The 57,016-nt window shown below is 33.7% G+C and carries 53 protein-coding genes and 1 tRNA gene; 46 read left to right on the top strand and 8 right to left on the bottom strand.

Going from position 1 to position 57,016, the window contains the following annotated elements:
• Positions 1 to 168: 168 nt before the first annotated feature.
• Complete coding sequence (locus RBR53_10625; GenBank protein ID MDY0133107.1) at positions 169 to 6,300, bottom strand: AAA family ATPase; 6,132 nt, start codon at positions 6,298 to 6,300, stop codon at positions 169 to 171.
• Between the two features lie 344 nt (positions 6,301 to 6,644).
• Here RBR53_10625 and RBR53_10620 point away from each other — a divergent pair, with 344 nt between their 5' ends.
• Positions 6,645 to 7,676: a bile acid:sodium symporter gene (locus tag RBR53_10620; GenBank protein MDY0133106.1), complete on the top strand. Its 1,032-nt coding sequence runs from the start codon at positions 6,645 to 6,647 to the stop codon at positions 7,674 to 7,676.
• Between the two features lie 108 nt (positions 7,677 to 7,784).
• Here the strand turns inward: RBR53_10620 and RBR53_10615 are convergent, their stop codons facing one another.
• Positions 7,785 to 9,929, bottom strand: a complete 2,145-nt coding sequence (locus tag RBR53_10615; GenBank protein MDY0133105.1) for a UvrD-helicase domain-containing protein — start codon at positions 9,927 to 9,929, stop codon at positions 7,785 to 7,787.
• A gap of 328 nt (positions 9,930 to 10,257) precedes the next feature.
• On the opposite strand from RBR53_10615, the gene RBR53_10610 reads away from it, so the two are divergent.
• Positions 10,258 to 11,241 (top strand): tRNA 4-thiouridine(8) synthase ThiI, encoded by a 984-nt coding sequence (locus RBR53_10610; GenBank protein ID MDY0133104.1) that lies wholly within the window; start codon positions 10,258 to 10,260, stop codon positions 11,239 to 11,241.
• A 71-nt stretch (positions 11,242 to 11,312) separates the two neighbouring features.
• Here the strand turns inward: RBR53_10610 and rlmN are convergent, their stop codons facing one another.
• Positions 11,313 to 12,365, bottom strand: coding sequence for a 23S rRNA (adenine(2503)-C(2))-methyltransferase RlmN (gene rlmN, locus RBR53_10605; GenBank protein MDY0133103.1), 1,053 nt, complete (start codon positions 12,363 to 12,365; stop codon positions 11,313 to 11,315).
• A gap of 122 nt (positions 12,366 to 12,487) precedes the next feature.
• Between rlmN and ffh the strand changes: the two genes are divergently transcribed.
• The 10 genes from ffh to rsmI all read left to right on the top strand — a co-directional run bounded on the left by ffh (position 12,488) and on the right by rsmI (position 18,601).
• Positions 12,488 to 13,819 carry a signal recognition particle protein gene (gene ffh / locus RBR53_10600; protein MDY0133102.1) on the top strand — a complete coding sequence of 444 codons (1,332 nt, stop codon included), beginning with the start codon at positions 12,488 to 12,490 and terminating at the stop codon, positions 13,817 to 13,819.
• 35 nt (positions 13,820 to 13,854) lie between these two features.
• A complete protein-coding gene (gene rpsP / locus RBR53_10595) occupies positions 13,855 to 14,097 on the top strand; it encodes a 30S ribosomal protein S16 (GenBank protein MDY0133101.1) in 243 nt (80 codons plus the stop codon).
• Between the two features lie 83 nt (positions 14,098 to 14,180).
• Positions 14,181 to 14,411, top strand: a complete 231-nt coding sequence (locus tag RBR53_10590) for a KH domain-containing protein (protein ID MDY0133100.1) — start codon at positions 14,181 to 14,183, stop codon at positions 14,409 to 14,411.
• A 137-nt stretch (positions 14,412 to 14,548) separates the two neighbouring features.
• Complete coding sequence (gene rimM, locus RBR53_10585) at positions 14,549 to 15,070, top strand: ribosome maturation factor RimM (GenBank protein ID MDY0133099.1); 522 nt, start codon at positions 14,549 to 14,551, stop codon at positions 15,068 to 15,070.
• Positions 15,067 to 15,816 carry a tRNA (guanosine(37)-N1)-methyltransferase TrmD gene (gene trmD, locus RBR53_10580; protein ID MDY0133098.1) on the top strand — a complete coding sequence of 250 codons (750 nt, stop codon included), beginning with the start codon at positions 15,067 to 15,069 and terminating at the stop codon, positions 15,814 to 15,816. The genes rimM and trmD overlap by 4 nt, the downstream gene beginning before the upstream one ends.
• Entirely contained in the window at positions 15,803 to 16,366 is a 564-nt protein-coding gene (locus tag RBR53_10575) for an RNA methyltransferase (protein MDY0133097.1), read from the top strand. Before trmD ends, RBR53_10575 begins: the two co-directional genes overlap by 14 nt.
• Before the next feature lie 28 nt (positions 16,367 to 16,394).
• Positions 16,395 to 16,751, top strand: coding sequence for a 50S ribosomal protein L19 (gene rplS / locus RBR53_10570; GenBank protein ID MDY0133096.1), 357 nt, complete (start codon positions 16,395 to 16,397; stop codon positions 16,749 to 16,751).
• A 43-nt stretch (positions 16,752 to 16,794) separates the two neighbouring features.
• Positions 16,795 to 17,382 (top strand): ribonuclease HII, encoded by a 588-nt coding sequence (locus RBR53_10565; protein ID MDY0133095.1) that lies wholly within the window; start codon positions 16,795 to 16,797, stop codon positions 17,380 to 17,382.
• Between the two features lie 3 nt (positions 17,383 to 17,385).
• Positions 17,386 to 17,763, top strand: a complete 378-nt coding sequence (locus tag RBR53_10560) for a YraN family protein (protein ID MDY0133094.1) — start codon at positions 17,386 to 17,388, stop codon at positions 17,761 to 17,763.
• A complete protein-coding gene (gene rsmI, locus RBR53_10555; GenBank protein MDY0133093.1) occupies positions 17,756 to 18,601 on the top strand; it encodes a 16S rRNA (cytidine(1402)-2'-O)-methyltransferase in 846 nt (281 codons plus the stop codon). The genes RBR53_10560 and rsmI overlap by 8 nt, the downstream gene beginning before the upstream one ends.
• A gap of 74 nt (positions 18,602 to 18,675) precedes the next feature.
• Here rsmI and RBR53_10550 read toward each other — a convergent pair whose 3' ends face one another.
• Positions 18,676 to 19,926, bottom strand: coding sequence for an acetate kinase (locus RBR53_10550; protein ID MDY0133092.1), 1,251 nt, complete (start codon positions 19,924 to 19,926; stop codon positions 18,676 to 18,678).
• Positions 19,927 to 19,951: 25 nt separating this feature from the next.
• Entirely contained in the window at positions 19,952 to 20,947 is a 996-nt protein-coding gene (gene pta / locus RBR53_10545; GenBank protein MDY0133091.1) for a phosphate acetyltransferase, read from the bottom strand.
• Between the two features lie 621 nt (positions 20,948 to 21,568).
• Here pta and RBR53_10540 point away from each other — a divergent pair.
• The 14 genes from RBR53_10540 (at position 21,569) to RBR53_10475 (ending at position 34,431) form a co-directional block, all read left to right on the top strand.
• On the top strand, positions 21,569 to 22,111 hold the full coding sequence (locus RBR53_10540) for a 4Fe-4S dicluster domain-containing protein (protein MDY0133090.1): 543 nt from the start codon (positions 21,569 to 21,571) through the stop codon (positions 22,109 to 22,111).
• Positions 22,095 to 22,994, top strand: coding sequence for a heterodisulfide reductase-related iron-sulfur binding cluster (locus RBR53_10535; protein MDY0133089.1), 900 nt, complete (start codon positions 22,095 to 22,097; stop codon positions 22,992 to 22,994). The genes RBR53_10540 and RBR53_10535 overlap by 17 nt, the downstream gene beginning before the upstream one ends.
• Before the next feature lie 189 nt (positions 22,995 to 23,183).
• The gene (locus tag RBR53_10530; GenBank protein MDY0133088.1) at positions 23,184 to 23,447 is read left to right on the top strand and encodes a DUF1844 domain-containing protein; all 264 of its coding nucleotides are present in this window, start codon (positions 23,184 to 23,186) and stop codon (positions 23,445 to 23,447) included.
• 27 nt (positions 23,448 to 23,474) lie between these two features.
• Positions 23,475 to 24,863, top strand: coding sequence for a Do family serine endopeptidase (locus tag RBR53_10525; protein ID MDY0133087.1), 1,389 nt, complete (start codon positions 23,475 to 23,477; stop codon positions 24,861 to 24,863).
• Positions 24,841 to 25,716 carry a 4-(cytidine 5'-diphospho)-2-C-methyl-D-erythritol kinase gene (ispE, locus tag RBR53_10520; protein ID MDY0133086.1) on the top strand — a complete coding sequence of 292 codons (876 nt, stop codon included), beginning with the start codon at positions 24,841 to 24,843 and terminating at the stop codon, positions 25,714 to 25,716. Before RBR53_10525 ends, ispE begins: the two co-directional genes overlap by 23 nt.
• A 4-nt stretch (positions 25,717 to 25,720) precedes the next feature.
• Positions 25,721 to 25,795 (top strand) — tRNA-Gln (locus RBR53_10515).
• A gap of 36 nt (positions 25,796 to 25,831) precedes the next feature.
• Entirely contained in the window at positions 25,832 to 26,773 is a 942-nt protein-coding gene (locus tag RBR53_10510) for a ribose-phosphate pyrophosphokinase (protein ID MDY0133085.1), read from the top strand.
• A 24-nt stretch (positions 26,774 to 26,797) separates the two neighbouring features.
• Complete coding sequence (locus RBR53_10505) at positions 26,798 to 27,463, top strand: 50S ribosomal protein L25/general stress protein Ctc (protein MDY0133084.1); 666 nt, start codon at positions 26,798 to 26,800, stop codon at positions 27,461 to 27,463.
• Positions 27,464 to 27,492: 29 nt separating this feature from the next.
• Entirely contained in the window at positions 27,493 to 28,065 is a 573-nt protein-coding gene (pth, locus tag RBR53_10500; GenBank protein ID MDY0133083.1) for an aminoacyl-tRNA hydrolase, read from the top strand.
• Between the two features lie 25 nt (positions 28,066 to 28,090).
• Complete coding sequence (locus tag RBR53_10495) at positions 28,091 to 30,103, top strand: sodium-translocating pyrophosphatase (GenBank protein ID MDY0133082.1); 2,013 nt, start codon at positions 28,091 to 28,093, stop codon at positions 30,101 to 30,103.
• Between the two features lie 100 nt (positions 30,104 to 30,203).
• Positions 30,204 to 31,274 carry a tRNA preQ1(34) S-adenosylmethionine ribosyltransferase-isomerase QueA gene (gene queA, locus RBR53_10490; protein MDY0133081.1) on the top strand — a complete coding sequence of 357 codons (1,071 nt, stop codon included), beginning with the start codon at positions 30,204 to 30,206 and terminating at the stop codon, positions 31,272 to 31,274.
• Between the two features lie 71 nt (positions 31,275 to 31,345).
• Positions 31,346 to 32,482 (top strand): tRNA guanosine(34) transglycosylase Tgt, encoded by a 1,137-nt coding sequence (tgt, locus tag RBR53_10485; protein ID MDY0133080.1) that lies wholly within the window; start codon positions 31,346 to 31,348, stop codon positions 32,480 to 32,482.
• Positions 32,483 to 32,496: 14 nt separating this feature from the next.
• A complete protein-coding gene (locus tag RBR53_10480) occupies positions 32,497 to 33,681 on the top strand; it encodes a pyridoxal phosphate-dependent aminotransferase (GenBank protein ID MDY0133079.1) in 1,185 nt (394 codons plus the stop codon).
• A 135-nt stretch (positions 33,682 to 33,816) separates the two neighbouring features.
• A complete protein-coding gene (locus tag RBR53_10475; protein ID MDY0133078.1) occupies positions 33,817 to 34,431 on the top strand; it encodes an SGNH/GDSL hydrolase family protein in 615 nt (204 codons plus the stop codon).
• A gap of 64 nt (positions 34,432 to 34,495) precedes the next feature.
• Here RBR53_10475 and RBR53_10470 read toward each other — a convergent pair whose 3' ends face one another.
• Positions 34,496 to 35,911 carry a mannose-1-phosphate guanylyltransferase/mannose-6-phosphate isomerase gene (locus tag RBR53_10470; GenBank protein MDY0133077.1) on the bottom strand — a complete coding sequence of 472 codons (1,416 nt, stop codon included), beginning with the start codon at positions 35,909 to 35,911 and terminating at the stop codon, positions 34,496 to 34,498.
• Positions 35,912 to 36,109: 198 nt separating this feature from the next.
• Here RBR53_10470 and RBR53_10465 point away from each other — a divergent pair, with 198 nt between their 5' ends.
• The 13 genes from RBR53_10465 (at position 36,110) to RBR53_10405 (ending at position 47,390) form a co-directional block, all read left to right on the top strand.
• Positions 36,110 to 36,685, top strand: a complete 576-nt coding sequence (locus tag RBR53_10465) for an HAD hydrolase-like protein (protein ID MDY0133076.1) — start codon at positions 36,110 to 36,112, stop codon at positions 36,683 to 36,685.
• Between the two features lie 5 nt (positions 36,686 to 36,690).
• Positions 36,691 to 37,590: a tyrosine-type recombinase/integrase gene (locus RBR53_10460; GenBank protein ID MDY0133075.1), complete on the top strand. Its 900-nt coding sequence runs from the start codon at positions 36,691 to 36,693 to the stop codon at positions 37,588 to 37,590.
• Positions 37,591 to 37,610: 20 nt separating this feature from the next.
• Positions 37,611 to 38,153, top strand: a complete 543-nt coding sequence (gene hslV, locus RBR53_10455; protein MDY0133074.1) for an ATP-dependent protease subunit HslV — start codon at positions 37,611 to 37,613, stop codon at positions 38,151 to 38,153.
• A 13-nt stretch (positions 38,154 to 38,166) separates the two neighbouring features.
• Positions 38,167 to 39,516, top strand: coding sequence for an ATP-dependent protease ATPase subunit HslU (gene hslU / locus RBR53_10450; GenBank protein ID MDY0133073.1), 1,350 nt, complete (start codon positions 38,167 to 38,169; stop codon positions 39,514 to 39,516).
• Positions 39,517 to 39,531: 15 nt separating this feature from the next.
• Entirely contained in the window at positions 39,532 to 40,443 is a 912-nt protein-coding gene (gene argB / locus RBR53_10445) for an acetylglutamate kinase (protein ID MDY0133072.1), read from the top strand.
• A complete protein-coding gene (locus RBR53_10440) occupies positions 40,431 to 41,621 on the top strand; it encodes an aspartate aminotransferase family protein (protein ID MDY0133071.1) in 1,191 nt (396 codons plus the stop codon). The genes argB and RBR53_10440 overlap by 13 nt, the downstream gene beginning before the upstream one ends.
• 17 nt (positions 41,622 to 41,638) lie before the next feature.
• On the top strand, positions 41,639 to 42,580 hold the full coding sequence (argF, locus tag RBR53_10435) for an ornithine carbamoyltransferase (GenBank protein ID MDY0133070.1): 942 nt from the start codon (positions 41,639 to 41,641) through the stop codon (positions 42,578 to 42,580).
• Between the two features lie 2 nt (positions 42,581 to 42,582).
• Positions 42,583 to 43,791: an argininosuccinate synthase gene (locus RBR53_10430; protein ID MDY0133069.1), complete on the top strand. Its 1,209-nt coding sequence runs from the start codon at positions 42,583 to 42,585 to the stop codon at positions 43,789 to 43,791.
• Positions 43,788 to 45,188: an argininosuccinate lyase gene (argH, locus tag RBR53_10425; GenBank protein MDY0133068.1), complete on the top strand. Its 1,401-nt coding sequence runs from the start codon at positions 43,788 to 43,790 to the stop codon at positions 45,186 to 45,188. Before RBR53_10430 ends, argH begins: the two co-directional genes overlap by 4 nt.
• The gene (locus RBR53_10420; protein ID MDY0133067.1) at positions 45,160 to 45,537 is read left to right on the top strand and encodes a hypothetical protein; all 378 of its coding nucleotides are present in this window, start codon (positions 45,160 to 45,162) and stop codon (positions 45,535 to 45,537) included. The genes argH and RBR53_10420 overlap by 29 nt, the downstream gene beginning before the upstream one ends.
• Positions 45,537 to 46,043, top strand: a complete 507-nt coding sequence (folK, locus tag RBR53_10415; protein MDY0133066.1) for a 2-amino-4-hydroxy-6-hydroxymethyldihydropteridine diphosphokinase — start codon at positions 45,537 to 45,539, stop codon at positions 46,041 to 46,043. Before RBR53_10420 ends, folK begins: the two co-directional genes overlap by 1 nt.
• A gap of 176 nt (positions 46,044 to 46,219) precedes the next feature.
• Positions 46,220 to 46,792: a CDP-diacylglycerol--glycerol-3-phosphate 3-phosphatidyltransferase gene (gene pgsA, locus RBR53_10410; GenBank protein ID MDY0133065.1), complete on the top strand. Its 573-nt coding sequence runs from the start codon at positions 46,220 to 46,222 to the stop codon at positions 46,790 to 46,792.
• 172 nt (positions 46,793 to 46,964) lie between these two features.
• Positions 46,965 to 47,390 (top strand): hemerythrin family protein, encoded by a 426-nt coding sequence (locus RBR53_10405; protein MDY0133064.1) that lies wholly within the window; start codon positions 46,965 to 46,967, stop codon positions 47,388 to 47,390.
• 109 nt (positions 47,391 to 47,499) lie between these two features.
• Here RBR53_10405 and RBR53_10400 read toward each other — a convergent pair whose 3' ends face one another.
• Positions 47,500 to 47,937 (bottom strand): hypothetical protein, encoded by a 438-nt coding sequence (locus RBR53_10400; protein ID MDY0133063.1) that lies wholly within the window; start codon positions 47,935 to 47,937, stop codon positions 47,500 to 47,502.
• Between the two features lie 160 nt (positions 47,938 to 48,097).
• Here RBR53_10400 and clpB point away from each other — a divergent pair, with 160 nt between their 5' ends.
• Both clpB and RBR53_10390 read left to right on the top strand, forming a co-directional pair.
• Complete coding sequence (clpB, locus tag RBR53_10395; GenBank protein MDY0133062.1) at positions 48,098 to 50,677, top strand: ATP-dependent chaperone ClpB; 2,580 nt, start codon at positions 48,098 to 48,100, stop codon at positions 50,675 to 50,677.
• 134 nt (positions 50,678 to 50,811) lie between these two features.
• Positions 50,812 to 51,129 carry an IscA/HesB family protein gene (locus RBR53_10390; protein MDY0133061.1) on the top strand — a complete coding sequence of 106 codons (318 nt, stop codon included), beginning with the start codon at positions 50,812 to 50,814 and terminating at the stop codon, positions 51,127 to 51,129.
• Between the two features lie 51 nt (positions 51,130 to 51,180).
• On the opposite strand, the gene RBR53_10385 is transcribed toward RBR53_10390, so the two are convergent.
• On the bottom strand, positions 51,181 to 51,570 hold the full coding sequence (locus tag RBR53_10385) for a (deoxy)nucleoside triphosphate pyrophosphohydrolase (protein ID MDY0133060.1): 390 nt from the start codon (positions 51,568 to 51,570) through the stop codon (positions 51,181 to 51,183).
• 219 nt (positions 51,571 to 51,789) lie between these two features.
• Between RBR53_10385 and RBR53_10380 the strand changes: the two genes are divergently transcribed.
• From RBR53_10380 to RBR53_10360, 5 genes are all read left to right on the top strand, one after another.
• Complete coding sequence (locus RBR53_10380; GenBank protein ID MDY0133059.1) at positions 51,790 to 51,990, top strand: cold shock domain-containing protein; 201 nt, start codon at positions 51,790 to 51,792, stop codon at positions 51,988 to 51,990.
• Positions 51,991 to 52,153: 163 nt separating this feature from the next.
• Positions 52,154 to 52,588, top strand: coding sequence for a YcgN family cysteine cluster protein (locus tag RBR53_10375; protein MDY0133058.1), 435 nt, complete (start codon positions 52,154 to 52,156; stop codon positions 52,586 to 52,588).
• Between the two features lie 30 nt (positions 52,589 to 52,618).
• On the top strand, positions 52,619 to 53,992 hold the full coding sequence (purB, locus tag RBR53_10370; GenBank protein ID MDY0133057.1) for an adenylosuccinate lyase: 1,374 nt from the start codon (positions 52,619 to 52,621) through the stop codon (positions 53,990 to 53,992).
• Positions 53,993 to 54,240: 248 nt separating this feature from the next.
• Positions 54,241 to 55,269 (top strand): OmpA family protein, encoded by a 1,029-nt coding sequence (locus tag RBR53_10365; GenBank protein MDY0133056.1) that lies wholly within the window; start codon positions 54,241 to 54,243, stop codon positions 55,267 to 55,269.
• 5 nt (positions 55,270 to 55,274) lie between these two features.
• Positions 55,275 to 56,705 carry an ATP-binding cassette domain-containing protein gene (locus RBR53_10360; protein ID MDY0133055.1) on the top strand — a complete coding sequence of 477 codons (1,431 nt, stop codon included), beginning with the start codon at positions 55,275 to 55,277 and terminating at the stop codon, positions 56,703 to 56,705.
• Positions 56,706 to 57,016 lie beyond the last annotated feature (311 nt).

Below are 57,016 nucleotides of genomic sequence, written 5' to 3'. Positions count from 1 at the left end.
TTTTATGGCATCTGTGAGTAATCTGCCATATGTGACCAGGTAAGAAGTGTCTATTTGTTCTTGGCATTGGGACTCGTTTTTATTCATATCTTATTTCATATGTAAAAAATGATGTTTAAGAACAAAATTAAGGCTTTTTTAAAGTTGTTTTATAATTGTTTTGGGGTGTTATTGAGGTCCGACCCCATAATCTCTCCCATAATCTCTATCAAAAATCTCTCGTATAGCCATATTAAGCTCTTCAATTTTAAAAGGCTTTAAAAGTTTTTTTCTTATTCCTGTGTTTTCTAAGGATTTTTTTGGAATTGCTTCAGAATATCCTGTGCATATTATTGCAGGGATATCAGGTCTTATTGAGTGTATTTTTTCGCAGAGTTTAATTCCTGTCATCACAGGCATTGTCATATCAGTAATAATAATATCAAAGTTTTCTGGGTTTTCAGTAAAAAGGTTAAGAGCTTCCACAGGACTTTGAACACAGGTAACTTTATATCCTGATTCTTCAAGCAGCTCTTTCATCAGGTCTGCAATTATTTCTTCATCATCAACAAAAAGAATTTTTTCAAAGCCTTTTAAATCAAATAGAACGCTTTTTTCCCTGTCAGAAATTGATTTTTCCCGGACAAGGGGAAGATAAATTTCAAAACAGGTTCCCTTGTTTATTGCACTTGAAAAATTAAAATATCCCTTGTGGTTTTCTATAATTCCTTGAACCACTGAAAGACCAAGACCTGTGCCTTCCCCGGTTTTTTTTGTTGTAAAATAAGAGTCGAAAATTTTTGAGGTGAGATCTTCAGAAATTCCCTGTCCAGTGTCTTTTACTGTCAGTTTTAAATAATCTCCGGGTTTTATTTCTCCAAGAGAAGTTTTAAATACATTGTTATTGTTAATAATAGATTTTTCAATCCCAATGGTAAGGGTTCCGCCCTTGTCTTTCATTGAATGGGCTGAGTTTGCACATAAATTCATTATAACTTGATGAATTTGTGTTGAGTTTCCTTTTATCAGAGCAGAGTTTAGTTTTATATCCTGGACCATTTCAATTGAGGCTGGAATAGAAGATCTTAAAAGCTTTAAAGCTTCTTTTATCACAGGGATGGGATTTATTTCTTTTTTGTTTGTTTCTGAGTTTTTTGTAAAAGACAAAATCTGGCTTACAAGATTTGCAGCCCTTTCTCCAGCTTTTAAAATTCCGTCAAGATACAAAGGAATTGAATCTGGGTCTTTTTTGAATTTGAGTTTTGCTATGTCTGCATATCCTGTTATTCCTGCCAGAATATTGTTGAAATCATGGGCAATTCCACCGGCTAGGGTGCCTATTGCTTCCATTTTCTGAGAGTGGAACAATTTTAATTCAAGTTGTTTTTTGTCAGTAATATCTCTCATTGATGCTATTATTTTTTCAGGGTCGCCGTTTTTATCATTTACAATAATTGCATTTATTGATGAATCTGCAAAAGTATTGAATTTTGTTTTGCATTTTGCTTCAAAATTGGAAACTTTTCCGTATTTGTAAAGATTTTTCATGAGATTTTTTTGATCAATGTGAGAAATATAATTTTTCCCTACTTTTTTCCCAATAAGCTCTTCCCTTGTGTATCCCGCAATTTCTTCCACTGAAGGGCTTACTTCAAGAATTGTTCCATCTATTGAAGCTTCAAGATAAAGGTCTCTGTTATTTTCAAATATTTGTTTGTATCTTTGTTCGTTTTTTTCAAGTTTGGACTGAATTGTTTTTCTTTGTTCAATTTCTTTTTTCAGGTTTTCTGTAAGTTTTACACTTTCAGCAAACATTATTGCATTATCTATTGATATTGCTGCCTGGGGGAGAAGATATTTGAGTGTTTTAAGCCTTTCACCTGAAAAAACTTTTGTGGCAAGATTGTTCTCAAGATAAAGAACTCCAATGGTTTTGTCTTTATATTCCAAGGGAGTGCAAAGAACAGAGCCTGTGTTGTTTTTTCTAAGCCATTGGTCGTCGGTAAATTTTTTTGCCTGGGAAAGGTCGTCTATAATTACGTCTTCGCTTGTATGGATCACGTATCTGACTATAGATTCTGCAATTTCGTCTGATTCTTCAATGGTTTTTGATTGGAGAACCCTTACTTTTTTTGAGTCTGAGTATGCTTCAATATTAAGAGATTCTCCTTTTTTTAAGATAAGAAATCCTCTTTGGGCTCCTGCATTTTCTATAATTATTCTCATTAGTTTTTTAAGAAGTCTGGCAAAATTGACTTCACTTGACATCACCCTTGATGTTTTGGCAAAAGATTCCATGTCAAGTGCTGAGAAAAAATCAGAATCAAAATCTGTTTTGCTGGAAGTAAGAGTTTTTAAAAGTTCTTTTTTGCTTTGTTTTGACAAAAGCTGAGGCTGGCTTTTTTCAAGGCTTTTAACTTTTGTTATTGCCCCCCATGATTCATATGCTTCAAGGGCATCTTCCATATATGGCCTTGATAATTTGTTTTTGTTAAGTCCTACCCAAAAATTTGCACAAAGCTCATTTGCAAGAGCTTCTATTTGAAAAAAACCTTGTTCAGAGGCAGTTTGAACAGCTTTATCATAATATTTAAAAGCTTTTTCATTTTCTTTTTCAAGTCTGTTAATTTCTGCTTCAACCAGATAATACCTTGAAAGATGGTTTTGGGGAGCTGTTTTTGATTTATATTTTAGATCTTTTGCTGAGTTTTTCATTAAGGTAATGGTATTGTTTTTTTCTTCTTCATTCATTTTATTATAAACAGAAGCACTTATAATGGCTTTTAGAAAAAGAAACTCAGTGTCTGAAAAATATCCGGTTGTAGGCTTCCAATCTTTTTCGGCTTTGGAAATTGATTTAAAAGCATCTTTATTTTTTCCTTTGATGAAAAAAACTAAAGCATTTAAAAGGGAAGTAAGGAAGATTCCTGGCATGCTTTGTTTTTTAGGTGTTTTTTCATTAGATTCACTAAAAGAAAAAGGGTCTTTTGAAAAACTCCCGTCATTTTCCGGATCTTTTCTTAAACTTGCCACAGCCAGTTTAAAAGGGGTTATTACATCAATTGCTATTGTGTTTCCTGTTTTTATGCAGAAATTAAGAGCTTCTGGAATTTCTTGTTCAAGAAGATCAAGTTTATATCCCCTGAAAAATCTGTTTAATATCCTGGAAAACAAAAGAATTCCTGAATATTGAAATTCACCGGATTCAAGCCCTACCTTAAATCCTTTTTCAATTTGGTTTTCAGTGTTTTTAAGATGATCAACTTTATGGATAAGAAATGCTGAAAGAGAAAGTCTGGACTGGCATTCAGTTTTTTTGTTTTTAAATTTTTTACTAAGGTTTAACCCTAAAACTCCCAGTTCATAAGCGGTTTGAAAATCTTTGGTATTTCCAGAATAAATATTGGCAAAACTGGCATATCCTTTTGCCGATTCAGGAGAGTGACCATAAAGAAGTGAAAAGTTAACCATTTTTGCAAGAAAGAAAGGGTAGAGCTCTGGTTTGGAAAAATATGAAGTTGCCTGAAGTCTTATTAAAATTTTCATGGCAGTTTTAATTTTTAAATCTTTTGTTTCTGGATTTTTTACAAGGTCTTTTATATCAATGTTTTTTAACTGGTTAATTGCCTTATTAACTTCTTTGGATGTTTCAGATTCAATATTGTCCATGGTAAAGCTGATATCAAGAAGCTCAAGGGCTTTTTTGCCAGCCATAAGAGCTTCAAAGTATTTTCCTTGCATGGTAAATATCAAAATTAAAAGCTCATAGGTTCTGCCTTTTTCAATTGGATTTGTTTGATAATTAAAAAGTGTTTCCAAAATTTGCTTTGATTCATCAAGGTTTCCGCAAAGATATTTGGTTTCTGCAAGCTCTTTTAAAATTATTTTATAAAAATCATCTTTGTTGTTTTCTAAAATCAATTGCTTGCTTAGTTCAAAATATTTAAGAGCTCTTTGATAGGCTCCTGAGCTTTTAGCTTTTTTACCGGAAATAAAATTAAGATGTGTTAAAAACAAAAGGTCTTCTTTGGAAGAAATTAATTGTTTTCCTAAATTGATTTGGTCTGTAATTTCAAAAAGATTTTCTTCAAAAGAAAATTTGCTGGCTATTTCAAATAATTTCATCCCAATAAAGAGGTGTAAATAAGTTTTTTCTTCAGGTTCTATCATTTTATATACTGCTTCACGCAGGCTATTGTGCTGGAAAATATAATCGGGTTTAAGGTTTTTTTCATCTGAATTGATTGAAACTGAATTTTCATTGGGGTTGTTTCTTTGGGTGGGAATCAGTATTCCTTGTTTTATCAGTTCAAAAAGGTAAATATCAAATTCTTTGTCTTTAATTTCAGCCAGGGAAAAAAGTTGTTTATGGCTTATTCTGCTTCCTGTACAGGCTGCTTTTTTCAAAATCAAAAAGGATTGTTTTGGAAGTTTTTCTATTCTTTCAATGAGAAGTTTTAAAACACTTTCTGTAATATTTTCTGATTTTATTTTTTCTAAATCCCAATCCCATTTTTTTCTTTTTGAATCAAAAAAAACAAGGCCTTTTCTATGCAAAGACAGGAGAAATTCTTTTATGATAAATGGATTAGCCCCGGTTTTTTTGTAAACAAGTTCACAAAGTTTGTATGCTTCTGAATTTCCAGTGGCAAGGGTGTCTGTGACAATATCAAGGGTGCTTTCAAATGACAAAGGACCAAGTTCAATTGTGTTTATGTGAAAAGATGAGTTTTTTAATTCATTAATAAAAACTGAAACAGGGCAGGAATTTATTGGTTTGCTTTTTTTCCAACCTCCTATAAAAAGAAAGTTTTTCATTTCTTCTCCAGTGAAAAGAAACTTTAAAATCCCAAGAGAAGCTGGATCTGCCCATTGAAGATCATCAAGAAAAAGAACAAGTTTTCTTTGCTTATCAGTAAAAACCTTAAGAAATCTTTTAAATGTATAATTAAACCTGTTTCTTGTTTCCAAAAGGCCTGAATCTGAAGCATCTTTTTGAGGCCCTATTATAAGCTTAAGTTTGGGAAAAATCTCGGTAAGCACTTTTCCGTTTTTATCTACAGCTTTTAAAATTTCATTTTTAAAATTTGCAATTGTTTCTTCAGATTCACCAAGAATTTTTGAAATCAGGCTTTCAAAAGCTTCAACAATTGCCTTATAAGGCTGGTTTTGTGAAAACTCTTCATATCTTCCTGAAATAAAATAACAGCCCGGTTCAGAGATTTGTTTGTGAAGTTCGTTTGCAAGGGCGGTTTTTCCTGTTCCTGAGTTTCCTTCTATAATTGTAATTTCATTTGTTTTTTCCTTGATTTTCAAAAAAGATTTTACAAGAGAATCAAGTTCTTTTTTTCTTCCATAAATTTTTTCAGGAATCATAAAGTTTTTGGAAAAATCAAATCTGCCAAGCTCAAAAGTTTTGTTTTTTCTATCTGAATCAAATATTTCCTCTGATTTTTTAATATCAAAAAGAATTCCTTCTATGCTCTGGTATCTGTCTTCAGGGTTTTTAGACATCAGCTTGGTTATGATCTCTGAAATGGAAATTGGAATTTTTTTGTTCATAAGGTAAAGAGGGTGGGGCTTTTTTGCAAGGTGTGAATGAACCATTGCAATTGGAGAGCTTTCTGAAAAGGGGGGTTTTCCTGAAAGAAGAAAACAAAATGTTGCTCCAAGGGAATAATAATCAGTTCTATAATCAAGGGTTCTATTCATTCTGCCTGTTTGTTCAGGAGAAATAAAAGCTAAGGTTCCTTCAAAAGAATTTGGATTGATGGGCTCTGGATGTTCATTGGCAAGCATGGTTGAGATCCCAAAATCATTAAGTTTTAATTCTTTTGTTTTTTCATTTAATAAAATATTGGAAGGATTTATATCTTTGTGGATAACTCCTTTTTTGTGAATATAGTCAATTGATTCAAGACATTTTTTTGCAATTTGATAAAAATTTTTAAGATTGAGGGGTTTGTCTTTTACTATGGTGTCAAGTCCGGTCCCATTAAAATCTTCTATGGCGATAAAAGGTCTGTGGTGGAAAAATTCAAATTTATATCCTTTTACAATAAATTCTGACTCCAGGTGTTTTCTTATTTCAAAATCTTGTTCTAGTTTTTGTGTCAGTACTGGAGTAACTGAATTGTTGTTTAAAACTTTTATAATTACAGGGATTTTTCTTAAAGTGTCAAAACCCCTTATAACCTTGGATACCTGGCTTTTATAAATTAACTTATTTAGTTTGTACTCAGATATGATCAGTTCTGAATTTTCCTTGTCTTTTGATTTGACTATAAAAGTTTTAGATTGGTTATTTTTTTCAAGTTTCAAAATTGTCTCCAAAGTAAAAGGCAGATTATCAGTTTAAGAGTATTGGACAATTGTTTTATGATCTTGTGGTATTAAACCAGGCTGATATTTTACCTTATTTTTATAGTTATTTCCATCTTCTTGTTTTAATTAGCCTGGCTTTTGGTGAATTTCTCGCTTATTCTAAGTATATTTTTTTAAATTCATTGATAATTGCAGGTTTTTAAAGCTGTTTTTTTACTCAAGTGTTTTAGGGGTAAATTTAAATCTTTTGTAACTTAATCAAAGTTTTTCTCTCTCTTTTATGTATGAAAATCAAGATTTGTTCAAATTAAAAACTTAAATTTATGAGGTTAATCAAACAAATGTGGAAACTTATCTCAACTATTCAAAAACACCTTACCATTGCAATTCCTTTTATGATGCTTTCCGGATTTTTATTTGGCTGGTTTTATGATTCTGAATTTTTAAAATCTTTGATCATGCCTCTTACTATTTTAATGGTTTATCCCATGATGGTAAATTTAAATATGAGCAAGGTTTTTGAAAAAGGGGATACAAAAGCTCAGCTTTTTGCACTTGGAATAAATTTTTTAATTTTACCTTTTGGGGTTTTTGCCGTAGGCCTTATTTTTTTTACAAGAGAAAATCCTTATATGCTTTTGGGAATTTTACTTGCAGGCCTTGTTCCCACCAGCGGAATGACAATTTCATGGACAGGATTTGCAAAAGGTAATGTGGAAGCAGCCGTAAAAATGACTGTGGCAGGACTTGCAATTGGAAGTGCTGTAACCCCTTTTTATGTGAAGTTTTTAATGGGAACTGCAATTACAATCAATGTTGTTCAGGTTTTTAACCAGATTATCCTCATTGTTTTTATTCCAATGATAGCCGGAGTTTTAACAAGGAAATTTCTTGTTAAAAGATATGGAATCACCCAATATTCTTCTGATATAGGTCCTAAATTTCCAGCACTTTCAACACTTGGGGTGGTGGGAATAGTTTTTGTTGCCATGGCTTTAAAAGCAAAAGCAATAGGTAGCTCGCCTGAAATTATCCTTTATATTCTCATTCCTGTATCAATAATTTATGGGGCAAATTTTTTGTTTAGTACAATTGTTGCAAAATTGTTTTTAAATAGAGGAGACGGGATTGCTCTTGTGTATGGGACTGTTATGAGAAATCTTTCCATAGCACTTGCAATTGCAATTAATGCTTTTGGAACAGAAGGCTCAACAGCAGCTCTTGTAGTTGCAGCTGCCTATATTGTTCAGGTTCAGTCTGCTGCCTGGTATGTAAAACTCACCCCTTATATTTTTGGTGAAAAATCTTTAAAAACACAAACAAAGCAAAAAACCCGTAAATTAAGGTTTTTTAAAAAGAAATCAGATAAGTAAATTTGTATTTGCATAAGATTAGGAAAACCAGGCTGTATTTTAAGTAGATTTTTTAAAGTTTAATACCTGATTTTAAATTGTTTTTAATGTTTTAATAAAAGCTTGGGTTTAATTTTCAGGGGTATAATTTAAAAGGTCATACGCCATTTTTTCATGGCCAATGATAAGAAGTTTTTCAGATGCTCTTGTAAACCCAACATGAAGAAGCATTCTATCGTGATCATTGTCCTGAAACTGGGAAATTGAAGGATTTATAAAAACTACATTTGAAAATTCAAGACCCTTTACCTGATGAGCATTTGTTACAATAATTCCAGGAGAGAAAATAAAGTCATCTTTTTCATGTCTTCTTATGTTTTTTATTTCAGGGTGGTTTTTTAATTCTTCAAAAACTTTATCAGCATCTTTTTTAAATTTGCAGATTATACAGGTTAATGAATCTGGTCTTTGTAACTGGTGGGAAACAAGAAATGATTTTGTTCTAAAAATAGTTTCATCAAAAGAAGAGGTAAGTTTAATTGAAACAGGTTCTCCTTTTCTTGAATTTAAAGAGCTGTCCTTTTTTTGTTTCATTATATACCAGGCAAGATCCATAATTTCTCTGGTTGCTCTGTATCCTATTTTAAGAGTTTCTGCTGCTGTTGCAAAATTATTTGAAGAAGAAATCTCCCTTACAAATCCTGCAAACCCCTTTTGTTTATCAAAATATACATCATTTTTAATTGCCTGGGCCATATCTCCGCAGATTGTAACTGATTTTTTATCATCAGAGGCGTTTATAACTGCGGCAAGTTCTGCAGGGCTTAAATCCTGGGCTTCATCAACCATGATATGGCAATAGCCCGGAAGGGCAGAATCCACCCCTTTTAACTGAAGAAGATAAATAAGAATTCCTATGTCTGCAAAGTCGCTTTCACCCCTTGAATAAAAATCTTTTTGTGAATTTACTAAAGTTTTAATAAGCTTTTCATCAATTTTATAATTTTCTTTTTTGGCTGTTTTTTCTATAAATTTTTCGTTTGTAAACATTTTATAAAGGTCAAGGCTGTGATTGTTTAGTCTTGATAAAAGTTTTGAGGCAATTTTTGACTCCAAATTTTCATTGCTAGACAAAGGCCGGGATATTTTAAAATCATTTAAAATTTTAATAAATTGATCAAGAGATGAAGCTTCAAGTACTTTCTCAGCTGAAGAATTCAAACCTGCTTCATTGAATTTGTCTGTTATCCATTCTAGAGATTTGTCAAAAAGTTTTTCACAATAAGAGTTAACAAGTTTTACAGCAAACCCGCTTTTTTTTATTTTAAAAGTTTCAGGGTTCCCGTTTCTCCATTTTGATACAAGCTTTTCCTTTGAAAGAATTGAAAAAGCAAATTTATGAAACGTAAGACTTTTTACTCCTCCTGAAATTCCCAGTTCAGGAAGAACCCCTTCAATATATTTTTGAAGTGATTTGTTAAACATTAATACAAGAATTTTGGATGGGGGAAATTTTTCAGGGTAAGAATAACACATATAGGCAATTCTATGGAGGCCTATGGTTGTTTTTCCACTTCCAGCACTTCCCTGGAGAATAAATGTTTTTTCAGGTTCAAGTGTAATTGCCCTGAATTGATCTTTGCTTATAAGAGCTGTAATTTCAGGAAGGCAATGGTTTTTTTGCTCTTCTTTTCTTTTTGAAGATGATTCGTTTTGAGTTTTTTCAGCCCAGGTTCCCAGATTGTCTTTTACAAGGGTAAAATCTTTTTCTGAAATTGATTTAAGATCCCTGTTTTTTATTCCTACTCTTCTTTTTAAATTTATTGTTCCGCTTCTTTCCATTCCTCTTATATCTTCATCATATTCTTCACCTGATTCATATTCATAAAAAAGTCTTGAAATGGGGGCTTCTCTCCAGTCAATAACTGAAATTTCTCCATCTTTGCCAAAAATTGTTTTTTTGCCTATTTTATATGAAAGTTTTCCTAGCTGATGATCTTCTAATTCAAGAATTCCAAAATATGGTGATCTTAAAATTTTTGGATCCTGAAAAATATATCTTGAGGATTGAAGTTGAAGTCTTATTATTTCTTTTTCAATTTTGTTTTTTTCATTAAAGTCTAAAAGCTCGAGTTTTTCTCTGCGAAGCTGTTTTATTTCCTGTGAAATTTTTTCTCTTATTGATTTTTCTTCTGAAAAAACCTTTTCTGATACTTCAATTAAATCTTTTAAATTTTTTTCTTCAGTAGAAATTATATTTTTGAATTTTTCCATGGTTTGATTCTTTCAGAAATGAAATAAAGCAAGATGTATATCATACTGACTAAATGAAAACCAGATTTTTAATTTAGATTAAAATTGAATCAGGAAATGTTTTTTAAAGTTTAATTAAACCTGGCTGGGTTTAATCAGCCTGGGCTGGCTTGATCAAAGCTAGGTCAAAAAAGAGGCTGGTTTTGATTTGATATACTTTTTTGTCTATGTTAGATTTTCTTAGTTAAGATTTTGTTTTTTAGTTATAAATTGCTGGGAAAATTTTTTAAATAAGGTTATTCTTCAGCTTGATATTTAATAATTTAAATTATGGTTTTTATATTTAGCTATGGTAAAAAAAAGAATTAAAGCATTGGGAATAAGTTCTGGCGGACTTGACAGTATTCTTTCGGCCTTTGTCTTAAAAGAGGCTGGAATAGATGTTAAATGGATTACTTTTGAAACTCCTTTTTTTTCAGCGGAAAAATCTATCAAGGCCTCAAAGCGTTATAATATAGACTTAAGAGTTAAAAATATAACCAAAATCTATCTTGAAATGCTTAAAAATCCAAGGCTTGGATATGGTAAAAATTTAAATCCTTGCATTGATTGTCATAGTCTTATGTTTAAGCTTGCAGGTTCTATAATGAAAGAAGAAGGGGCAGATTTTCTTTTCAGCGGTGAGGTCGTAGGGCAAAGACCCATGTCTCAAAGTAAAAATTCCTTAATCTATGTGGACAAAAATTCAGGAATGAGAGGCTATATTGTCAGGCCTTTGAGCGGAAAGATTCTTCCTGAAACAATTCCTGAGCAAAAAGGGTGGCTAAAAAGAAAAGATCTTCTTGGTTTAAACGGAAGATCAAGAAAACCTCAGCTTACCCTTGCCCAAAAATACGGGGTTGATCAGTTTCCAGCTCCTGCCGGAGGCTGTCTTTTGACTGATAAGCTTTTTTGCAAAAGACTTGGAGATCTTATGGAGTTTCAAAAAAATATTGAAATTGAAGATTATGAGCTTTTAAGTTTAGGCAGACATATAAGAATTTCTCCATTTGAAAAGCTTGTTGTGGGCAGAGATGAAAAGGAAAACTCAAAGCTTGAAAAGATTTCTTCAAAAATAGATTGTATAAAAATAAGAACTGCTGAATACCCCGGGCCTTTATGTCTTTTAAGAGGCAGCGGAGAAAATATGTTTACAGCTGGTTCAATTTGCGCTGGTTATACAAAAGCTCCAAAAGACTATCCTTGCAATATTTTGTTTGAAAAAGGAGAAATGGAGCTTTTAAAAGGGATTTTTCCTTTGGACAGATCAGAAGTTGAGGACATGCTCATTTAACTTTTACCTAAATTGAGGTTTTTTTGCTGTTAAATACGGCAAACTTAAAATTACTCAATTTAGGTTTTAGCTTAATCCGAATGGGAAGCACTGAGCTGGCCGCAGGCTGCTCCTATATCATCACCTTTTGACCATCTGACAATCACTGTATATCCTTTATCAAGAAGAATTTTTCCAAATTTTTCTATTGTTTCTTTGTCTGGTCTTTCAAAATCAACTCCTTGGTGGGGGTTAAAAGGAATTAAATTTATTTTTGCCTTCATCCCCCTTAAAAGAACAGCCAGTTTTTTTGCATCTTCATAGGAATCATTTATTCCTTTAATAAGAATGTACTCAAAAGTGATTTTTTCACGTTTGGCCATGGGATAATTTTTTAGGGCCGATAAAAGTTGGCTTAGGGGATATCTTTTATTTACAGGCATAAGCTCTGTTCTTAGCTTGTCATTAACTGCATTCAGGGAGACTGCAATGGGAATCCCTGAATCACGGCCCAGTTTTTCTATTTCAGGTACAAGTCCTGAGGTAGAGATAGTTATTTTTCTTCTTGAAATTTTTAACCCATAATCTTGATCTGTGATTATTCTTATGGCTCTTAAAACATTATCATAATTGTCAAGGGGTTCTCCCATTCCCATGAATACAATGTTTGAAAGTCTTTTAGGATTTTTTTCATTGAGATCAATCAAGTATTTCTGGGTATCTCTTATCTGGGAAATAATTTCTGAAGTTGAAAGATTTCTTTTAAATCCGCTTTTTGCGGTCATGCAGAATTTACAATTTTGTCTGCATCCTGCCTGGGTAGAAATACAAAGAGTGTAATGGTCTTTTTCAGGAATAAGCACAGATTCAATATAGTTTTTGTCTTCAAGGCAAAAAAGAAACTTTTTTGACCCGTCTTTTTTTGAGCTTGTTATTTTTTTTGTTTCAAGTCTTTTGTTGGAAAAAAGCTCGGAAGCCTCTTTTCTAAAGTCTTTTGAAAGGTCTGTCATTTCTTCAAAGGAATCTGTTTGTTTTAAATAAACCCATTTAAAAATTTGTTTTGCCCTGAATGAGGCTATGTTTTTAGTTTTTAAATAATTTTCCAGTTCCGTTAATGAAAAATTTTTGATATCTTGTTTCGGCATTTACAAATTTCTTTATTTTGAATTGTTAGTCATGTTTAAGTTTTTGATTTTCATTGACTTATCATTTCTTGGATATTAAAATCAAGATTTTAGTTTAATATAGTTAATATAGGAAGATATTTATGTTTGAGAACCTTAGTGAAAAACTTGATAATGCCTTTAGGAAATTAAAAGGTAGAGGAAAGCTTAGTGAAGCTAATATAGAAGATGGAATGCGGGAAGTTCGTATTGCTCTTTTAGAAGCTGATGTTCACTTTAAGGTTGTTAAAAGTTTTATCCAAGAAGTGAAAAAGCGGGCTCTTGGTGTTGAGGTTATGGAAAGCCTTACTCCTGGACAGCAGGTAGTTAAAATAGTTAATGAAGAGCTTGTAAATCTTATGGGTTCTTCTGAAACTGAGCTTGATTTTTCTGGAAAAAAACCACTGAGCATAATGCTTGTAGGTCTTCAGGGTGCAGGTAAAACAACTACTGCTGGAAAGCTTGGTCTTCATCTTAGGAAAAAAGGTTTAAAACCTTATCTTGTTCCCGCAGATGTTTACAGGCCTGCTGCTGTTGATCAGCTGCAAAAGGTGGGTATAGAAGTTGATATCCCGGTTTATCCTACCAGTAAAGGCGATAAACCCGAAAAATTGTGTGTAAAAGCTCTTTCCATTGCTGTTGAAGACGGGTTTGATTCTGTTATTTTTGATACAGCAGGAAGACTTCAGGCAGATGAATCCATGATGGATGAGCTGGTAAATCTTAAAAAAATATTAAATCCTTCTGAAATTCTTCTTGTGGCAGACGCAATGACAGGCCAGGAAGCTCTTCAGGTAGCTTCGGTATTTGATGAAAAGCTTGGATTAACAGGAATTGTTCTTTCAAAAGCAGACGGTGATGCAAGGGGTGGAGCAGCCCTTTCAATGAAAGCTGTTACAGGAAAGCCCATCAAATTTCTTGGTATGGGAGAAAGTTTATCTGCTCTTGAGCCTTTTTATCCTGAAAGAATGGCATCTCGAATTCTTGGGATGGGAGATACCTTATCTCTTATAGAAAAAGCCCAGGAAATGGTTGACCATAAAAAAGCCGCTGAAATGGAACAAAAACTGAGGAAAAATCAGTTTACCCTGGAAGATTTTAAAGATCAGCTGGTTCAGGTTAGAAAAATGGGTTCAATTAAAGACATTCTTGCCATGCTTCCGGGAATGAACAATAAAGCCATGAAACAGCTTGACATTGACGACAAAGAGCTTATTAAGGTAGAGGCCATAATTAATTCAATGACCAAAAAGGAAAGAGTAAGTCATGGAATAATTAACGGCAGCAGAAGAAAAAGAATAGCAAGCGGTTCTGGTACAAAGGTTCAGGATGTTAATCAGCTTCTGAAAAATTATAATCAGACCATGAAAATGATGAAAAAATTTAATAAAAAAGGTATGATGAAATCTCTTGGCAGAGGAATTTTGCCTTTTTAACAGCTTTTTTATATTTATAAGGAGAAATAATCGTTATGGCAGTAAAGATCAGGCTAAAAAGAATGGGTAGAAAAAAACAGCCTTTTTACAGAATTGTTGTTGCAAATTCAGAGTCTCCAAGAGACGGAAGATTTCTTGAAACTGTAGGCACATACAACCCGCTGACCAATCCCCATGAAGTTACAGTTAAGGAAGACAGAATAAAGTATTGGATTGGTACAGGAGCTCAGCCTACAGAAACAGTAAGAAGCCTTCTTAAGCAGCAGGGTGTAGTTTAGTTCTTGGCTTATGTTTTGCTCCCCTGGACAAACAAATACTAAAAAAGTCTTTTTGAATCTAAGTTACTGGAAGGAGAATCGTAATGAAGGAACTGATAGAGTATATTGCCAAATCGTTAGTTGATGCACCGGATCAGGTATCGGTAAATGAAATTGAAGGAAATCAGACATCGGTTCTGGAGCTTAAGGTTGCAAAAGAAGATCTTGGGAAGGTTATTGGTAAGCAGGGGAGAACAGCAAGAGCAATGAGAACTATTTTAAGTTCTTCTTCAGCAAAGCTTCGAAAAAAAGTTGTTTTGGAAATTATAGAATAAAAGTTAACCAGGTTGTAATTTGTTTCCTGGATCAGGGGCTTGTTTTCTACAAGCCTCTTTGTTTTGTGTATGGCTTATAATGATTAACCAAGGATTGATGATTTAAAGGTTCTTTTAAAAGGTCGGGCTTAAAAACTATGGATTCCAATTATATTTTAGTAGGAAGAGTTTCCGGAGCACATGGACTTAAAGGGCTTTTACAGGTTCATTCCTATGCAGAAAATTATGAAATCTTTGGAGAAGGCTCCAGTCTTTATTTGCAAAAACAAGGCGGTTTGGAGTTTGAACTTTACCAGGCTTTAGGTTTTTCTGTAAAAAAAAGACAAAGCCTTCTTGTAAAAATTAAGGAAATTCAAGGAAGAGATCAGGCTGAGCTTCTTAAAGGAAGAAATATTTATATTAAGAAAAACAACCTTCCTGAACCTGAAGAAGATTCCTTTTACTGGCATGATCTTATTGGAATGGATGTTGTTGATTCAGAAGCCGGCAGTCTTGGGGAAGTGAAAAACATCATGCGCACAGGCAGTTCTGATATTCTTGAGGTAAAAGGTTTGAAAGGAGAAATACTTATTCCTTTTTTAAAAACCATTATAGTTTCTGTTTCAATTAAAGAAAGCCTTATAAAAGTAACTCTGCCTGAAGGGCTTCTGGATTTATGAAATTTGCAGTTCTTACTATTTTTCCAGAAATATTTTCAGGATTTTTAAAAGAAAGTATTATAGGCAGAGCCATTGAAGATGGTAAAATTGAAGTTTCTATTATAGATATAAGAGATTTTGCAAAAGACAAACATAAAAATGTTGATGACAGACCATATGGTGGCGGAGCTGGAATGGTAATGAAAGTTGAGCCGCTTTTTGAATCAGTTGAATTTGCAAAAACCAAGTATCCTGGTGCCAAAGTTGCTGTGATGAGCCCCGGAGGAAAAAAGTATACCCAAAAAATTGCAGAAGAGCTCTCTTTTTTAGATGAGCTTATCATTGTCTGCGGAAGGTATGAGGGTATAGATCAAAGATTTATAGAGCTTTGCTGTGATATGGAAATTTCTTCTGGAGACTATGTTTTAACAGGAGGAGAAATTCCTGCAATGGCAATAATTGATTCTGTTGGAAGGCTTATTCCAGGTGTGCTTGGTTGCGGTGAGTCTGTCCAGGAGGAAAGTTTTCAGTCAGGTCGCCTTGAGTATCCTCATTATACAAGGCCTTTTAAATTCAGAGGCAGGGAAGTTCCCAAAGTTCTTCTTTCAGGCAACCATGGGGAAATAAAAAAATGGAGAAAGACCGTTTCTTTTGTAAAAACCTTAAATAAAAGGCCTGATTTGCTTTTTTCAAACCCAGTATCAGAGGAAGAAAAAAAAATTTTGTCGGGTACAATCAGGAGACTTGAAGATTTTGTTGGAAAGTGATATCAGCATTGCGTTGGTTCATCATCCTGTGCTGAATAAAAAAGGTGAAATTGGTTCGTCTGCTGTAACAAATCTTGATATTCATGATATAGCAAGGCTTGCAAGAACATACGGACTTAAAAAATATTATATTGTTACCCCTCTTGAAGATCAAAAGGGGCTGGTAAAAACAATAATTGAGCATTGGACTGTTAACAAGGGCGGGAAGGTTAATCCTGATCGTAAAAAAGCTTTGGAAATTGCAAAGATTGTTGACAGCCTTGATGATTTAAAAAAAGATATTTTAAATAGTGGGCTTGATCCTGTGCTTGTTCCTACAACAGCAATTTACCGGCAAGATTGTAAAAGTTTTGGAGCAATGAAGAAAATAATGGCTGAAGAAAAAAAACATTATGTTTTAATTTTTGGCACAGCATGGGGTCTTTCTGAAGAAGTGTTTGTAAAATCAGATTATGTGCTGGAACCTTTAAAAAGGAATTCAGACTATAATCACCTGTCCGTCAGGACAGCAGCTGCAATAATAGTTGACAGGCTTTTGTCTGACAGATGAAAAAATATATCAACCTATTGGGGGAAAAATGACTACAATAATAGACAAACTTGAACGCCGCAGAATGAGGCTTGATATTCCGGATTTTGTTCCTGGTGATTCAGTGAATGTACATGTGAGAATCAAAGAAGGCGAAAAAGAAAGAATTCAGCAGTTCAGAGGTGTGGTGATAAGAAGAAAAAATTCTGCCAACCCAAGAGCTACTATAACAGTGAGAAAAGTTTCCGATGGCGTAGGAGTTGAAAAGATTTTTCCTCTTTATTCACCTATAGTGGAAAAAATCGAAGTTGAAAGAAAAGGCAAGGTAAGAAGAGCCAAGCTTTATTATCTTAGAGACCGTAAGGGTAAGGCTGCAAGAATTAAAGAAAAAGCATACGTAAGATAAGCAATTCCCCCTTAAAAGGGGGATTGTTTTCTATCGTAGAAAAATGGACAAGCTTTTTTATGAAAATAAGGCCTTAAGCAAAGGTTGTAAGATAATTGCCGGAGTTGATGAAGCAGGACGGGGACCTCTTGCAGGTCCTGTTGTTGCTGCAGCTGTTATTTTACCCAAAGATTTTGAGATCATAGGAATTGATGATTCCAAAAAACTCAGTGAGAAAAAAAGAACTGACCTTGCTGAAATTATTTGTAAACAATGCAGGGTTGGAGTGGGGATTTCATCCCCTGAAGTTATTGACAAGGCAAACATAAGAAATGCCAGTCTTATGGCAATGGTTAAGGCTGTTTATTGTCTTGATATAATTCCTGACTGCATTCTTGTTGACGGGAATGCAAAAACAGATTGTGGAATTTATGAAGAAACTATTGTCAAAGGTGATTCCAAATCGCTTTCCATTGGTGCAGCATCAATAATTGCCAAAGTTTTTCGTGATAAAATAATGAAAGAGTATTCAAAAATTTATCCCAAATATTTTTTTGAAAATCACAAGGGTTATCCCACAAAAAAACATAAGCAGGCAATTCAAATCAGTGGAATTTTACCTATCCATAGAAAAACATTCAATTTAAAGTAAATAATGAAACTTTCTCCATTAAAATCCGGAAATAAAGCAGAAAAATTTGCCTGTAGTTTTTTGCGATCAAAAAAATATAAAATTATTTTAAGAAATTTTAGAACAAAATTTGGCGAAATAGATATAATTGCAAAAGATGGGGATGTTTTATGTTTTGTGGAGGTAAAGTTCAGAAAAAATTCAGACTTTGGACTTCCAGAAGATTTTGTTGATTTAAGAAAGCAAAAGAAAATCATAAAAACAGCAAAAATTTATCTAGCTCAAAACCAGGTTTCAGATATAAATGTCAGGTTTGATGTGGTTGCTGTTGAGCCCGGTGAAAAAGGTAGTTATAAAGCAAGACTTATTCAGGACGGATTTCAAGGCGGGAACTATGAGTGATGAACCTGTTATTTATATTGTGGCAACTCCCATTGGAAATATTGATGATATCACTCTCAGGGCCATTAAAGTTCTTAAAAATTCAGACTTGATAGCAGCTGAAGATACTCGTAAAACAGGCATTCTTTTATCAGAGCTTGGAATCAAATCAAAAATGACAGCTTTTCATGATCATAATGAAAATGAAAAATCCAATTATCTTATTGACCAGGCAATTCAGGGAAAGAAAATTGCAATTGTTTCAGATGCAGGCACTCCCCTTGTTTCAGATCCTGGATTTAGACTGGTTGAAAAAGCTTCAAATCAAGGGGTAAGGCTTATCCCTGTTCCAGGTGCTTCTGCTCTTACTGCTTTAGTTTCAGTTTCAGGTCTTCCAACTGACAGATTTGCGTTTTTTGGTTTTCTGCCCTCTAAAGAAAGCTCAAGAAATAAAATTCTAAAGGATTTGGAAAACTCAGACTATCCCATAATGTTTTATGAATCTCCAAAAAGAATAATTAAAACCCTGGATGAAATTGTTTTAAAAACCGGGGATCGTGATGCTGTACTTGGCCGTGAACTTACAAAAATTCATGAAGAAATTATCCGAGGCAAACTTTCTGAAATTAAAAGAATTCTTTTATCTAAAAATTCAGTAAAAGGTGAAATTGCAATTTTTATTCAAGGTGGAATAAATAAATCAATGAAAGAAATTGATCTTTGTAAAATTGTAAAATCAGAACTTGAAAAATCAAAATTAAAACCAAAGCTTGTGGCTGAAAAAATAGCTCTTGAGTATAATCTTAAAAAAAATGATATTTATAAGGTTATCCTGGAGTTAAAAGAACAAAACAATTAGTTTTGGGGTGGATTATTTAATGCGAAACAAAACCCTTCCAAATTTAGATGGAAGGGTTTTGTTTTTAGCTATAATTATTTTTTAAATGTATATGGGTAGGTTGTATGATCATCATATTTACCCTGAATAATTGCAACAACGTCTTCAACAAAAACAATTTCTTCATCTGTTGGAATCATAAATACTTTAATTTTAGATTCAGGAGTTGAAAGCTCAGTTTCTCCTGCACTGCTTCTTGTATTAAGGTTCTTTTCCTTATCAACTACAATTCCAAGACAATCAAGGTCTTCTATTACTTTTTGTCTGATAAGTCCTGAGTTTTCACCAACACCAGCTGTAAAAACAATAGCGTCAACTGTTCCAAGAGTGGCCGCATACATTCCTATATACTGCTTTAGCTTGTATGTTTCCATTTCAACAGCAAGCTCACAACGCTTATCGCCTTCTTTTGCTGCATTTTCAATATCTCTTCTGTCTGTATACTGTCCTGTTATTCCAAGTAGACCAGATTTTTTATTAAGAAGATTGTCCATATATTTTGGACCTACATCTAGATCTTTCATCATGAAAAGAGGAATTGCAGGGTCAATATCTCCGCATCTTGTTCCCATGATTGCACCTGCAAGAGGAGTAAGACCCATTGAAGTATCAACAGAAACCCCTTTTTTAATAGCACAGCAAGATACACCGTTTCCTACGTGAAGTGTAATTATATTGCAGTCGTTTGCATCTTTTCCAAGAAGTGCTGCTGCACGTTTTGAAACATAAAGATGACTTGTACCATGAAAACCGTATCTTCTGACTGCATTGTTTTGATACCACTCATAGGGAACTGCATACATAAATGCTTTTTCAGGCATTGTCTGATGAAAAGCAGTGTCAAAAATAGCAACATGAGGAACCTCAGGCATTGCAATTTTTGCAGCTCTTATACCTGTAAGGTTTGCAGGGTTATGAAGAGGTGCAAGGTTTGAAACTTCTGCAATGTGGTTAACCACGTCATCTGTGATAAGAACACTTTTTGTAAATTTTTCTCCTCCGTGAACAACTCTGTGCCCAACAGCAGCAATTTCATCCATTGAGTCAATCACAGCTCCTTCACCTTCAATAAGAGCTTTTATAACTAATTCGATTGCAACTTCATGATCTTCTATTGCGTAGTTGGTTTTTGCTTTATAGTTTTTAAGAGGAGCTTCATGCTGGATAAAAGAACCTCCAATTCCTATTCTTTCAATTATTCCTGAAGCTATAATATCTTTTTTATCCCAGTCAGTAAGCTGATATTTAAGCGACGAGCTGCCGCAGTTTAATGCTAAAATTTTCATTTTCAATCCTGTTTTTATAATTATATTAGTTTGCCTGAACAGCTGTTATAGCTGCAACATTTACAATATCTTCTACTTTACATCCTCTTGAAAGGTCGTTGACCGGCTTTGCAAGTCCCTGAATAATAGGTCCTATTGCATCAGCACCTGAAAAACGCTCAACAAGTTTGTAGCCAATATTTCCAGCCTGAATATCAGGAAATATCAGTACATTTGCTTTTCCAGGTATGGGGCTTCCCGGTGCCTTTTTAGCACCTACAGCTTCAACAAGAGCTGCATCAACCTGAAGTTCACCGTCAACTTTAAGTTCAGGGTTTTCCTCTTTCAAGATTTTTACTGCTTCAGAAACTCTGTCAACATATTCATGGCTTGCACTTCCCATTGTGGAAAAGGAAAGCATTGCAACATTTGGTTCTGCTTCAAGAAATGCTTTACAGCTTTCAGCAGATGCATTGGCAATATCAGCCAGTTTTCTTGAATCTGGATCAATATTTACAGCACAGTCTGCAAATATAAGAGTCCCGTTTTCACCAAATTCTTTTTTGGGTGTGATCATGATAAAACAGCTAGATACTGTTTTCATTCCCGGCTTGGTTCCAAGGACCTGAATTGCAGCTCTTAAAACATTACCAGTGGTGTTTTTTGCACCGGCAACAGCTCCGTCAGCATATCCCAGCTTTACCATCATGGTACCGAAAAAAAGAGGATTTTTCATTGTTTCTGCTGCTTTTTCAGGAGTCATCCCTTTTTTTGCTCTCATTTCACAGAATTTATCAGTAAACTCTTTGAAATATTTACTTGTTTCAGGGTTGATAAAAGTACAATTAATATCATAGCCCTTTGTTTTGAAAGCATTTTCAAGAGCTGATTCTTCACCTAGAATAACAACTTCCTTGGCTAGCCCTTGTTTAACGATTTCATTTGCAGCATCAATTATTCTTTCATCATCACCCTCAGGAAGAACAATTGTTTTTTGCAACTCCTTTGCTTTGTTTAAAAAATTGTCCATTAAAGAAGACACATTCCACCTCCGTATAAATAATATATAATAAAAAAATCAGGCATTTTTATGCCTTTAAATTTCTTGATTTTAAAAACTTAATACCCGCAAAGATCAAAACTAAACTATAGTTATTATTTTTTGTCAGTGCAATAAAAAATCAAAAAAACATAGATCACCATATACAAAAAAATCAAAAGTATTACAATATTTTGAAAAACAAAAGCAATTAGAATGAAATTTTAAAATATTTCCGGCAAAAAAACTTAATCAAAAAAATGTTCACAAAATTTTTTCTTTGATTCAGCTTGCCTTCTATTTCTAATAGTGTTGAACTTTTACCTAGTTTTATCTTTAACAAATAAGAGTTTTTTATAAATTTATAAATATAGATGTTAAAATTTTTTACCAGAGGATGTATTAAAGCTAGTGTTTTTAGAATTGATTTTTGAGTCTGTAATAATTGATAATTTAAGTGGACAAGGTGTTTTTTTGGTTAAAAATTCTTAGTTTATTCATTGTTTTAAATTAATTGACATATCTTCACCCCTTAGTTATATTTTTTCTTTTTTTAAAAGGAATGTACAAACTGAAATTTTTTTGAATCACCTAAACTTTGTTAGGAATATATAAAGGTTTAAAATGAAAAAAATTGACAATAGCTTCCTTGATAAGGTTGAGGAAAAGTTAGGCCGCAGGCTTGGTGGATGCTTTCATTGTATGGCTTGTTCATCAGGGTGTCCTGCCCTGGAATTAATGGACTATTATCCTAACCAGATTATCCGTATGATCCAATTTGGAATGAAAAAAGAAGTTTTAAGGTCAAAAACAATTTGGGTTTGTGTAGGATGCTATGCCTGTGTTGCCCAGTGCCCCAATAGAATTCATATTCCACATATGATGGACGAGTTAAGAGAAATGGCTCTTTCAGAAGGAGTTAAGCCCGGAGAACCGGATATCTGGGCTTTTCATCGAGAGTTTTTAAAGCAGGTTGATAAACGCGGAAGGGTATATGAACTGGAGTTTATGATGAGATACAAGCTTGCCACCGGTTCTTATTTCAAAGACGTTGGTGCAGGAATTAAGATGATTAAGCACGGAAGGCTTGAGCTTCTGCCCACAAGAGTTAAAAAACTAAAAGAAATTCGTGCCATGGGAGATTACTTTGATGGGAAAAATCAATAAATTATCTGAACATCCTAAGGTAAAAAAAGAGCATTCAAGAATATATTACTACCCGGGATGTTCCCTCATGTCCAGTGCCAAGGAGCTTGGTGAATCTTTGTTTGCAATTGCAAGACTTGTAGGATCCTGGGTTGAAGAGCTTAAAGACTGGAATTGCTGCGGTTCATCACCGGCTCATAGTGTAAGTCAGGATTATGCACTTCTTCTTGCAGGAAGGAATTTGCTTTTAGCAGAAAGACAGGGAATAGACGAACTTTATGTTACCTGCCCAAGTTGCTATGTAAGGCTTCGTACAGCTGAGAATACACTGCGTCATACTCCTGTTAAAAATGATATTCTTGAGAAGGCAATAGGGAGAAGATATGATGGAACAGTGCGGTTAAGGTTTTTTCTTGAGGTTCTCACAGATTCAAGAAGGGAGATTTTTAAAGACGCTGTTGTTAATCCTCTTAAGGGAATAAAGCCTGTTTTGTATTTTGGCTGTCTTCTTACCAGGCCTGAATGGCTTACAGGTTTTGATGTTTTACCCTATGAAGCAGAGCTTAGAAGTTTTGTTGACTCCCTTGGAGTTGAGACTAAAAGATGGGGATATGCAAAACAATGCTGCGGGGCTCATCTTGCTGTTACAAAGCCCGATCATGCAGATATTCAGGTTGATAAAATCAGGGATCAGGCCAAAAGAAGCGGTGCAAACTGTATTATTTCTTTTTGCCCTTTGTGTCAGGTTAACCTTGAGCTGAGAGGGTCAAAAGAAACAAGGCTTCCTGTTTTTTATATATCAGAACTTATAGGCCTTGCATGTAATCTGAGTAATGCAGAAAGATGGCTAAAAAAACATCTGGTAGATCCGATTCCTCTTCTTAAGGAGAATAAACTCCTTTAGTTGTTCAGAATCATTTAATCTATGGGTTTTTATTTGGGAAAGTCAGATAAAATATTTTTCTTTTTATTGGTATAATTTATGATAGAGTACAAAAATTTAGATTTCACTTTAGGAAATCTAAGATTAAATATTTTTAATTAGTTTAATTTTTTTGACAAAAAAACAAAATTTCATTGAAAGGATTCATTTATGTCTGAGAAAACAGACTCCATGCCAGATATTGATTTTAATACATTTATAATGTCTCTTAATGCTTCGGCTCTTTATAATCTCGGGATGATTCCAGATCCTGGTACAGGGCAGAAGAACAAAAACATTTCTCTGGCAAAACAAACAATTGATATAATAGCAATGCTCAAAGAGAAGACAAAAGGTAATTTAAACGAAGAAGAAATAAAACTTATTGAAAATATACTGCATGATTTAAGACTTATGTATGTAAAGGAATCGTGAATCTATTTTTAATCAATGGAGTTTTTTATGAAAAGTTATAAGTTTAATGTTTTTATTTACTGGATTGTGTTTTTTTTAATGATTGGAACCTTTCAATTAGGTTTTGCAGCTAAATTCATTCCTGAAAATTTCAGCGGACTTGCAAAACATGCAGAAAATTCTGTTGTTAATATAAGGACTGTTAAAAAAACTGCTGGAGGAAAACCTTTTTATTCCCCTGGAAATGATTTGTTTGATGAGTTTTTTAGAAGATTTTATGAAGGTCTTCCCCAAAAAGAATTTGAGCAAAAAAGCCTTGGTTCAGGTTTTCTTATAGATTCAGACGGTTATATTGTAACAAACAACCATGTAATTGCTGATGCAGATGAAATTAAGGTAAAGCTTAAAAACGGCGAAGAATACGATGCTAAAAAAATAGGCAGTGATCCAAATACTGATCTTGCTTTAATAAAGATTGAATCAGAAAAAAAACTTCCTTTTCTTGAATTTGGAGATTCTGGAGAATTAAAGGTTGGAGAGTGGGTGGTTGCCATAGGAAGCCCTTTTGGTCTTGAGCAGACTGTTACTGCAGGAATTGTAAGTGCAAAGGGCAGAGTTATTGACGCTGGTCCATACGATGATTTTATCCAAACAGATGCTTCAATCAATCCTGGAAATAGCGGAGGGCCTCTTCTTGATCTTGAAGGAAGGGTTGTTGGGATAAACACAGCTATTCTTGCAAGAGCCCAGGGAATAGGCTTTGCAATTCCATCGAACATGGCCTCTTCTGTTATAGAACAGCTTAAAAACAATGGAGAGGTTGTCAGGGGATGGCTTGGTGTACAAATTCAGGATGTTGACGAAGGAATTGCAGAATATTACGGACTTAAAAAACCTGAAGGAGTTTTTGTTTCAGAGGTTTTTGATGGCAATCCAGCTTCAGATGCAGGTATAAAACCAGGAGATATAATTGTTTCTGTTGGGAAAGAGCAGGTTAAAAACTCAAGGGATTTAACCCGTGAAGTTGCAGCTCTTAAAGTAGGTTCAAAGGTAGATATTGGGATTGTAAGAAAAGGAAAGAAAAAAGTCTTTGAAGTTAAAATAGGAAAAAGAGGAGACAGCCCTTTAGCAGATGGAAGTGACCAAATATCCAAAATTCCTTTTGGTATTCAGATTGCTGAGCTTGACAAAACAACCGCAGAAAGGCTCAATGTAAAATTTGGTCAGGGTGTTGTTGTTGCAAACCTTGATCCTCAAGGTAAAGCTTTTAAGGCTGGAATGAAAAAGTGGGATGTGATTTTGCAGATAAACCATAAACCTGTTAATTCTCCAAAAGACTATCTTGAAATTATAAATACTTTTAAAGACAAGGAAGATGTTTCCTTTTTTGTCAAACAATACAATCGGGGGTTTAGTGTTATCAGGATCCAGAAATAAAATAATCAAAAAAGCTTATGCAAAGATTAATTTATATCTTGATATAAAAGGCCGGCGTTCAGATGGATACCATATTCTTGAAACCCTTATGGTGCCTGTTTCAATCTATGATGAGGTTGAAATAGAATTGAAAAGCAGTTCTTTGGGTATAACTTTGGAAAGTTGTGGAGAGTTTGATTGTCCTTGCGATGAATCAAATACGGCTTTTAAGGCGGCTTCCATTTTTTTAAGGGAATCGAAAATAAAAACAGGGATAGGTATTAAAATTAAAAAAAACATTCCTTCAGAAGCCGGGCTTGGAGGAGGAAGCAGTGATGGAGCCAGTGTGCTGACAGGGCTGAACTCTCTTTTTAACGATTTGTTCTCTCTTGATTTTCTTGAGGAAAAGTCTGCTGAAATCGGTGCTGATCTCCCTTTTTTTATAAGATCAAGGCCTGCTGTTTGCACCGGGATAGGAAATATTGTCTCTCCCCATCCTGGTCTTGAAAAAAAATACCTGGTTTTAATTCACCCTTTAAAAGGGATTAAAACAGCAGAAGTTTATAAAAAAATTAATTGGGGATTGACAAACCAGGTAAAAATAAATAAAAGACTTTTGTTTAGGGACTGTTTAGAAGTAAAAGAAAGCTTATTCAATGATCTTGAAATTGTTGCTGAAGAAATGCTTCCTGAAATAGGAAGTGTCAAAACTCTTCTTAAGCAATCAGGTGCTGTAATTACACAAATGTCTGGGAGTGGATCAACCTGTTTCGGCATTTATTGTGATAAACCAGCCAGGGATAAAGGATTTGAATATATTTTAAATGCTTATCCTGAAAACTGGAAAGTGTATTCATCAGAGTTTGTTGAATGATTACTGGGGTGTCGCCAAGCGGAAAGGCACAGGGTTTTGATCCCTGCATGCGAAGGTTCGAATCCTTCCACCCCAGCCAAAAAATAAATATTAAAGCAGGTCTCCGCGAGGAACAATGGACGATTTAACTATTTTCGCAGGAAATTCCAACCCTTCTCTTGCAGAAAAAATTTCAGAATACCTTGGAAAACCTTTGGGTAATTCAAAAGTAACAACTTTTAGTGACGGCGAAGTTCAGGTGGAAATCCTCGAAAATGTCAGGGGCAGGGATATTTATATAATTCAGTCAACCTGTTGTCCGGTAAATGATAATCTTATGGAACTGCTTTTGATGATTGACGCAGTTAAAAGATCAGCAGCAAGAAAAATTACCGCTGTAATTCCTTATTTTGGGTATGCCCGTCAGGACAAAAAAGTTGCCCCAAGGGTTCCCATTAGTGCTAAGGTTGTGGCAGATATGGTTATGAAGGCAGGAGCCCAGAGGGTTATCACAGTTGATCTTCATGCAGGTCAGGTTCAGGGATTCTTTGACATACCTGTTGACAACCTCTATGCTGCTCCTGTTTTAAGGGATTATGCTTCATCAATCTTTAATATGGACGAGCTTGTAGTTGTTTCTCCAGATGCAGGAGGAGTTGAAAGAGCCAGGGCTTTTGCAAAAAGGCTTGGAGCAGAGTGGGCTATAGTTGATAAACACAGAACTGCTCCAAACAAGATTGGCTTAATGACTGTTGTTGGAGACGTAGTTGGTAAAAAAGCTGTTATTTTAGATGATATGGTTGATACAGCAGGAACTTTGACAGAAGCATCAAAGATTCTTATTGAACAGGGTGCCAAGGAGATTTATGCTTTTTGTTCTCATCCTGTTTTGTCAGGCCCTGCTTTAGAAAGAATAGAAAATTCACCTATTGTAAAACTTGTTGTTACAGATACAATTCCTTTGTCTGAAAAGGCTGCAGGTTCAGATAAGGTAAAAATTATTTCAATGTCTGGAATAATAGGCGAAGCAATTTTGAGAAGTCATACAGGAGATTCTGTAACTTCTCTTTTTGATTGATCAAGAAAAATCAAGGAGTTAAAGTTGAAATTTATAGAGATTGAAGCATTGGAAAGAAAAGAAACAGGGAAACAGGCAGGCAAAGCTCTGAGAAGAGATAAAAGAATTCCAGCTGTTATCTACGGAAGAAAAACCGAAGCATTACCTGTTTCGGTAAATACTATTGACCTTGAAAAGGCAATTAAAAAAACAGATACAATGGAAGTTTTTCTTAAAGTTGCTCTTGGCTCCAATACTTACCAGGCAATGATCAAGGAACTCCAGGCTGATGTTGTCAGCGGTAAGTTTCTTCATGCTGATTTTCTTACCATTGAAAAAGACCAGGTGCTTGATTTTAGAGTTCCTGTTGAAGTTTTTGGTGAAGAAGAATGCCCTGGTATTGAAAACGGTGGAATGCTTCAGATTCTAAGAAGAGAAATTGACGTTCGCTGTACAGCTGATAATATTCCTGAATCAGTTAAAATCGACGTGTCTGAGCTTGAGCTTGGAGATGCTGTTCATATTGAAGAAATTGAGTTTGGCCCTGAAGTTGAAGTTGATAAAGAGGTTAACTATACAGTTCTTACAATTGTAGCTCCTGATGCTGAAGAGCCTGAAGAAGAAGAGCTTGATGAAGATCTAGAAGGCCTAGAAGACGGAGAAGAAACTGAAGAGTCAGCTGAAGAAGAAACAGAAGCAACTGAAGACTAATTTTTTAACTTTCTAAGCAGTCAGGACAAATGTCTGATAAAATATGGCTTGTTGCCGGCCTTGGAAATCCCGGGCAAAGTTATGAAGGTAACAGGCACAATCTAGGATTTAAACTTATTGACAGGCTTTCTGAATTGTTTAATATTTCTGTTGATAAGAAAAAATTTAATGGAATTTTTGGGAAAGGCAAGAGAGGAAATGTTGACATTATTCTTCTCAAACCTTTCTCTTATATGAATAAAAGTGGGTTTCCCTTAAGAGAAATTTCAAACTATTTTGATGTTGACATTTCAAGAATAATTGTTGCTTATGATGATTTAGACTTGCCACCAGGGAAAATACGTATTAGGAAACATGGTGGAGCCGGTGGCCATAACGGAGTCAAATCAATAATAGAAAATTTGGGAACTGACCGGTTTGGAAGAATCAAGCTTGGAATAGGCCGGCCTGAGCGAAGGGAACAAGTTGTTTCATATGTTCTTCATGATTTTGATAAAAATGAAATTGAATTAATAAATAACGGGATTGAAAAAGCCGCAGAAGCCGCAGAAGAAATAATTTTCAACGGTTATACGGCATGTATGAATAATTTTAATAAGTAGTTTTAACTTTTTTAAGGAGGATTGTATGGAATTCGTGATGTCAAACTTGGCTCTTACTTGTACATTAGTAGGGGTCGCAGGTATCCTTTTTTCTTTGATACTTGCTGGTGTCGTTAAGGGAGCTCCTGCTGGAAACGCAAAAATGCAGGAAATTGCTGCCGCTATTCAAGAAGGTGCTATTGCTTATCTAAACCGTCAGCTTAGAACTATGGCAGTTGTTGGTGCGATAATCACAGTAGTTCTTTTCTTTGCTCTTGGTTTATTGAATGCAGTAGGATTTGTAATTGGTGCTGTAGCTTCTTTTTTAGCAGGCTACATTGGAATGAGAGTTTCAGTTATTGCTAACGTAAGAACAGCAGAAGCCTCAAGAAACGGACTTAACGCAGGTCTTTCCCTTTCTTTTAAGGGTGGTACTGTTACCGGTATGATTGTTGCTGGTCTTGCTCTTGCTTCAGTTGGTGGTTTTTACACAGTAACTGGAGAAGTTGGACCTCTTGTAGCTCTTGGTTTTGGTGGTTCTCTTATTTCTATCTTTGCACGTCTTGGCGGCGGTATCTTTACAAAAGGTGCTGACGTTGGTGCTGACCTTGTTGGTAAAGTTGAAGCTGGTATTCCTGAAGATGATCCAAGAAACCCTGCTACTATTGCTGATAACGTTGGTGATAACGTTGGTGACTGTGCTGGTATGGCAGCTGACCTTTTTGAAACATACGCAGTTACTATTGTTGCTGCTATGCTTCTACTCAGCCTTCAGTATGGCGGAGATTCTGAAATAGTTCTTTTCCCACTTATCCTTGGTGCAATTTCAATCATCGCATCAATAGTTGCAAGCTTTTTTGTTCGTCTTGGAAAAGGCAGCGATTATATAATGGGTGCTCTTTACAAAGGAATGTTTGGTGCAGCTATTCTTGCAGCCATAGCTTTCTATTTTGCATGTAAGCAATTTGTTGTAGGTATTGATGAGCCAGCAATGGAAATTTACTATTGTACCCTTGTAGGACTTATCCTTACAGTTGTTATTGTTATTATCACTGAGTATTATACAGGTATTTACAAGCCAGTTAAAGATATTGCACAGGCTTCTGTAACAGGTCACGGAACCAACATTATTGCTGGCCTTGCAGTTTCAATGCAGTCAACTGCTGCTCCTGTTATTGCAATTTGTATTGCTATTGGTGTTGCAAACTACTTTGCAGGTCTAATCGGTATCGCAATTGCAGCTGTTGCAATGCTTTCCATGACTGGTATGGTTATCGCTATTGATGCTTACGGCCCAATTACAGATAACGCCGGCGGTATTGCTGAAATGGCTGAGCTTGAAGATTCAGTTCGTGAAACAACAGACGCTCTTGACGCTGTTGGTAACACAACTAAAGCAGTTACAAAAGGTTATGCAATTGGTTCTGCTGGTCTTGCAGCCCTTGTACTTTTTGCCTGCTACGTTGAAGAATTTGCTATCCAGGGCGGTGATGGAGTAAGAATGGTATTTGACCTTTCCAACGTTGACGTTCTGATTGGTCTTTTCCTTGGTGGACTTCTACCTTACCTTTTTGCTTCAATAGCAATGAATGCTGTTGGTCGTGCTGGTGGTGCTGTTGTAGAAGAAGTTCGTCGTCAGTTCCGTGAAATCCCAGGAATTATGGATTACACAGCAAAGCCTGATTATGCAGCATGTGTTGACATTGTAACTCGTTTTGCTCTTAAAGAAATGATAGTTCCAGCGCTTCTACCAGTTTTTGCACCAATTATTGTTGGTTTTCTTCTTGGTGAAGTTGCTCTTGGCGGTCTTCTTATCGGTTCCATCGTTACTGGTATTTTTGTTGCTATCTCAATGGCAACTGGTGGTGCAGCATGGGATAACGCTAAAAAGTATATTGAAGATGATAACTTGGGCGGTAAGGGAAGTGATGCTCATAGAGCAGCTGTTACCGGTGACACCGTAGGTGACCCGTACAAAGATACAGCTGGTCCTGCAATCAACCCAATGATCAAAATCATCAACGTTGTTGCAGTTCTTATGGTACCATTCCTTATCTAATCCTAGGTTTATCTAGATTAAGGTCTTAGTAAGTATTTTGGGGAGAATGGATAAATTTCCATTCTCCCTTTTTTAATTCATAAAACTACGGCATAGTTAAATGTATTCCATTAATGATTATGATTTTTATCTTCCTCAAAACTTAATTGCTCAAAATCCTGCTGAAAAAAGAGACCAGTCAAGACTTTTTTATGTTCCCGGAAACAATAAAAGCTTTAAGCATTTAAAATTTCAGGATATATGTTCTTTTTTATCTGAAAATGATCTTCTTGTTATAAATAATACTAAAGTAGTACCTGCCAGGCTGTTTGGTAAAAAAGAGTCCGGTGGTAAGGTAGAAATTCTTATTTTAGATTACCTTGAAGGTTTAAAGTCTTTAGAAAAAAAAGCTGTATTTGAATGTTTTTGTTTAGTAAGAGCTTCAAGAAGGCCTAAAATAAACTCAAAAATTTTTATCACAGAGAATTTAACTGCAGAAGTAAAAGAAATTGATGGTAAAAAAGTAAAAATTTTATTTAAAAGTAAAAATGATATTTTAAAAGAAATAGATACTGCAGGTGAACTTCCGCTTCCTCCATATATTAAAAGAGAAAATAAAAAAAACTTAGAATCTGATAAGTTCAGATATCAAACTGTTTATGCAAAAAATAAAGGAGCAGCAGCAGCTCCCACAGCAGGGCTACATTTCACTGATGAGCTTATGAAAAAAATAAGAAATAAAGGTGCTGATTTTGCAGAAATAACTTTATATGTAGGATATGGAACTTTCAGTCCTGTTGAATGCGATGATATAAGAGAACATAATATTCATAGAGAAAAGTATTTTATAGACAAAGAAAATGCATTAAAAATAAATGAAGCTGTTAAAAAAGGAAAAAGAATTATTGCTGTTGGTACAACAAGTGTGAGGACTTTAGAATTTGCCTGTGAAAACAATGGATTTATAAGTTCAGGTGAAGGCTGTTGTGATCTTTATATATATCCAGGTTATAAATTTAAAATTGTTGATTCAATAATAACCAATTTTCATCTTCCAAAAAGTACCCTGCTAATGCTTGTTTCTGCTTTTGCAGGTTTTGATATTATTAAAAAAGCTTATAAAGAAGCTGTGGAAAATCAATATCGTTTTTTTAGTTATGGGGATTCTATGTTTTTAGAAACCAGGATTTAAACTGACAATCTTTTAAATTATACTGAAAAGTAAGTGAATTTTAAATTTAATGAATTTTGGAGTAATATCTAATGTTTTCTTTTGAAGTTTTAAAAAACGGCGGAGATAAATATGAAAGAACAGGAATAATAACCACATCAAGGGGGAAAATTGAAACCCCTATTTTTATGCCTGTTGGAACCCTTGGAAGTGTAAAGTCTTTAAGTGTTGAGGATGTAAAAAATGTTAATGCCCAGATTATTTTAGGGAATACCTACCATCTTTATTTAAGACCTGGAATGGAAGTTTTAAATCTTTTTGACGGGCTCCATAAGTTTATGAACTGGGATAAACCTCTTCTTACTGACAGCGGGGGATTCCAGGTTTTTTCTCTTGCCAGGCTTTCTAAGATAACTGAAAAAGGATATTCATTTCAATCGCATATAGATGGTTCAGCCCATCTTATGACTCCTGAAAAATCCATTGAAATTCAGCTTTGCATTGGCTCAGATATTATGATGTGCCTTGATCAATGTTTAGGATATCCTTCAGAAAAAAAGCAGGTTAAAGAAGCAGTTCATCTTACTACAAGATGGGCAAAAAGATGCTTTGACAGATGGAAGCAGGATGAAAAAAGAAATAATGCTTTGTTTGGAATTGTTCAGGGTGGAATGTTTGAAGATTTAAGAAGAATTTCAGCAGAGGAAATCTGTGAAAATGATTTTAGCGGGTTTGCTATTGGAGGTTTAAGCGTTGGAGAACCTCCACCCCTTATGTATGAAGTTGCTGAGTACAACCTTCCCATGCTTCCGCCTGAGAAACCAAAATATGTAATGGGAGTAGGTACTCCTGAAGATTTGGTAACCCTTGTAGGTTTTGGTGCAGATATGTTTGATTGTGTGATGCCAACAAGAAATGCCAGAAATGGAAAGCTTTTTACAAGGTGCGGGGATTTAAATATTTCCAATTCAAGATATAAGTCAGATACTTTGCCAATTGATCCCAAATGCAGCTGCCAAACCTGTCAAAATTATTCAAGGTCATATTTAAGACATCTTTACAAGTCAAAAGAGCTTTTGGCATACAGACTGAACACAATTCACAACCTTCATTATTATCTTGATCTTATGAAAAATATAAGGAATGCTGTTTCAAATTCTGAATATAAAAGTTTTAAAAAGCAATTTTTTGATGAAAGAAGTAAGGGAATAGATGGATTAAATGATTAATTAAAGGAGGAAATATGGCTGTAGCTGAAAAAATTGAGTCTTTTATGGGGAAATCATCCTGGATAAGAAAAATGTTTGAAGAAGGTGCAAGAATGAAGGCAAAATACGGAGCTGATAAGGTATTTGACCTAAGCCTTGGAAACCCGAATCTTCCTCCTCCAAAAGAATTTCAGGAAGCTCTTATGGTTGAAGCTGCTGTAGAAACCGAAGGAATTCACGGATATATGCCAAATCCGGGTTATCCCCAGGTAAGAGCAGAAATTGCAAAATCTGCTTCTGTTGATCAAGAAGTTTCTTTAACAGAAAATGAAATTCTAATGACCTGCGGTGCTGCAGGAGCTTTGAATGTAACTTTAAAAACCATTTTAAATCCAGGTGAAAAGGTTGTGGTTTCAAAGCCTTATTTTGTTGAATATGATTTTTACCTAGATAACCACGGGGGAGAGCTTGTTACTGTTCCTTCAACCAAAAGCTTTGGTCTTGATTTCAATGAAATAGAAAAAGCTATTAAAAAAGATACCAGAGCCCTTTTGATAAACTCACCCAACAACCCTTCAGGTGTAATTTACTCAAAAGAAGAACTAGATAAACTTGGTGAGATTCTTGAAGCCAAAAGTAAAGAGTTTGGAAAAGTAATTTATCTTATTTCTGATGAGCCCTATAGAAGAATTGCTTTTGATAATATTGTGGTTCCAGGTGTTTTAAGAGCATATAAAAATTCAATAGTAGCAAGTTCATACTCTAAAGAGCTGTCTTTGGCAGGGGAAAGAATAGGTTATATTGCAATTTCACCAACAGCAGATGACAAAGAGAAGCTGTTTAATGGAATGGCATTATGCAATAGAATTCTTGGTTTTGTAAATGCTCCCGGACTTATGCAAAGAGTTGTTGCAAAAATTCAGGGTGCCAAGGTAGATATTGAAGCCTATGAAAGAAAAAAACAGATTTTATGTGATGGGTTAAGGGAAGCTGGTTATGATTTTGTTGAGCCCAAAGGAGCTTTTTTCCTTTTCCCAAAATCTCCCATAGCAGACGATGTTGAGTTCGTTAAAATTCTTCAGGAAGAAAAAGTGCTGGCAGTTCCGGGTTCAGGATTTGGAGTACCAGGACATTTCAGGTTGTCATTTTGTGTTTCAGATTCTGTTATTGAAAATTCCATCAAGGGATTTAAAGCTGCAATTGATAAATGTAAAAAATAAGATTTATCTATATTTTGCCGGTTTTTTATCGGCAAAATATATTTAAGCTATCAGTTTTTAATATCAGGCTGAAAAACTACAATAAAAATTCAATCTTAATGGGTTCAAGATAATTTTGTTTAAAAGAGATTTAAAATGGTAAATAAGGATTTAAGTTCAGGTTTTTTTGGAGATTCTATTTTTTATGGATATCAAACAGATTATGAATCAAGGTGTTTCAGGGTTTTTGAAAAACAATCAGGAATAAAACCTGTTTTCAAGGGACGAGAAAATCCCCTGGGATTTCCAGGAGCAGGTGTTTTTGATTTGATAAAATTATCAGCCAGTCTTTTTAATAAATATTTTCCAGATATTTTGTTTTTGTGCGTGGGAGCAAACCACTTTGATGAAAACGGGATTTTAAGATATCCTTATTCAATGGGTGAAGCTGATTTTTTTGACCAGTATTTTATTCTTTTTGAAAAACTTCATAAAATGGGCTTAAATCTTATTTGGTGTGGTTTTCCTCCTTTTGAACAAGGCGGAATAGAACAAAAAAGAGCTCTTTATCTAAGCCATAAAATCTCAGAAATTGCCAAAAAATTTGATTTTAAATCCTCTTTTTTTATTGAAAGTCTTATAAATCAGCCTGATTTTGATCCCAGGGGTGGAATTTATTATGATAATTTGGCAATAGATATTCATCCAAATAATTGTGGACAGGAATTTATTGGCTCATTTTACGCTGATTATATTAAGAAAAACCAATAAATAATAATTGGAACCTGCTTTGGTTTAAGGGATAAAATTTATCCCTTAAATTTATTAAATAATTTTATTTGGGTGATCTTCCGTAAATATCATCAAATCTTACAATATCGTCTTCCCCAAGATAGCTTCCAGATTGAACTTCAACTATTTCAAGGGGAATTTTACCTGGATTATAAAGTCTGTGCAAAGTTCCAAGTGGAATATAAATTGACTCATCTTCTTTTAAAAGAATTTCATCTTCTCCCCTTGTAACAACAGCAGTTCCTTTCACCACAACCCAGTGTTCTGCTCTATGGTGATGTTTTTGTGCTGAAAGTTTTTCTCCGGGTTTTACTGTAAGTCTTTTAACCTGAAATCTTTCTGAAATATCAATTGTTTCGTAATTTCCCCAGGGTCTGTAAACTGTTTTGTGAATATCAGGTTCATCTCTTTTGTCTTTTTTAAGCTGGTCAACTATTTTTTTAACATCCTGAACCTTATCCCTTGATGCAACAAGAACAGCATCTGAGGTTTCAATTATAACATGATTTTCAACTCCAACAGCTGCAACAATTCTTGAGGTGGAATGAAGATAAGAGTTTTTTACATCTGAAAGATAAACATCTCCTGAAGTGACATTGTTGTTTTCATCTTTTTCTTTTGTCTGCCATAAAGCTTCAAAAGACCCAAGATCATTCCATTGGCATGAAATTGGAATTACAGCAGCCCGGGTTGTTTTTTCCATTATTGCATAATCTATTGAATCTTCAGGTGAAAGGCTGAAGCTTTCCTTATCAAGCCTCATAAAGTCAAGATCTGTCTGCCCTTTTTTAACAGCGGCTTTTGCACATTTTAAAATTTCAGGAGAGTTTTTTTCAAATTCTTCAATAATTGTTTTTGCTTTGAAAATAAACATTCCGCTGTTCCATAAATACTTACCTGATTCAAGATATTTTTTTGCAGTTTCAAGGTCAGGTTTTTCAACAAATTTATCAACCATGGAAACAGCCCCTGATACTGAAGATCCTTTTTTAATATATCCATAACCTGTTTCAGGAGAGGAAGGAACAATTCCAAATGTTATTACAAGATTTTTTTCTGCAGCCTCATATCCGGTTTTAATACTTTCTTTAAAGGTTTCCATATCTCCTATATAATGATCAGCTGGAAGAACAATTAAAGTGGGGTCCAAGTCAAGTTCAAGTGCTTTTACTGCTGAAACCGCTATTGCAGGAGCTGTGTTTTTGGCAATTGGCTCTAAAATTATTGAAGGATTGTTTATATTGATCTGCCTTAATTGTTCTGCAACCATAAATCTATGGTCTTCATTGCAGATTATTATAGGGTCTGAAAGATTTTCTATGTTTTCCAGCCTTAAAATTGTTTCCTGAAGCATGGTTTTTGTAGATGTAAGTTCAATTAGCTGTTTTGGATACAGTCTTCTTGAAAGAGGCCAGAGCCTTGTACCTGAACCACCGGCTAGAATTACTGGAATAAGCATAATTTCTCCATTGCTTTTATAATTTGTAATTTATTTTTTAAGGATTAACTTCTTAAATGAACAGATCAATTTATAATTATTATCTGTTAATTTAAAATTCAGTCAATATTAAATTAAGATATATTTAATTGACACTCCAGGTTTATGTGAATAAGTTTTGTTTTATTTAACCATTTAATAAAGTTTTTAGGGAAAAAAGTGAAAATTAAAATAGACAGGGAAGAAATTGCCTTTGATTTTGACGGAGTAATAGCTGATACAATGACACTTTTTGTGTCTCTTTTAAAAAAAGACTATGATAGAGGGGATATTTCAATTTCAGATATTACCAATTATGATCTTAGAAAATGCCTTGATGTTTCAGATGAGGTTTTAATGGACATAGGATTTAAAATAATCAGTGAGGATTGTTATAAGTTTCTAAAGCCCATTAAAGGTGCTGTTGATGTTTTAACAAATTTTGTTGAATCAGGGGAAAAACTTTTAATTATAACAGCAAGACCTGAAAAAAAACCTGTTGAACTCTGGGTTAACCACTATCTTAACATTAATGAAAAAAAATTTGAGGTTGTTGCAACCGGAGATTTCAATTCAAAAACAAAGGCTTTGCATGATTTTAATAAAAAACACCTTATCGAAGACAGGATAGAAACCTGTTTCCATTTAAAGGAAGAAGGATTTGAGCCCATTGTTTTTGTACAGCCCTGGAACAGACTTCCAAATGATTTTATTGAAGTAAAATCCTGGTCTGAAATTTCAAACCTTTTTGGTTGATTAAAATGGAAAATCAGGAATGGAATCAACTTGTTTTAAAATTTTTGTCTTTTCTTGAAACGGAAAAGAATTCAAGTGCCCATACAATCACAGGATATCACAGGGATTTAAAAGACTTTTATTTCTATATTAAAAATAATTTCAGTCAGTTAAATCCTGAAGATATAGAAAAGGATCAGGTTAGGAATTACCTTTATTTTCTCCATTCAAAAAAATATAAGCCTTCTTCAATTAGAAGAAAAATTGCTTCTCTTGCTTCTTTTTACAATTATCTTCTTAAAATAGATCTGGTAAAGAAAAATCCATGTACAGGGATAAGCCTTCCAAAGCTTCCGCAAACAATTCCTTCTTTTATTGGAATTGACGATATGTTTTATTTTCTTGATTCTATTTCTGTAAAAACCTGGCTTGATGCAAGAAATAAGGCTGTTTTTGAATTGATGTATTCAACAGGAATAAGGGTGTCTGAGCTTGTTGGTTTAAATGTTGATGATATTTTTGATTCTGGATTTATAAAAGTTTTTGGAAAAGGAAGAAAGGAAAGAATAATTCCTTGTTCTTCAAAGGCTTTAAAATTTGTTAAAGACTATATTGAGCTTGTTGAAATGGAAATTAATAAAAAACTTGAAGGAGCTCTTTTTTTAAACAGATTTAAAACAAGAATAAGAGCAAGATCCATTGCAAGAATTCTTGATGCACTTATATTAAAAGCCGGGCTTCATTTTAAAACCTCTCCCCATAAAATAAGGCATAGTTTTGCAACCCATATGCTTGATAACGGGGCTGATTTAAGATTTATTCAGGAGTTTTTAAATCATAAAAGCCTTTCAACCACACAAAAGTACACCCATGTCACCATGGATAGATTAATGGAAGTTTACGACAAATCACACCCAAGGAATTAGGGAAGTTAGGAGTTTGTAAGATGGATAAATTTAAGGGAACTACAATTTTAAGTATAAGAAAAGATAATAAGGTTGTTGTTGCAGGAGACGGTCAGGTAACTTTGGGAAATTCTGCAATAAAAAAAAATGCAAAAAAAGTAAGAAGAATATACAACGATAAAATTATTGTGGGTTTTGCAGGAGCAACCGCAGATGCCTTTACTTTAACAGAAAGGCTTGAAGCAAAACTTGAGCAATACAGCGGAAATCTTACAAGAGCATCTGTTGAGCTGGCAAGAGAATGGAGAACAGATAAGTATTTAAGACGGCTTGAAGCAATGATGATAGCAGCTGATGATTTAAATACATATTTGATTTCAGGAACAGGAGATGTGATTGAACCAGATGATGGGGTTATTTCCATAGGTTCTGGAAGTATTTCAGCACAATCAGCAGCTATTGCACTTTTTAGAAATACCAAAATGGATATTGAAGATATTGTTTTAAGTGCAATGAAAATAGCAGCAGAAACCTGTATTTATACAAATACAAATTTTACAATAGAAAAAATAGAAAAAAAATAAAGGGAAATTTATTATGCTTAACCTTACCCCAGCCATGATTGAACAGGAACTGGATAAATATATAATCGGGCAGAAAAATGCCAAGAAATCTGTTGCAATAGCACTTAGAAATCGTTGGAGAAGACGTCATGTTGAAGAGGATTTAAGAGATGAAATTTCTCCTAAAAATATAATTTTAATCGGGCCTACTGGAGTTGGTAAAACTGAAATTGCAAGAAGACTTGCCAGACTTACAGGTTCTCCTTTTGTAAAAGTGGAAGCTTCAAAATTTACTGAAGTGGGCTATGTGGGAAGAGATGTGGAGTCAATGGTTAGAGACCTTTTAAATACAGCAATTTCAATGGTCAAAACAAGTGAAGAGGAAAGAGTAAGGGAAAAAGCCAGGGAAATTGCAGTGGAAAAGGTTTTAAATCTTCTTCTTCCCGGTTCAGGGCAAAGCGAAGAGCAAAATTCAATGGATATTGTTGAAACTGCTGAAACCCGGGAAAAAACAAGAGAAAAATTAAGAAAAATGCTTGAAAATGGAAAACTTGATGAAAGAGAAGTTGAAGTTGAGGTAAATGAACGCTCAACTCCAATGGTTGAAGTTTTTTCCAATATGGGAATGGAAGAGCTTGGATTTAATTTTAAGGACATGATGGGAAATATTTTTCCCAAGAATACTAAAAAAAGAAAAATGAAGGTAAAAGATGCCCTTAAAATTATTGAAGATGATGAAGCAGCTTCTTTAATTGATATGGAATCAGTTTCAAAAAAGGCAATTGAGCTCACAGAGCAGTCTGGAATAATTTTTCTTGATGAAATAGACAAGGTTACAGGAAGAACAGGTGGAACAGGCCCTGATGTGTCAAGGGAAGGTGTTCAAAGGGACCTTCTTCCCATTGTTGAGGGAAGTACTGTGGTTACAAAATATGGGAATGTTAAAACTGATCATATCCTTTTTATTGCAGCAGGTGCTTTTCATATTTCAAAACCATCAGATCTTATTCCTGAGCTCCAGGGAAGATTTCCCATAAGAGTTGAGCTTGACTCCCTTGGAGCAGATGATTTTTATAGAATTCTTACCGAGCCTCAAAATGCCCTTACCCTGCAATATATTGCTCTTTTAAGAACTGAAAATATAAGAATTTCCTTTACAGATGATGCTGTAAGAGAAATTTCAACAATAGCAGAAGAAGTCAATGCAGGAACAGAAAACATAGGAGCAAGAAGGCTTCATACTATAATGGAAAAGCTTCTTGAAGAAATTTTATACAAGGCTCCTGATATAGACGAGAAAGATATTGAAATTGACAGTGCTTTTGTTAAAGATAAGCTTTCTGACATTAAAAACAATCAGGATTTAAGCAGATACATTTTATAAGAAAAGAAAAAGAAGATGACAGATACAATTTTTGATTCAGGCTCACCTGCAAAGGTTTCTGATATACTGGTTGAAGCTTTGCCATACATCAGAAAATTTGCAGGCATGACAATAGTTATAAAATATGGCGGTCATGCCATGGTAGATAAAAAATTAAAGCATGATTTTGCAAAAGATATTACTCTTTTAAAGTTTATCGGGATAAATCCTGTAGTTGTTCATGGAGGCGGTCCCCAGATTAACAATGTTTTAAAAAGAATGGGAATTGAAACAAAGTTTATCAAAGGAATGAGATTTACCGATGAAGAAACCATGGATGTTGTTGAAATGGTTTTGGGCGGAAAGGTGAACAAATCAATAGTAACCCTTATTTCGGGCGAAGGCGGAAAATGTGTTGGGCTTACAGGAAAAGACGGAGGACTTATTCTTGCTGAAAAAATGCAGATTTTTCAAAAATCAGATGAAAATAAACCTCCTGAAATTTTAGATCCGGGAATGGTTGGACGTGTTGTTGAAATAAGACCTGAAATTATAACAACTCTTTCAGATAAAGGATTTATTCCTGTAATAGCGCCTGTTGGAGTTGGTAAAAACGGTGAAACATATAATATAAATGCTGATATTGTTGCGTCTGAAGTAGCTTCAGCCCTTGGTGCGGGAAGACTTATTCTTATGACAGATGTTGACGGTGTTTTAGATAAAAATAAAAATCTTATTTCATCAATAGACTCAATTAAAGCCAAGGAAATGATAGATTCAGAAGAAATTGTCGGGGGTATGATTCCAAAAATTGAATGTGCTTTAAAAGCCGTTGAATCAGGAGTTTCGAAAGCTCAGATTATAAACGGAACAAAAAGCCATGCTATTTTATTAGAGCTTTTTACTAACCAGGGTATAGGTACAGAGGTGTTTTCATGTCAGAATTGATTGAAGTTTCAGATTCAAATATTGCCAATACATACGCACGTTATCCTTTTATGATAGAGCGGGGTGAAGGTCTTAAAATTTATGATGAAAAAGGCCGCTCATTTTATGATTTTTTTTCAGGTATTTCAGTATGCAGCCTTGGTCATTGTCATCCTGAAGTTGTGGAAGCTGTAAAAAATCAGGCTGAAAAGCTTTTTCATGTTTCAAATCTTTATTATACATTGCCCCAGACAAATCTTTCTAAAAAGCTGGTTGATTCAAGTTTTGCAGACAGGGTTTTTTTTGCAAATTCAGGAGCTGAAGCAAATGAAGCTGCAATTAAACTTGCAAGAAAATACGGCTGTGACAATTATGGAATTCATAAAAATAAAATTATAACTTTTTTAAATTCATTTCATGGAAGAACCCTTGGAACCATAGCAGCAACAGGTCAGGATAAAATCAAAAAAGGTTTTGCTCCAATTCCGGAAGGTTTTGATTACGCTGTTTTCAATGATATTGAATCTGTAAAAAAACTTGTAAGTGAAAAAACATGTGCAATTATGCTCGAGCCTGTTCAGGGTGAGGGCGGAATAATACCTGCTGATAAAAAATTTTTAAAAGATCTTAGAAAACTTTGTGACAAAAATCATATTTTACTTATTTTTGATGAAATCCAAACAGGGGTTGGAAGAACAGGCAAGCTTTTTTGTTATGAAAATTATGATGTAATTCCAGATATAATGACCCTTGCCAAGGCTCTTGGAAATGGAATGCCAATTGGTTGTATGCTTGCTTCCAACCATGTAATGCAGTCCTTTGGCCCAGGCTCCCATGGCACTACTTTTGGAGGCAATCCAATTTCATGTGCAGCAGCAGATAAAGTGCTTGAAATTATACAACGGGACAATTTGTGTGAAAAAGCTTTGGAAAAAGGAAGATATTTACTTGATTTAATGATGAAATTAAAGGAAAAACATAAGTTCATCAAAGATGTCAGGGGACTTGGTCTTTTAATTGGGGTTGAACTTGATAAAAATATTGAGGTGGAATCCCTTGTAAAAAAGTTTTATGAAAAAGGTTTTTTAATAAACATAATTCAAGGACATATAATAAGACTTTCTCCGCCTTTAATAATAGATAATGAAACAATTGAGATGTTTGCAAAAACTGCAGACATTGTTTTTGGGGAACTTTAAATAAAACAGAGGCTAAATTGAAAAAGGATCTGCTTCATTTAGGAGAATTAAAAAAAGAAGAGCTTAATTTTTTTATTAAAAGAGCTATTGAGCTGAAGTCAAGGTTTAAAAAAGGTATAATAGACAGGCCTTTTATTTCAAAAACAATGGCACTTATTTTTGATAAGGCCTCCACAAGAACAAGAGTTTCCTTTGAAGTTGCTTTTGCCCAGCTTGGCGGACATCCTATGTTTTTAAGCTCGGGGGCAACCCAGATGAGCAGAAGTGAGCCTGTTAAAGATACAGCAAGGGTTCTTGAAAGATATTGTGATATTCTTGTTATAAGAACCTATGGTCAGGAACTAGTTGAAGAATTTGCAAAGCATAGCAAAATTCCTGTTATAAATGCTCTTACAGATATTTATCATCCCTGCCAGATTTTAAGTGATTTAATGACTGCTGCAGAGCATAAAGGCGGAATTGATAATCTTTCAAATCTTAAGTTTACATGGATTGGGGATGGAAATAATGTTGCTCATTCATGGATAAATGCTGCTAAGATTTTAGGCTTTGAATTAAGCCTTGCAATCCCAAAAAGCTATGATCCTGATAAAGAAATTTTTGAAAATGCAGTTAAAGTAAATAAAAATATAAAAATTTTCAGAGATCCAAAAGAAGCTGTAAAAAATGCAGATATAATTTATACAGATGTCTGGGCAAGCATGGGACAGGAAAAAGAACAAAAAGAAAGAGAAAAGGTTTTTAAAAACTTTTGTGTTGATTCCAGTCTTTTAAGCCATGCAGCAAAAGATTGTTCTGTAATGCATTGTCTTCCAGCCCATAGAGGTGAGGAAATAAGTGATGAAGTAATGGAGGGAAACCAGTCAATAATTTTTGATGAAGCAGAAAACAAACTTCATATGCACAAAGCTATTCTGGATATTTTTATTACTAATAATTTAAAACAACAACAGAGGTAATTATGTCTGATATAAAAAAAGTTGTTCTTGCATATTCTGGAGGACTTGACACTTCAGTGATTTTAAAATGGTTAATTGAAACCTATGATTGTGAAGTTATAGCTTACACAGCTGATTTAGGTCAGGAAGAAGAACTTGATTTTGTAAAGCCAAAAGCCCTTAAAACAGGAGCCTCAAAGGTTTATATTGAAGATTTAAGAGAAGAATTTGTAAAAGATTATATTTTTCCAGCTTTCAGGGCAAATGCAATTTATGAGGGAAATTATCTTTTAGGGACTTCCATTGCAAGGCCTCTTATTTCAAAAAGACAGGTTGAAATTGCAAGAATGGAAGGAGCTGATGCTGTTAGTCACGGTGCCACAGGTAAAGGAAATGATCAGGTAAGATTTGAACTTTCATACCTTGCTTTAGAACCCAATATAAAATGTATAGCTCCATGGAGAGACTGGGATTTAAATTCAAGAACAGCTCTTATGGCTTTTGCCAAAAAACACGGAATAGATGTTCCCACAACACTTGAAAAGCCTTATTCAACAGACAGAAACATGCTTCACATAAGTTATGAAGGCGGAGTTCTTGAAGACCCTTGGGAGCCTCCAACCGATGATATGTATGTAATGAGTGTTCCTCCTGAAAAAGCTCCTGATAAACCTGAAATAATTGAAATTGAATTTGAAAAAGGAGATCCTGTTGCAATAAACGGAGAATATTTATCTCCTGGAGTTTTATTTGCAAAATTAAACAAACATGCAGGACAAAACGGAATTGGAAGAATAGATCTTGTTGAAAACAGGTTTGTTGGAATGAAATCAAGGGGAGTATATGAAACTCCGGGGGGAACAATTTTAAGAAATGCCCACATGGCCATGGAATCAATCACACTTGACCGTGAAGTTGCCCATATAAGAGATTCTCTTATACCAAAATACGCAGAGCTTGTTTATAATGGATTTTGGTTTTCTCCTGAAATGGAAATGCTTCAATCCATGGTAGATCACACCCAGCAGGTTGTTTCAGGTACAGTTAAAATGAAACTTTACAAGGGTAATTCATATATTCTTGGAAGAAAATCAAAAAATTCCCTTTATAATCCTGAAATTGCAACCTTTGAAGAAGACAATAGAGCATACAATCAAAAGGATGCAGAAGGTTTTATTCGTTTAAATGCCCTTCGTTTAAGAATTCAGGAAATGATGCGGAGGAATTCATGAGTTCCAAGCTCTGGGGAGGAAGATTTTCAGTAACAACTGACAAAGCTGTGGAAAAATTTTCTTCTTCCATAGATTTTGACTCTTTGCTTTACAAAGAAGATATTCAAGGAAGTATTGCCCACTCAAAAATGCTTGCTGAATGCGGGATAATTTCAAAAGAAGATTTCAAAAAAATTGAAAAAGGGCTTTTGAAAATTGAAAAACAAATAGAATCAGGTGATTTTATCCATGATGATTCACTTGAAGATATTCACATGCATATAGAGTCTTGTCTTACCCAAGAAATTGGCGATGCTGCAAGAAAACTTCATACTGCAAGAAGCAGAAATGATCAGGTTGGCCTTGATATAAGACTTTATCTTAAAACAGTTATAAATGAAGTTGTTGAAAATCTTTTTTATTTAAGAAAAAACTTTTATGAAAAAGCAGTTTTAAATATAAATACAATTTTGCCTGGTTATACACATTTGCAAAGGGCTCAGCCAGTGTCTTTTGCCCACCATATGCTGGCTTATTATGAAATGTTTACAAGAGATTCTTCAAGATTTATTGATTGTTTAAAAAGATTTGATGAAAATCCTTTAGGATCTGCAGCTCTTGCTGGCACTCCCCATAAAATAGACAGAAAAAGAACCACTGAACTTTTAAATTTTTCCACTTATACAAAAAACAGTATGGATGCTGTTTCAGACAGGGATTTTGTAATAGAATTTCTTTCTTCAGCTTCAATTTGCATGATGCATTTAAGCAGAATTTCAGAAGAACTTATTTTGTGGTCAACTTCAGAGTTTGCTTTTGTAACCATTTCAGATGGATTTACAACAGGAAGTTCAATTATGCCCCAAAAGAAAAATCCTGATATTCCAGAACTTGTAAGGGGTAAAACAGGAAGGGTTTATGGAAGTCTTGTTGCAATTTTAACTTTAATGAAATCCCTGCCCATGACCTATAATAGAGATATGCAGGAAGATAAACCTCCTTTGTTTGACGGAGCCAAAACCCTTTTATCATGTATTGATATTTACAATAGAATGCTTCCTGAAATAAAAATAAACAAAGACAAAATGCTTGAAGCAACAAAAACTGGATTTTTAAATGCAACAGATATGGCAGATTATCTTGTTGAAAAAAATGTTGCTTTTAGACTTGCCCACGAAATCACAGGAAAGGCAGTAGCTTTAGCTCTTGATAAGGGGTGTGAGCTTGAAAATCTTAGCCTTGAAGATTTAAGAACAATTTCAAGTGCTTTTGATGATGACATTTATTCTTATCTTGATATAGAAACTGTGGTTGATAAAAGAATATCCCTTGGCGGCACTTCAAGGGAAAATATTAAAAACCAACTTAAAAATATTAAAGAGCTTCTTAATGAAGAAAAACAAAAATTTAATTATTAGTTTTGTTTTTATATTTATTGTTTTTTCGGGCTGCGGAAGAAAGGCCATGCCTTTTGTTCCCAAAAATGAAACAATTCCAAAGCCTGAAAATTTAAAAGTTGTTTTTGAAAATGAAAAGCACACTCTTTTTTTTGATTATAAAGGAAGTGCAGATTATTTTATTTTGGAACTTTCTAAAACCCAGTGCAAGTCTTGTCCTGATTCTTTTATAAAAATTGCTGAAATTGAAGGTGAGCGTAATTACCATGTTTTTTCATTTTTTGGAGAAGGGCAATATAAATTAAAGCTTACAGCTGTAAAAAATAAGATAAAAAGTGAGTCTGCTTTAAAAGAAGTTGAAATTCAATAATGTTGGCTGATGTTTATTTAAGCTTAGGTTCAAATCTTGGAGAAAAATTTGATAATTTAAAAAAGGCTGTTTTTTTTCTTAAAAAAGAATTTGGAGAAATTCAAATTTCTAATTTTTATGAAACCAAACCCTTAGATTATAAAAATCAATCAGAGTTTATAAATTGCTGCATTTTTTTTAAAACAAAAAAAAATTGTTTTGAAGTGTTTGAAAAAACAAGAAAAATTGAAAAGCAATTGGGGCAGTTTGAAAAAGAATTAAGATTTGGCCCAAGGATTATTGATATAGATATAATTTTTTTTTCAGATAAAATTATAAATACTCCAAATCTTAAAATACCCCATGAAAGAATGCATAAAAGGGCTTTTGTTCTTTTCCCCTTGATGGATCTTAATGAAAGTTTTGTTCATCCGGTGTTTAAAAAAAATATCAGGCAATTATCTGAAGCAAAAAAAGTTTTAGGTCAGGGGATAAAAAAAATTGGTAATTGTTCCAGATTAATCTGACAATAAAATTGTTTTACTGCCAAGAACAGATGTTGTATTTTTTTCGGGCCGGTTTCAGAAGATATGGTTTTTATATTTCCTGATTTGGAGTATAGAAAAAATTAAGCTTGGGAAGAATAGAGCAGCTGTTCTGGTTTTAAGCTGAATATAAGCAAAATATCTAAGGAATAATTAAAATGAAGTTTAAAATTAATGACGATTTAAAGAAAAAACTTATGCATCCAAATGCTTTTACCCTTTATAGGGTGATTGCTGTTCCGGTTTTGATTATTCTTATGCTGGGAAATAGTTTTTGGAATTGTTTTTTTGCAACTCTTGTATTTATTTTGGCATCTATTACAGATTATCTTGACGGATTTTTAGCCAGAAAAATGGGACTTGTTTCAAATTTTGGTAAAATGATGGATCCCCTTGCAGACAAGATTTTAGTAAGTTCAGCTTTTATAATGCTTGTTGCCAAAGGCTGGGTTCCTGGCTGGGTTGTTTGTATAATAATCGGTCGTGAACTTGCTGTAACAGGGCTTAGGAATCTTATGACAGAAAACAATGATGATGTTTCAGCTTCTGTTATTGCAAAGTGGAAAACAGGGTTTCAGATTGCAGCTCTTATTCCTTTGATTTATCATTATAAGTTCATTGGAATTGATATGGCATATATTGGAAATCTTTTAATCTGGGTTGCCCTTGTTTTAACTATTATTTCAGGCTTTGATTATTTTTATAAGGCAAGAAAATATTTTATTGAATAAATTTCTCAGTTAAAAAAGACAATTTATAAATAAAATCAATTTTTTTAGGACTTTAAAAATATTAAATCATTGTTATGATATGATTTTGAGATTTTAACAGGATTTTAATCAGAAATTGATCCGGGAGTAAATTTCTATTCCCCAACAAAATATTTTTTAAAGGTGAGTGTTAATGAAAGAAATTAAATGGGAAAAAGAGTTTGATATTTTAATAAAAGATCTTGACGAGCCAAGGAAGTTTTTAGCTGACAAATTAAGCGAGGTTTTAAAAAATATATCTACAAATCCCGGCAGCTCTAATATTGAAGACCTTAATGCGGTAATTGACGGGTTTAGAATTCATTTTGGCAGGGAAGAAAAGCTTCTTGCAAAATATGGTTATCCTGAAGTAGATCTTCATCGAAAAGAACATAAAAGCTATGTGAGATATCTTATTAAGCTGAGAAGAAAGCTTGCTGAAAATCCAGATTTGGCTGAAAACGAAATGGTAAAAGAAATTGCTGATGTTTATCGCGAACATTTAAGTAAAAGCGATAAAGAATATGCTCCATACTTGAGACTTAAGAAAAAAATTGAGGTACATAGTTTAAGAAAATAAAAAAAACTGGAGTTTTCATACAATTTTATTAAGTTTCTCCAGTTTTATTAAAATTTAATTGAGTGCAGGTTTTGTTAATTAATAAACTATCAATTTTTAAACACAAATTTTAAATTCTGCTGTAAAGGAAATTACTTACAGCAGAATTTTTTGCTTCTATATCTGAAATAAATTCATGGTCAAAAATATTGTCTTCATTAATATCTGGAAGTTCAAATAAAAGCTTTCTTTTCCCTATCTCTAAAAGAGCAGTGATAGAATAGCAGGAAAGATATTTAAATAAAATATCCTGGGGAAGACTTGCAAGATGAAATCCTGCAGGATAATCATATCTTGCCTGGATAAGTTCTGAAGCAGCTGCAAGAAGAAGCATTCCATTGGTATTATTTAAAAAAGTTTCAGGATCTTCTTTTTTTTGGTTAAAAGCAGATTTTAAAAATTCTGCTCCTGCCTTGGAAATAGGTTCAAGCCACTTGTCTTTTAAGTTTTTTGGTAAAACTGATTTAGCTCCTAAATTAACAACATCATCCATAAATGAATTTATCACGATCTCTCCTTTTAATAAATATATGCAAAAATCAAGCCTTTTTTTAGTTGCTCCATTTGACATAGATCATCAAATGATTAAATTTAAAGTTAAAGAATTTATTTAACCTGTCAAGACAATTAGATAAAGTAATTTTTTACCTTAAGGAGAGGGATAAAATATGAACTTTGATAAATTTACCATAAAATCCCAGGAAATAATTGGAAACTCTCAAAGTCTTGCTTTGAGAAAAGGTCATCAGTCCATTGAAAACATACATTTTTTAAGTTCAATGATTGAGGATAAAGACGGAATAGCATCTTTGGTTTTAGAAAAAGCAGGGGTTATAAGAGAGGCTTTTATAAATAAAGTCGATTCTCTTTTGGGTCAAATTCCTTCTGTTTCTGGTGGAAACACTCAGATTTCTATTTCTAGAAATGCATTTAAGGTTCTTGATGCTTCGTTTTTAATAGCTGAAAATATGAAGGACCAATATGTAAGTGTTGAACATCTTCTTTTATCCCTGATTGATAATTCAGAGGAAAAGATAAAAGATCTTTTTAAAACAAATAATATTACAAAAGATATAATTTTAAATGTTTTAATGGAAATAAGGGGAAACGAAGTGATTAGAGATCAAAATCCTGAAGAAAAATATCAGGCTTTGGAAAAATATGGAAAAGATCTTACAGAGCTTGCAAAAAGAGGAAAGCTTGATCCTGTTATAGGCAGAGACGAGGAAATAAGGCGGGTTGTTCAGATTTTATCAAGAAGAACCAAAAACAATCCTGTTCTCATAGGAGAGCCAGGTGTTGGTAAAACTGCAATTGCAGAAGGACTTGCAAGGAGAATAATTGAAGGTGATGTGGCTGAAACCTTAAAAAATAAGAAAATTATTTCTCTAGATCTTGGGGCTCTTGTTGCCGGAGCAAAATATAGGGGAGAATTTGAAGACAGGCTTAAGTCTTTTTTAAAGGAGATTGAAAAATCAGACGGTGAAATCATCCTTTTTATAGATGAGCTTCACACTCTTGTTGGAGCAGGTGCAGCAGAAGGTTCAATGGATGCCTCAAATATGCTCAAACCTTCTCTGGCCAGGGGGGATTTAAAATGTATTGGTGCCACAACCCTTAATGAATATAAAAAATATATTGAAAAAGATTCAGCTTTGGAAAGAAGATTTCAGCCACTTATAATCAAAGAACCTGATGTGGAAGATACAATTTCAATTTTAAGAGGGCTAAAAGAAAAATATGAAGTTCACCATGGAGTAAGAATAAAAGATTCAGCCATAGTTTCTGCTGCAACCCTTTCAAACAGATATATTGCAGACAGGTTTCTTCCGGATAAAGCAATAGATTTAATTGATGAGGCAGCTTCTAAAATAAGAATAGAAATAGATTCCATGCCTGCTGAAATTGATGAAATCCAAAGAAAGGCAACCCAGCTTGAAATTGAAAGGGAAGCTTTAAAAAAAGAAAGTGATGAAGGTTCAAAAAAACGCCTTGAAAAAATTAATTCAGAATTTTCTTCTTTAAAAGAAGAGCTCCTTGAAAAAAAAGGTAAATGGGAAGCTGAAAAAGATAAAATTGGTAAGGTCAGAGCTATTAAAGAAGAGCTTGAACAACTTGGAATTGAGGCCTTAAAATTTGAAAGAGAAGGCAATTATGAAAAAGTTGCTGAAATAAAATATGGAAGAATTAATCAGCTTAAGATGGAGCTTGAAAAAGCTTTGGAAGAATCTTCCAAGGCAAAAAATTCAATTATAAGGGAAGAAGTTGATTCTGAAGATATTGCCCAGGTTGTGTCTGGGTGGACAGGAATTCCTGTGAGCAAAATGCTTGAAAGTGATATGGAAAAACTTGTTTCCATGGAAGATCGAATAGGCAAAAGACTTATAGGGCAAAACCAGGCTGTAAAGGCAGTTTCAGACGCAGTAAGAAGGGCAAGATCTGGAATCTCAGATCCTGATAAACCAATTGGATCTTTTATTTTCCTTGGCCCAACAGGGGTGGGTAAAACAGAGCTTGCCAAGGCTTTGGCAGAATTTTTGTTTGATACAGAAAATGCTGTAATTCGGGTTGATATGACAGAATATATGGAAAAGCATGCTGTTTCAAGGTTGATTGGTGCTCCTCCTGGATATGTAGGTTATGAAGAAGGCGGATATCTTACAGAATCAGTAAGAAGACGTCCTTATTCAGTTATCTTGTTTGATGAAATTGAAAAAGCTCATCCCGATGTATTTAATATTTTGCTCCAGATTCTTGATGATGGAAGACTTACAGACGGACATGGAAAAACAGTTGATTTTAAAAACACAATAATAATTATGACCTCAAATATTGGAAGTCATTTTGTTCTTGAATATGCAAATAAAGATCATAATGAAATGACTGAAAAAGTAGGGGAAATACTCAGGGGCTCGTTTAAGCCGGAATTTCTTAATAGAATTGATGAAACAATTGTTTTTCACAATCTAAATAAAGAGCAGATAAAAGAAATTGTAAAAATCCAGCTTATTCATCTTAAAAAAAGGCTAGAAACAAAAAATATTTTACTTGAAGTTAATGATGATGTTTTAAATCATATTTCTGAAGTTGGATATTCGCCTGATTTTGGGGCCAGACCTCTTAAAAGAGCTTTGCAAAATCTTATAGAAAACAAATTATCCCTTTCAATTTTAAAAGGCGAAATTATAGATGGAAGCAAAGTTGAGGCAAAAATGGAAAACAATGAAATTGTATTTAAGGCAAATTGATAAATTAAATTGTAACTTTTTTGTGAAATTATAGTCTTTATAAATACAACTCAATAAAATTATTGGGATAATCTATTGAACTATTAAAATAGTTATGCTAGAAACAGCACAAAATTTTTAACGGAGGCAAAACAATGATTGAAGTGACTAAAAGTGCAATTGAGGAAATAAAAGGTTTTTTTGAAGGCAAAGAAATTATGCCTATAAGAGTTTTTGTTGCCAGCGGCGGCTGAGCAGGCCCATCAATGGCCCTTGCTCTGGATGAGCAAAAAGATACAGACGAAGTATTTGAAGTAGATGGTTTTAAATTTGTAGCTGAAAAAGAATTTTTAAAGCAGGCTACACCTGTTAAAATTGATTATACGGCAACAGGGTTTAAAGTTGATTCAAATGTTAATTTTGGACCTAGCGGATGCGGCAGTTGCAGTTCCGGCGGAAGCTGTGCAGTTTAGTTTAAAATAAGAATTATAATCAGGGCAGTCTTTTTATAAAGGCTGCCTTTTTTATTTTGTTTGGGAAGCTAACATTTCAACAATTTTTAAGTCTGCTCCTGGAAATGTGTATTTTTTTAGTAAAGAAGGCTTTACCCATAAAACAATTTCATGGTCTTTGTTGCAGACTTTCTTGTCAATCAGTCTGACTTTGAAAAAAATAAGTTTTATTGTTTTAGTGGGGTATTCATGAATCAATTCATGAAAAAAAGAAATGATTTCAGCTTGAACGCAAAGCTCTTCTTCAATTTCCCTTAGAATGCATTCTTCTGGAGTTTCATTGTTTTCAAGCTTTCCTCCGGGAAACTCCCAAAAACCTTTAAAATCCCCTTTTTTTCTTTTCCCAATTAGAATCCTGTCTTTTTTTTCATTGAAAATAATTGCTGCACACACTGTAATCATGCCTTTTCCCCTGGATTTGATTCAAGATAAAACCATTCATAATGATAAACAATGGAAACTAAACAAATATTTAATCTTGACCTTGGATAAAAAAGAAATTAATATTTTAGCACTGCTTTAAGGCAGTCTGGTTTCATTGTCAATTATTCCAGTTATAATAAGGAAAAATTGTTAAATGGAAACTTTTATATTATTAAATTTAAGAAAGGGTTAGTTTAGATGGCAAACGGAGTAGTTAAATGGTTCAGCGACAAAAAAGGCTTTGGTTTTATTGAACAGGAAAATGGCACAGATATTTTTGTTCATTTTTCAGCAATCAATACAGATGGTTTTAAATCGTTGAACGAAGGTGATAATGTCACCTTTGATATCAAAGAAGGGCCAAAAGGACCTGCTGCTGATAATGTAACAAAAGTTTAAATTCTTTTTATATTTTGAAAACCTAAAGCATCTTCTTCTTAACAGTTGAAGATGCTTTTTTTTTACAGTCAATAAAAATTAGGGCTGTGAATATTAAAACAAGACCTTATCTGGGTTTAAATTCACGCCTTTTAGTTTGTATAAAATATTATGGTATATTTTAATGGTTAAAGATTTTTTTAAATTTAAAACAATGGCTGAGTTTACCGGGGAAGAGTGGGAGCTTATATGTTCAAGGTGTGGACTTTGCTGTATGGAAAAACTTATAGACAGTGAAACAGAAGAGCTTTTTTTTACCTGCGTATCCTGTGTTTATCTTAATCTTGATGATTTTAACTGCAATATTTATGAGAAAAGATTTGAGTGCAAAAATGATTGTGTAAAGTTAAGTATTGATTATCTTGAAAAATATATTAAACATCTTCCCATAAATTGTTCATATAGAATTCTTTTTCTTAATAAAAAATTGCCTGACTGGCATTATCTTATTTCAGGGGATAAAAACCTTGTGCATAAGCTTGGGATTTCAGCTAAGGGAAAGGCTGTTTCAGGAAAAGATGTTTTTCAGGAAGATTTGGAAGATTATATAATATTTTAAAATTATGAAATTTAAAAAGGGAGTAGTTTAATGAGCCAGGTTTTGTCTATTTCGGTTCTTGACGGAAGATATAAAAGATATACTTCACCATTGGCGGAAATTTTTTCTGAGTTCGGTCTTATAAAACACAGGGTTGAAATTGAAATTAATTGGTTTGTTTTTTTAATGGAAGAATTAAAGTTTGGTGAAATTTCTCAAGAAGAAAAAACTTACCTTTATGATATAGTTAAAAATTTTGATGAAAAAGACGCAAATAAAATTAAAGATATTGAAAAAGTTACCAACCACGATGTAAAGGCCTGCGAGTATTTTTTAAAAGAAAAATTTGATCAAGGCACAAAAAATCTTTCCAGCTTAAAAGAGTGGATTCACTTTGCATGCACTTCTGAAGATATAAATAATACTTCCTATTGTCTCATGATAAAAAGAGGCAGGGAAAAAGCTGTTGAACTTTTTGGTGAAGTTTTAGAACTGATTGAAAGTTTAGGTGTTAAATTCAAAGCAGAACCAATGATGTCAAGAACCCATGGACAGCCTGCCACCCCAACTACCATGGGAAAAGAACTTATAAATTTTGCCTGGAGAATAAGAGATGAGCTTAATGTTTTGAAAAATCTTCCAATCCAGGGAAAAATGAATGGGGCAACAGGTAATTTCAATGCTCATATTTCTGCTTTTCCAAATATTGACTGGATTGAAGCCTCTGAAAAATTTATAAATAAATATCTTGGGGTTGAACCTCTTTTTTATACAACCCAGATCAACCCATATTCTTATATTTCAAAAAATCTTCATTCTATTTCAAGGCTTTGTTCAATTTCCATAGATTTGGCAAGGGATATGTGGGGATATATTTCCCTTGGATATTTTAAGCAGAAAATAAAAGATGGCGAAGTGGGTTCTTCAACCATGCCCCATAAGGTAAATCCAATAGATTTTGAAAATAGTGAAGGAAATTTTGGGCTTTGTTCTTCAATTGGAGAACATCTAGGTTCAAAGCTTCTTGTTTCAAGATTTCAAAGAGATTTGTCAGATTCAACGGTTTTAAGAAATTTGGGTGCTGTTTTTGGATATTTGTTTATTGGAGGCAACTCAATTATCAAGGGACTTTCAAAAATTGAGCTTAATAAAGAAATCTTAAAAAAAGATCTTGAAGAAAATCTCGAGCTTCTTGCAGAACCTGTGCAAACAATAATGCGTGCTTTTGGAGAAGAAGACCCCTATGAAAAAATGAAAAAACTCACAAGAGGACATAGAATAACAAGAGATGAACTTGATTTGTTTATCGACTCCCTTGAAAATCTCCCTGAAAATGAAAAAGAAAGACTTAAAAAATTAACACCTGAAACATATACAGGCACAGCTGAAGCTTTAGTTGATAAATATGTAAAAACATATCTTTGATAATTTGTTGAAAACAATAATTGTTTTTTAGCTGTTGATATATAAGTTTAACAGAAGAAATGTTTTAAGCTTTTAGTTTTTTAATCTGATGCCGGATGAGACAAAACAGGGTTTTTGTCCGGCACTTAATTAAGTTTTTTTTAGAAATGCCGAATTGATATTAAATCAAAATTTAAAAAAATGTTTTAATTTTTGGGAAAGTCAATTCTTTTACTGCTAAAAAAGCAGTTTTAAAATCCGGGGGCAGAATGAAAAAAAACCTTCTTTTTTTTGCAATTTTCTTTTTTTTCTCATTTGAAGTTTCTTACTCAAAAAATTTTATTGTCTATTTAAAGGATAATTCAAGGATAATTTCAAATGAATTCAGTTTACCCCTTGATAAAGAAAAAAAAGACGATCTTTACAATCCTAATTTAAGGGCCACTGATTTAAATATTTCTCAAATAGAATATACTTCAGATAAAGACAGCCTTGTTCATTATATTCTTAAGCCAGAGCTTTTTTCAAAAGTTCTTGAGCTTGATTTTATTGAAGAAGTCCCTGGAATTTCCAATTCTTATACATTGGCAATTAAATTTGACGACAATAGAATTGATAACAGCTCCAATGCAAAGTTTTTTAGATATTCAGGAAACTCCACTCCCTCAAAAAAAATTTCAGTATTAAGATTTGATGAATACAATAATACCTGGATTCCTGAATACCTTGATTTTTCAATGGTAGATAAAATTGAATTTAGAAAAAGAAGTTTAAAGCAAGATAAAGACAGCACCAGAGAAGATGAGCTTTTAAAAGAAGAAAATATTGAAGAAAAAAAATCAGAACTCAAAAAAAAGCTTCTTTTCAGCTCTGATAGTTTTGACCAGATTGATTTTGCAGAAAAATTAAAAAACACAATGCTGGATCTTAAAAACAATAAAAATGAATATGGAACTTCTATTGTTTTAAGGGTTAATTTTGATTTTGATTCCAGTAAAATTGATTCAAAAGCAGCATCTTTTCTTGATTCCATAGCAAGAGTGATTGGATCTCCTGAATTTTTGGGCACGCGTTTAAGCCTCAGGGGATTTACAGACAGCACAGGTGAAGAAAAATATAATCTTTTGCTTAGCAAAAGAAGAGCTGAATCTGTTAAAGCCTATCTTCAAAAAAGCAATGTTTCGCCTTCAAGAATAGAATCTCAGGGTTTTGGCAAGGCAATGCCTATTCTTCCAAATACCAATGAATACTATAAAAGCATGAATAGGAGAGTGGAAATTTATCCGCTGTTTTTTTAGATACTATGGCAAAAGATTTACTCCTTGATATAAAAAACATCACTATTTGCTACCAGGATTTTTTGGCCTTGCCCGGAACATCTTTTTCCATTTCCAAGGGTGAAAATATTCTTGTAACAGGAAAAAACGGCAGTGGAAAAACTTCTCTTATGAAGGCAATAACTGGAGAAGTACCCATTTGCAAAGGCAATATTTCCCGCTATCATAAGCTTCCTTTAAGTAAAAATATTTTATATATTTCATTTGAAAACCTAAGAAAAATAATGCGAAAGCAGGTAAATCTTGAGGAGGCTGAGTATTATTCAGGTAAAAAAATAAAGCCTGATGTTTTGTCCATTTTAGATGATAAAAACCCTTTTTATAAAACTTTTGATCTAAATTCATTTAAAGATAAAAACATAGATAATCTTTCAAGTGGTGAATTAAGAAAATTTCAAATTTTAAAAGCCTTTGAAGATAAGCCCGAACTTATAATTCTTGATGAGCCTTTTGATGGGCTTGATTTAAACTCAGTTAAGCTTCTAAAGCAGATTGTTTTAGATATTTGTTCTTCAGATATAAGTTTTATTCTTGTAACCCATAGATTGGATGAAATCCCAGGGTGTAAATTCAGATATCTTGCCATTGATGACAATAAAGTGTTTGAGGTTGAAAATCCTGATATTTTAAAAATTTCAGGTAAAAAGACCCCTGATTTATCGGAATTTCTAGAAAGGAAAGTCTCTTTTAAAAAAGAAGTTATTGCCAGTCTTGTAAACTGCAATGTTTTTTATGGAGAAAAAAAAGTTCTTGAAAATATAAATCTTCAAATTTCAAGGGGAGACAAATGGGTTATCAAAGGTGAGAACGGTTGCGGCAAATCAACACTTTTATCTCTTATCACAGGAGATAATCTCCAGGTTTACTCAAACGATGTAAAGGTTTTTGGAAAAAAAAGAGGTGGAGGAACAACTATCTGGGAGCTTAAAAAAAACACAGGATTTATTTCTCCCTCATTGCATTTGCAGTATGATAAAAAAATTGAAGCCTATAAAGTTTTAATTTCCGGTTATTATGATTCCATAGGACTTTATAAAAAACCTGATAAAAAGCAGATTGATACAGCAAGCTATATTTTTAAAAAGTTTGGTATTGAAGAGTTTTTTTATAAAAATTTTCTTTTTCTTTCCTATGGACAGCAAAGACTGATTTTTATTTTAAGGGCTCTTATTAAAAATCCTGACCTCATTATCATGGATGAACCCTGTCATGGTCTTGACCCTTATTATAGAAAGATTGTTCTTGATATTGTAAAAGTCATTTGTAAAATGTCACATAAGTCTTTAATCTATGTAACACACTTGGACTCAGAACTTGATTTTGATTATGATTATGTTTTTGAATTTATAAGGAAAAAAGATAGTTCAGGTTATTATACAAAAACAATAAAAGTTTAATCAGAGTCTTTTTTAAACTGGGTTTAAAATAAAAAAGATTAAAAAGTTTAAAAAAGGGTTTGACAAGGAGAACAAAAAAGAACTATAAGCTGTCTCGTTCCTCAGGGAAGTAAAACAAAAGTTTTTGAGGGGCAAGTTCTTTAAGAAAAGTTTAACAAACTGAAAAAAGTAGTTGACAGAAGAAAAGAAAAGAAAAGATATAATTCTGTCTTCCGTTTGTTTGAATTTAAAAACAAATCGATCTTTGAAAACTAAACAGCAGACAGGTCCTTGAAATAAATTTTTTACGGAGAGTTTGATCCTGGCTCAGA

The sequence above is a fragment of the Desulforegulaceae bacterium genome (assembly GCA_034006035.1).
GTDB lineage: Bacteria > Desulfobacterota > Desulfobacteria > Desulfobacterales > JACKCP01 > JACKCP01.
This window is presented reverse-complemented; position numbering and strand designations above follow the sequence as displayed.

Coding starts and splice junctions, on each gene's coding strand:
- RBR53_10620 (MDY0133106.1), top strand. CDS start 6,645: ATGTGGAAACTTATCTCAACTATTCAAAAACACCTTACCATTGCAATT.
- RBR53_10615 (MDY0133105.1), bottom strand. CDS start 9,929: ATGGAAAAATTCAAAAATATAATTTCTACTGAAGAAAAAAATTTAAAA.
- RBR53_10610 (MDY0133104.1), top strand. CDS start 10,258: ATGGTAAAAAAAAGAATTAAAGCATTGGGAATAAGTTCTGGCGGACTT.
- rlmN (MDY0133103.1), bottom strand. CDS start 12,365: ATGCCGAAACAAGATATCAAAAATTTTTCATTAACGGAACTGGAAAAT.
- ffh (MDY0133102.1), top strand. CDS start 12,488: ATGTTTGAGAACCTTAGTGAAAAACTTGATAATGCCTTTAGGAAATTA.
- rpsP (MDY0133101.1), top strand. CDS start 13,855: ATGGCAGTAAAGATCAGGCTAAAAAGAATGGGTAGAAAAAAACAGCCT.
- RBR53_10590 (MDY0133100.1), top strand. CDS start 14,181: ATGAAGGAACTGATAGAGTATATTGCCAAATCGTTAGTTGATGCACCG.
- rimM (MDY0133099.1), top strand. CDS start 14,549: ATGGATTCCAATTATATTTTAGTAGGAAGAGTTTCCGGAGCACATGGA.
- trmD (MDY0133098.1), top strand. CDS start 15,067: ATGAAATTTGCAGTTCTTACTATTTTTCCAGAAATATTTTCAGGATTT.
- rplS (MDY0133096.1), top strand. CDS start 16,395: ATGACTACAATAATAGACAAACTTGAACGCCGCAGAATGAGGCTTGAT.
- RBR53_10565 (MDY0133095.1), top strand. CDS start 16,795: ATGGACAAGCTTTTTTATGAAAATAAGGCCTTAAGCAAAGGTTGTAAG.
- RBR53_10560 (MDY0133094.1), top strand. CDS start 17,386: ATGAAACTTTCTCCATTAAAATCCGGAAATAAAGCAGAAAAATTTGCC.
- rsmI (MDY0133093.1), top strand. CDS start 17,756: ATGAGTGATGAACCTGTTATTTATATTGTGGCAACTCCCATTGGAAAT.
- RBR53_10550 (MDY0133092.1), bottom strand. CDS start 19,926: ATGAAAATTTTAGCATTAAACTGCGGCAGCTCGTCGCTTAAATATCAG.
- RBR53_10540 (MDY0133090.1), top strand. CDS start 21,569: ATGAAAAAAATTGACAATAGCTTCCTTGATAAGGTTGAGGAAAAGTTA.
- RBR53_10535 (MDY0133089.1), top strand. CDS start 22,095: ATGGGAAAAATCAATAAATTATCTGAACATCCTAAGGTAAAAAAAGAG.
- RBR53_10530 (MDY0133088.1), top strand. CDS start 23,184: ATGTCTGAGAAAACAGACTCCATGCCAGATATTGATTTTAATACATTT.
- RBR53_10525 (MDY0133087.1), top strand. CDS start 23,475: ATGAAAAGTTATAAGTTTAATGTTTTTATTTACTGGATTGTGTTTTTT.
- RBR53_10510 (MDY0133085.1), top strand. CDS start 25,832: ATGGACGATTTAACTATTTTCGCAGGAAATTCCAACCCTTCTCTTGCA.
- pth (MDY0133083.1), top strand. CDS start 27,493: ATGTCTGATAAAATATGGCTTGTTGCCGGCCTTGGAAATCCCGGGCAA.
- RBR53_10495 (MDY0133082.1), top strand. CDS start 28,091: ATGGAATTCGTGATGTCAAACTTGGCTCTTACTTGTACATTAGTAGGG.
- queA (MDY0133081.1), top strand. CDS start 30,204: ATGTATTCCATTAATGATTATGATTTTTATCTTCCTCAAAACTTAATT.
- tgt (MDY0133080.1), top strand. CDS start 31,346: ATGTTTTCTTTTGAAGTTTTAAAAAACGGCGGAGATAAATATGAAAGA.
- RBR53_10480 (MDY0133079.1), top strand. CDS start 32,497: ATGGCTGTAGCTGAAAAAATTGAGTCTTTTATGGGGAAATCATCCTGG.
- RBR53_10475 (MDY0133078.1), top strand. CDS start 33,817: ATGGTAAATAAGGATTTAAGTTCAGGTTTTTTTGGAGATTCTATTTTT.
- RBR53_10470 (MDY0133077.1), bottom strand. CDS start 35,911: ATGCTTATTCCAGTAATTCTAGCCGGTGGTTCAGGTACAAGGCTCTGG.
- RBR53_10460 (MDY0133075.1), top strand. CDS start 36,691: ATGGAAAATCAGGAATGGAATCAACTTGTTTTAAAATTTTTGTCTTTT.
- hslV (MDY0133074.1), top strand. CDS start 37,611: ATGGATAAATTTAAGGGAACTACAATTTTAAGTATAAGAAAAGATAAT.
- hslU (MDY0133073.1), top strand. CDS start 38,167: ATGCTTAACCTTACCCCAGCCATGATTGAACAGGAACTGGATAAATAT.
- argB (MDY0133072.1), top strand. CDS start 39,532: ATGACAGATACAATTTTTGATTCAGGCTCACCTGCAAAGGTTTCTGAT.
- RBR53_10440 (MDY0133071.1), top strand. CDS start 40,431: ATGTCAGAATTGATTGAAGTTTCAGATTCAAATATTGCCAATACATAC.
- RBR53_10430 (MDY0133069.1), top strand. CDS start 42,583: ATGTCTGATATAAAAAAAGTTGTTCTTGCATATTCTGGAGGACTTGAC.
- argH (MDY0133068.1), top strand. CDS start 43,788: ATGAGTTCCAAGCTCTGGGGAGGAAGATTTTCAGTAACAACTGACAAA.
- RBR53_10420 (MDY0133067.1), top strand. CDS start 45,160: ATGAAGAAAAACAAAAATTTAATTATTAGTTTTGTTTTTATATTTATT.
- folK (MDY0133066.1), top strand. CDS start 45,537: ATGTTGGCTGATGTTTATTTAAGCTTAGGTTCAAATCTTGGAGAAAAA.
- pgsA (MDY0133065.1), top strand. CDS start 46,220: ATGAAGTTTAAAATTAATGACGATTTAAAGAAAAAACTTATGCATCCA.
- RBR53_10405 (MDY0133064.1), top strand. CDS start 46,965: ATGAAAGAAATTAAATGGGAAAAAGAGTTTGATATTTTAATAAAAGAT.
- clpB (MDY0133062.1), top strand. CDS start 48,098: ATGAACTTTGATAAATTTACCATAAAATCCCAGGAAATAATTGGAAAC.
- RBR53_10385 (MDY0133060.1), bottom strand. CDS start 51,570: ATGATTACAGTGTGTGCAGCAATTATTTTCAATGAAAAAAAAGACAGG.
- RBR53_10380 (MDY0133059.1), top strand. CDS start 51,790: ATGGCAAACGGAGTAGTTAAATGGTTCAGCGACAAAAAAGGCTTTGGT.
- RBR53_10375 (MDY0133058.1), top strand. CDS start 52,154: ATGGTTAAAGATTTTTTTAAATTTAAAACAATGGCTGAGTTTACCGGG.
- purB (MDY0133057.1), top strand. CDS start 52,619: ATGAGCCAGGTTTTGTCTATTTCGGTTCTTGACGGAAGATATAAAAGA.
- RBR53_10365 (MDY0133056.1), top strand. CDS start 54,241: ATGAAAAAAAACCTTCTTTTTTTTGCAATTTTCTTTTTTTTCTCATTT.
- RBR53_10360 (MDY0133055.1), top strand. CDS start 55,275: ATGGCAAAAGATTTACTCCTTGATATAAAAAACATCACTATTTGCTAC.